Source organism: Bacillus multifaciens, from assembly GCF_030756675.1.
GTDB classification, from domain to species: domain Bacteria; phylum Bacillota; class Bacilli; order Bacillales; family Bacillaceae_G; genus Bacillus_A; species Bacillus_A multifaciens.
On record NZ_JAVBXD010000005.1, the window covers coordinates 57,672 to 115,342 of the forward strand.

General features: G+C 37.8%; 51 protein-coding genes and 2 pseudogenes (2 of these 53 cut by a window edge). 1 reads left to right on the top strand and 52 read right to left on the bottom strand.

What is annotated here, in order from left to right; all coding sequences use genetic code 11:
• The 43 genes and pseudogenes from rimP to Q9306_RS05505 all read right to left on the bottom strand — a co-directional run.
• Positions 1–426, bottom strand: partial view of a ribosome maturation factor RimP gene (gene rimP / locus Q9306_RS05295; RefSeq protein WP_306196045.1) — the 5' portion only. The gene continues 45 nt to the left of window position 1, outside the view; 426 of the gene's 471 nt are visible here — the first part of the coding sequence; it begins with the start codon at positions 424–426; its stop codon lies beyond the left edge, outside the window.
• Positions 427–766: 340 nt separating this feature from the next.
• Positions 767–2,182: pseudogene (locus Q9306_RS05300) on the bottom strand (PolC-type DNA polymerase III); the annotation flags it as partial.
• A gap of 97 nt (positions 2,183–2,279) precedes the next feature.
• Positions 2,280–4,106 (bottom strand): group II intron reverse transcriptase/maturase, encoded by a 1,827-nt coding sequence (gene ltrA / locus Q9306_RS05305; RefSeq protein WP_306196047.1) that lies wholly within the window; start codon positions 4,104–4,106, stop codon positions 2,280–2,282.
• A 729-nt stretch (positions 4,107–4,835) separates the two neighbouring features.
• A pseudogene (locus tag Q9306_RS05310) lies at positions 4,836–7,733 on the bottom strand (PolC-type DNA polymerase III); the annotation flags it as partial.
• An 82-nt stretch (positions 7,734–7,815) separates the two neighbouring features.
• Positions 7,816–9,513, bottom strand: coding sequence for a proline--tRNA ligase (locus Q9306_RS05315; RefSeq protein ID WP_306196049.1), 1,698 nt, complete (start codon positions 9,511–9,513; stop codon positions 7,816–7,818).
• 15 nt (positions 9,514–9,528) lie between these two features.
• Complete coding sequence (gene rseP / locus Q9306_RS05320; protein WP_306196051.1) at positions 9,529–10,785, bottom strand: RIP metalloprotease RseP; 1,257 nt, start codon at positions 10,783–10,785, stop codon at positions 9,529–9,531.
• An 18-nt stretch (positions 10,786–10,803) separates the two neighbouring features.
• Positions 10,804–11,946, bottom strand: a complete 1,143-nt coding sequence (dxr, locus tag Q9306_RS05325; protein ID WP_306196053.1) for a 1-deoxy-D-xylulose-5-phosphate reductoisomerase — start codon at positions 11,944–11,946, stop codon at positions 10,804–10,806.
• A gap of 23 nt (positions 11,947–11,969) precedes the next feature.
• Positions 11,970–12,758: a phosphatidate cytidylyltransferase gene (locus Q9306_RS05330; protein ID WP_306196055.1), complete on the bottom strand. Its 789-nt coding sequence runs from the start codon at positions 12,756–12,758 to the stop codon at positions 11,970–11,972.
• A gap of 17 nt (positions 12,759–12,775) precedes the next feature.
• Positions 12,776–13,552 carry an undecaprenyl pyrophosphate synthase gene (gene uppS / locus Q9306_RS05335; RefSeq protein ID WP_306196057.1) on the bottom strand — a complete coding sequence of 259 codons (777 nt, stop codon included), beginning with the start codon at positions 13,550–13,552 and terminating at the stop codon, positions 12,776–12,778.
• A gap of 85 nt (positions 13,553–13,637) precedes the next feature.
• The gene (frr, locus tag Q9306_RS05340; protein WP_306196059.1) at positions 13,638–14,195 is read right to left on the bottom strand and encodes a ribosome recycling factor; all 558 of its coding nucleotides are present in this window, start codon (positions 14,193–14,195) and stop codon (positions 13,638–13,640) included.
• Position 14,196: 1 nt separating this feature from the next.
• Complete coding sequence (pyrH, locus tag Q9306_RS05345) at positions 14,197–14,919, bottom strand: UMP kinase (RefSeq protein WP_098916212.1); 723 nt, start codon at positions 14,917–14,919, stop codon at positions 14,197–14,199.
• A 64-nt stretch (positions 14,920–14,983) separates the two neighbouring features.
• Positions 14,984–15,871, bottom strand: a complete 888-nt coding sequence (gene tsf / locus Q9306_RS05350; RefSeq protein WP_306196061.1) for a translation elongation factor Ts — start codon at positions 15,869–15,871, stop codon at positions 14,984–14,986.
• Between the two features lie 80 nt (positions 15,872–15,951).
• The gene (gene rpsB, locus Q9306_RS05355) at positions 15,952–16,653 is read right to left on the bottom strand and encodes a 30S ribosomal protein S2 (protein ID WP_090912758.1); all 702 of its coding nucleotides are present in this window, start codon (positions 16,651–16,653) and stop codon (positions 15,952–15,954) included.
• Positions 16,654–17,219: 566 nt separating this feature from the next.
• Positions 17,220–17,999 (bottom strand): GTP-sensing pleiotropic transcriptional regulator CodY, encoded by a 780-nt coding sequence (codY, locus tag Q9306_RS05360; RefSeq protein ID WP_020059163.1) that lies wholly within the window; start codon positions 17,997–17,999, stop codon positions 17,220–17,222.
• A 76-nt stretch (positions 18,000–18,075) separates the two neighbouring features.
• Positions 18,076–19,473 carry an ATP-dependent protease ATPase subunit HslU gene (gene hslU, locus Q9306_RS05365; protein ID WP_306196065.1) on the bottom strand — a complete coding sequence of 466 codons (1,398 nt, stop codon included), beginning with the start codon at positions 19,471–19,473 and terminating at the stop codon, positions 18,076–18,078.
• Positions 19,474–19,495: 22 nt separating this feature from the next.
• On the bottom strand, positions 19,496–20,038 hold the full coding sequence (hslV, locus tag Q9306_RS05370; protein ID WP_306196067.1) for an ATP-dependent protease subunit HslV: 543 nt from the start codon (positions 20,036–20,038) through the stop codon (positions 19,496–19,498).
• Positions 20,039–20,236: 198 nt separating this feature from the next.
• A complete protein-coding gene (gene xerC / locus Q9306_RS05375; RefSeq protein ID WP_306196069.1) occupies positions 20,237–21,142 on the bottom strand; it encodes a tyrosine recombinase XerC in 906 nt (301 codons plus the stop codon).
• A 65-nt stretch (positions 21,143–21,207) separates the two neighbouring features.
• The gene (gene trmFO / locus Q9306_RS05380) at positions 21,208–22,512 is read right to left on the bottom strand and encodes an FADH(2)-oxidizing methylenetetrahydrofolate--tRNA-(uracil(54)-C(5))-methyltransferase TrmFO (RefSeq protein ID WP_306196071.1); all 1,305 of its coding nucleotides are present in this window, start codon (positions 22,510–22,512) and stop codon (positions 21,208–21,210) included.
• A 51-nt stretch (positions 22,513–22,563) separates the two neighbouring features.
• Entirely contained in the window at positions 22,564–24,642 is a 2,079-nt protein-coding gene (gene topA, locus Q9306_RS05385; protein ID WP_306196073.1) for a type I DNA topoisomerase, read from the bottom strand.
• A gap of 522 nt (positions 24,643–25,164) precedes the next feature.
• Positions 25,165–26,049, bottom strand: a complete 885-nt coding sequence (gene dprA, locus Q9306_RS05390) for a DNA-processing protein DprA (RefSeq protein WP_306196075.1) — start codon at positions 26,047–26,049, stop codon at positions 25,165–25,167.
• Positions 26,050–26,138: 89 nt separating this feature from the next.
• On the bottom strand, positions 26,139–27,041 hold the full coding sequence (gene sucD / locus Q9306_RS05395) for a succinate--CoA ligase subunit alpha (RefSeq protein ID WP_306196077.1): 903 nt from the start codon (positions 27,039–27,041) through the stop codon (positions 26,139–26,141).
• Positions 27,042–27,061: 20 nt separating this feature from the next.
• Positions 27,062–28,222, bottom strand: coding sequence for an ADP-forming succinate--CoA ligase subunit beta (gene sucC / locus Q9306_RS05400; protein WP_306196079.1), 1,161 nt, complete (start codon positions 28,220–28,222; stop codon positions 27,062–27,064).
• A 194-nt stretch (positions 28,223–28,416) separates the two neighbouring features.
• Complete coding sequence (rnhB, locus tag Q9306_RS05405; protein WP_306196081.1) at positions 28,417–29,193, bottom strand: ribonuclease HII; 777 nt, start codon at positions 29,191–29,193, stop codon at positions 28,417–28,419.
• Between the two features lie 166 nt (positions 29,194–29,359).
• Complete coding sequence (gene ylqF / locus Q9306_RS05410; protein WP_098916223.1) at positions 29,360–30,223, bottom strand: ribosome biogenesis GTPase YlqF; 864 nt, start codon at positions 30,221–30,223, stop codon at positions 29,360–29,362.
• A gap of 22 nt (positions 30,224–30,245) precedes the next feature.
• Positions 30,246–30,797, bottom strand: a complete 552-nt coding sequence (lepB, locus tag Q9306_RS05415) for a signal peptidase I (protein WP_306196087.1) — start codon at positions 30,795–30,797, stop codon at positions 30,246–30,248.
• 99 nt (positions 30,798–30,896) lie between these two features.
• On the bottom strand, positions 30,897–31,241 hold the full coding sequence (gene rplS, locus Q9306_RS05420) for a 50S ribosomal protein L19 (protein WP_098309676.1): 345 nt from the start codon (positions 31,239–31,241) through the stop codon (positions 30,897–30,899).
• 141 nt (positions 31,242–31,382) lie between these two features.
• On the bottom strand, positions 31,383–32,117 hold the full coding sequence (gene trmD, locus Q9306_RS05425; protein WP_306196090.1) for a tRNA (guanosine(37)-N1)-methyltransferase TrmD: 735 nt from the start codon (positions 32,115–32,117) through the stop codon (positions 31,383–31,385).
• Positions 32,117–32,632: a ribosome maturation factor RimM gene (rimM, locus tag Q9306_RS05430; protein WP_306196093.1), complete on the bottom strand. Its 516-nt coding sequence runs from the start codon at positions 32,630–32,632 to the stop codon at positions 32,117–32,119. The genes trmD and rimM overlap by 1 nt, the downstream gene beginning before the upstream one ends.
• Before the next feature lie 120 nt (positions 32,633–32,752).
• On the bottom strand, positions 32,753–32,980 hold the full coding sequence (locus tag Q9306_RS05435; RefSeq protein WP_306196096.1) for a KH domain-containing protein: 228 nt from the start codon (positions 32,978–32,980) through the stop codon (positions 32,753–32,755).
• A 14-nt stretch (positions 32,981–32,994) separates the two neighbouring features.
• A complete protein-coding gene (rpsP, locus tag Q9306_RS05440) occupies positions 32,995–33,267 on the bottom strand; it encodes a 30S ribosomal protein S16 (RefSeq protein WP_306196098.1) in 273 nt (90 codons plus the stop codon).
• Positions 33,268–33,368: 101 nt separating this feature from the next.
• Positions 33,369–34,718, bottom strand: coding sequence for a signal recognition particle protein (gene ffh / locus Q9306_RS05445; RefSeq protein WP_306196100.1), 1,350 nt, complete (start codon positions 34,716–34,718; stop codon positions 33,369–33,371).
• Between the two features lie 12 nt (positions 34,719–34,730).
• Positions 34,731–35,063 carry a putative DNA-binding protein gene (locus Q9306_RS05450; RefSeq protein WP_098916231.1) on the bottom strand — a complete coding sequence of 111 codons (333 nt, stop codon included), beginning with the start codon at positions 35,061–35,063 and terminating at the stop codon, positions 34,731–34,733.
• Positions 35,064–35,400: 337 nt separating this feature from the next.
• Positions 35,401–36,390: a signal recognition particle-docking protein FtsY gene (ftsY, locus tag Q9306_RS05455; RefSeq protein ID WP_306196103.1), complete on the bottom strand. Its 990-nt coding sequence runs from the start codon at positions 36,388–36,390 to the stop codon at positions 35,401–35,403.
• 15 nt (positions 36,391–36,405) lie between these two features.
• Complete coding sequence (smc, locus tag Q9306_RS05460) at positions 36,406–39,975, bottom strand: chromosome segregation protein SMC (protein WP_306196105.1); 3,570 nt, start codon at positions 39,973–39,975, stop codon at positions 36,406–36,408.
• A 55-nt stretch (positions 39,976–40,030) separates the two neighbouring features.
• A complete protein-coding gene (gene rnc / locus Q9306_RS05465; protein ID WP_306196107.1) occupies positions 40,031–40,768 on the bottom strand; it encodes a ribonuclease III in 738 nt (245 codons plus the stop codon).
• 60 nt (positions 40,769–40,828) lie between these two features.
• The gene (gene acpP / locus Q9306_RS05470) at positions 40,829–41,062 is read right to left on the bottom strand and encodes an acyl carrier protein (RefSeq protein ID WP_020059185.1); all 234 of its coding nucleotides are present in this window, start codon (positions 41,060–41,062) and stop codon (positions 40,829–40,831) included.
• 132 nt (positions 41,063–41,194) lie between these two features.
• Positions 41,195–41,938: a 3-oxoacyl-[acyl-carrier-protein] reductase gene (gene fabG, locus Q9306_RS05475; protein ID WP_306196110.1), complete on the bottom strand. Its 744-nt coding sequence runs from the start codon at positions 41,936–41,938 to the stop codon at positions 41,195–41,197.
• Positions 41,938–42,882 carry an ACP S-malonyltransferase gene (gene fabD / locus Q9306_RS05480; RefSeq protein WP_306196112.1) on the bottom strand — a complete coding sequence of 315 codons (945 nt, stop codon included), beginning with the start codon at positions 42,880–42,882 and terminating at the stop codon, positions 41,938–41,940. Before fabD ends, fabG begins: the two co-directional genes overlap by 1 nt.
• A 15-nt stretch (positions 42,883–42,897) precedes the next feature.
• Positions 42,898–43,890, bottom strand: a complete 993-nt coding sequence (gene plsX, locus Q9306_RS05485) for a phosphate acyltransferase PlsX (RefSeq protein ID WP_306196114.1) — start codon at positions 43,888–43,890, stop codon at positions 42,898–42,900.
• Positions 43,887–44,477 (bottom strand): transcription factor FapR, encoded by a 591-nt coding sequence (gene fapR / locus Q9306_RS05490; RefSeq protein WP_272188169.1) that lies wholly within the window; start codon positions 44,475–44,477, stop codon positions 43,887–43,889. The genes plsX and fapR overlap by 4 nt, the downstream gene beginning before the upstream one ends.
• 87 nt (positions 44,478–44,564) lie before the next feature.
• Positions 44,565–46,613, bottom strand: a complete 2,049-nt coding sequence (gene recG / locus Q9306_RS05495; protein ID WP_306196117.1) for an ATP-dependent DNA helicase RecG — start codon at positions 46,611–46,613, stop codon at positions 44,565–44,567.
• Positions 46,614–47,130: 517 nt separating this feature from the next.
• Complete coding sequence (locus Q9306_RS05500) at positions 47,131–48,807, bottom strand: DAK2 domain-containing protein (protein ID WP_306196119.1); 1,677 nt, start codon at positions 48,805–48,807, stop codon at positions 47,131–47,133.
• A 22-nt stretch (positions 48,808–48,829) separates the two neighbouring features.
• A complete protein-coding gene (locus Q9306_RS05505) occupies positions 48,830–49,192 on the bottom strand; it encodes an Asp23/Gls24 family envelope stress response protein (RefSeq protein ID WP_000021111.1) in 363 nt (120 codons plus the stop codon).
• A gap of 383 nt (positions 49,193–49,575) precedes the next feature.
• Here Q9306_RS05505 and rpmB point away from each other — a divergent pair, with 383 nt between their 5' ends.
• Positions 49,576–49,764 carry a 50S ribosomal protein L28 gene (rpmB, locus tag Q9306_RS05510; protein WP_000124776.1) on the top strand — a complete coding sequence of 63 codons (189 nt, stop codon included), beginning with the start codon at positions 49,576–49,578 and terminating at the stop codon, positions 49,762–49,764.
• Between the two features lie 71 nt (positions 49,765–49,835).
• Here the strand turns inward: rpmB and spoVM are convergent, their stop codons facing one another.
• The 9 genes from spoVM to fmt form a co-directional block, all read right to left on the bottom strand.
• Complete coding sequence (gene spoVM, locus Q9306_RS05515; protein WP_020059192.1) at positions 49,836–49,916, bottom strand: stage V sporulation protein SpoVM; 81 nt, start codon at positions 49,914–49,916, stop codon at positions 49,836–49,838.
• 66 nt (positions 49,917–49,982) lie between these two features.
• Positions 49,983–50,624: a thiamine diphosphokinase gene (locus Q9306_RS05520; RefSeq protein WP_306196121.1), complete on the bottom strand. Its 642-nt coding sequence runs from the start codon at positions 50,622–50,624 to the stop codon at positions 49,983–49,985.
• A gap of 89 nt (positions 50,625–50,713) precedes the next feature.
• Positions 50,714–51,358: a ribulose-phosphate 3-epimerase gene (gene rpe / locus Q9306_RS05525; protein ID WP_306196123.1), complete on the bottom strand. Its 645-nt coding sequence runs from the start codon at positions 51,356–51,358 to the stop codon at positions 50,714–50,716.
• 2 nt (positions 51,359–51,360) lie between these two features.
• Positions 51,361–52,242 carry a ribosome small subunit-dependent GTPase A gene (rsgA, locus tag Q9306_RS05530; RefSeq protein WP_306196125.1) on the bottom strand — a complete coding sequence of 294 codons (882 nt, stop codon included), beginning with the start codon at positions 52,240–52,242 and terminating at the stop codon, positions 51,361–51,363.
• Between the two features lie 118 nt (positions 52,243–52,360).
• Positions 52,361–54,322 (bottom strand): Stk1 family PASTA domain-containing Ser/Thr kinase, encoded by a 1,962-nt coding sequence (gene pknB / locus Q9306_RS05535; RefSeq protein ID WP_306196127.1) that lies wholly within the window; start codon positions 54,320–54,322, stop codon positions 52,361–52,363.
• An 8-nt stretch (positions 54,323–54,330) separates the two neighbouring features.
• The gene (locus tag Q9306_RS05540) at positions 54,331–55,083 is read right to left on the bottom strand and encodes a Stp1/IreP family PP2C-type Ser/Thr phosphatase (RefSeq protein WP_306196129.1); all 753 of its coding nucleotides are present in this window, start codon (positions 55,081–55,083) and stop codon (positions 54,331–54,333) included.
• A 4-nt stretch (positions 55,084–55,087) separates the two neighbouring features.
• Positions 55,088–56,176 carry a dual-specificity RNA methyltransferase RlmN gene (gene rlmN, locus Q9306_RS05545; protein WP_306196131.1) on the bottom strand — a complete coding sequence of 363 codons (1,089 nt, stop codon included), beginning with the start codon at positions 56,174–56,176 and terminating at the stop codon, positions 55,088–55,090.
• 4 nt (positions 56,177–56,180) lie between these two features.
• Positions 56,181–57,515 (bottom strand): 16S rRNA (cytosine(967)-C(5))-methyltransferase RsmB, encoded by a 1,335-nt coding sequence (gene rsmB / locus Q9306_RS05550; protein WP_306196133.1) that lies wholly within the window; start codon positions 57,513–57,515, stop codon positions 56,181–56,183.
• Positions 57,512–57,671: the 3' portion of a methionyl-tRNA formyltransferase gene (gene fmt / locus Q9306_RS05555; protein ID WP_306196135.1), read on the bottom strand. The gene runs 785 nt beyond the window's last position; 160 of the gene's 945 nt are visible here — the last part of the coding sequence; the start codon falls outside the window, past its right edge; the stop codon is at positions 57,512–57,514. The genes rsmB and fmt overlap by 4 nt, the downstream gene beginning before the upstream one ends.

Genomic DNA, 57,671 nt, shown 5'->3' on the forward strand with positions numbered 1-57,671 from the left:
AATTTGGATTTCTTTTTTACGTGTTTTAATTGTTAATAGTAATGTAATTGTTGTTCCATCATATGCAAGTAGCTTTCCTTCAAACATTTTCTCGCCATCGATTGGCTCGTATGTTTTAATTGCAACTTGTTTGTCTACTGCTTGCTGAAAATCTTTTTCTTTCTTTAATGGACGCTCCGCTCCTGGGGAGGATACATCTAAAAAGTAAAGATGAGGAATTGGATCCTCTTTATCTAAAGCTTCACTTAATCGCTCACTTACCGCACCGCATTCCTCAATATCTACTCCTGTATCAGAGTCAATGGATACGCGTAAAAACCAATCTTTTCCTTCTTTCACATACTCTACATCTACAAGCTCAAGGCCAAGCTCTTCGACAATTGGCTGCGCAAGTGCTTCAACAACTTCTGTGACTTTCTTATCCATAAACAGCCTCCTTTCTGCCGCCATGTAACAGTTGAAAGACTTCATCCTGCGTACTTTTAACCAATGCAGTTTGTATATTCTTTCTCGTTAGCTAACAAAAGCCCCTGCTAATAAGCAGGGAATATCTGTCTTAGTATTACCAAATTTAAGAAGTAAAACTTGTAACAAAATATGTATATACGACAGAAGCGTCTACATAAATTTTAGACGCAGAAGCGTAGATAGTAAAACGAAAGAGTGGGTTTCCCCACTCTTTTTTTCACAAAATATACATGACATGGTTATCTCGCTACCTAGTATAGCATAGCAACCATGGTTTTGCAAAGACTTTTCCTTCCTATCAGAACAGGGATAACTGGTTTTGATCTGGTAGTTCTCCTAAACAACCTTGACTATCTAAATACTCAATAATTGTTTTGGAAATCTTACTGCGCTGTTGTAAATCCTCTTTCGATAAAAACTCGCCATTTTCACGTGCTGCTACAATACTTAATGCCGCATTTGTACCAAGACCAGGTATTGCATTAAATGGTGGAATCAATGTATTTCCATCAATAATAAAGTCAGTTGCACTAGAGCGATATAAATCAACCTTTTGGAATGAGTAACCACGTTCGCACATTTCAAGTGTCATTTCTAATACTGTTAATAAGCTTTTCTCTTTCGGCGATGCATCTAATCCTTTTTGCGCAATTTCATCAATTTTAACGCGGATAGATGCTGAACCTTTAGCCATCGCCTCTAAATCAAAATCATCGGCACGAACTGTGAAATATGCCGCGTAGAATAAAAGCGCAAAATGCACTTTGAAATACGCAATGCGCACAGCCATGAGTACATATGCTGCCGCATGGGCCTTTGGGAACATATACTTAATCTTTTTACATGATTCAATATACCATCCCGGCACATTATTATTGCGCATTTCCTCTTCCCACTCTGGAGGTACACCTTTCCCTTTACGTACAGATTCCATAATTTTAAACGCTAAAGATGGTTCTAAACCTTGGTATATTAAATACACCATAATGTCATCACGACAACCGATTACTTCACTCAGTGTACATGTGCCATCATAAATGAGTTCATTTGCATTTCCAAGCCATACATCTGTACCGTGAGATAGTCCAGAAATTTGGACAAGCTCTGAAAATGTCGTCGGCTTCGTTTCCTCTAACATTTGGCGAACGAATTTTGTACCAAATTCCGGGATACCAAGTGTACCTGTTTTACAGTTAATTTGTTCTTCTGTTACGCCAAGTGATTCTGTACCTGAGAAAATTTTCATTACTTCTGGATCATCAGTTGGAATCGTCTTCGGATCCACTCCACTTAAATCTTGAAGCATACGAATCACTGTCGGATCATCGTGTCCAAGTATATCAAGTTTTAATAAGTTATCATGAATAGAATGGAAATCAAAATGTGTAGTTCTCCATTCTGCCTCTAAAGAATCTGCTGGATATTGGATCGGTGTAAAATCAAAGACATCCATGTAATCCGGCACTACGATAATACCACCTGGATGTTGCCCTGTCGTTCTCTTAACACCAGTACACCCTGATACAAGACGATCTACCTCTGCTCCTCGTATCGTTAAATTATGGTCTGAAGCATAGCCTTTCACATAACCATACGCGGTCTTTTCGGCAACGGTGCCTATTGTTCCAGCACGATATACATTATCTTCACCGAACAGTACTTTCGTATAGTTATGGGCACGAGGTTGGTATTCTCCTGAGAAGTATAGTGATAGGTAAGCATTTGATATTATCTCCAGCTTTTCCCCCACTCCACACCGTGCGTGAGGCTTTCACACTCACACGGCGTTCCATCGTTAACTCTGTCGAAGTTTATAAGCTAAGTTTTGGATTTCCTACTTCCGTTCTCAGCTTATTTAATTTGTTTAAAGCTTTCTTTTCAAACTTGGCTAACATTTTTTTGTAATCTTTATTTGCAAGAGGGTCTTTATTATGAATTAACATATGATATTTCTTATTGATAATAATTAAGTTATCATATTCATCACTACCGCCTTGAGCTGTTGAATTGATGTGGTGACATATAGCATTATGAGGAGTCAATCGTTCCCCTGTTATTCCACAACATCCTTTTTGCACAACATATTTACTTAAGCGGTTGTTTTCATACAGAACACTTTTTGCTTTATATATTCCTTTACGAAACATTTCAATTTCCCGCACAGACACACGCTTTATCTCTTTATGAATTGATGCCCTATCCTTTTCATTATAAACGGAGAAGTTAGGATCTCTTTGACCTCGTATATCATGTCGAATTGCTTCAATAGGATAGACCAGTAATCCATTACTTTTAAACCTTGGACAATTATAATCTCCATAGAATTTATCAATGATATTATTCGTTTCCTTTGTATAAACAAAGATGTTTCTGAACATCAATGATTTTATATTCGGATGAATTTTATGTCTTATCTCATTAAAATCTTGAGAAATTCTGGTCGCAATTTTGTAGTAGTTATGCAATCCAAGAATGTTCGAATTAAAATTCATCACTTTTTCTGGAGTGGGACTTTTCCTCATCTTAACGAGTTGATGGCGGATAACGCCTAATACCTTCTCTTTTGCTTTCGGGTCCATCTTTGAGTTTACGATATAGCCTGTTTTGGCATTTCCTTTTTGAACGGCTCTAAAACGAATCCCTAAAAAGTCTGTACCGTTTTTCCGTAAGTTTGTGATTTTACTTTTTTCTTCACTTATCTCAAGACCTAATCTTTCCTTAAGCCATGTTTCAACCGCTATTTTAATCTTTCTAGCGTTTTCGTAGGAATTTGTGAAGATTTTAAAGTCATCCGCATATCTTACTAAATACATTGGTTTTAACCTTGTCTTTTTAAGTGCATCCGTTTTATTACGTTTCAATTTGTAAGGCACTCTCGTCGGTTTTGTTTCCCATTGGTTTGACACCCACCAATCAAGTTCATTTAATACAACATTGGCTAGCAATGGAGATAAAATACCACCTTGAGGAGTCCCTTTAACAGGAATACCTTCACCTGTAATTTCCGCCTTCAGCATTTTTTTGATGATGGATAAAACACTTTTGTCCCGTATTCCAATTGTCCATAGCTGCCTCATTAACTTTTTATGATTAACGTTATCAAAGAAACCTTTAATATCTATGTCCACTACAAAATGTTGGTGACTGTGATTGACCATATGATAACACCTAGCTAAAGCGTCATGAGTGCTTCGTTTTGGTCGAAAACCATAGCTTTGTGGATGAAACTTCCCTTCAACAATCGGTTCCAAAACTTGCAGGAACATTTGCTGAATTAATCGGTCTTCAATCGTTGGAATCCCTAAAGGTCGCATTTTCCCGTTTGGCTTTGGTATAAACACACGTCTTACTGTGTGTGGCATGTAGTTTTCCAATCTCTTCTTCGTTAATCTGATTAGCTTGTCAGCATCTATTTTATTAAGATGTTTCATTGTGTGTCCATTTGTACCTTTCGTTTTACTCCCCGTGTTGCTTTTTAAATTACGAAAGGCTAATCGAATGTTTTCTTCAGAAACAATCAGCTCATAAATGTTTTTGAAATATCGACCCTTTTTGCTCTCTTCATAAAGATTATCAAAAGTTGATTGTAAGCCAAAATATTCATTGTTTCTTAATTTTTGAATCATTAAGTCAGCCAACTAATCACTTCCTTATGAAGTTTTCGTTTCTCTTTTGTCATACACGAATCTGACTTTTGTAGGTTTTGTTTCGACGTTAACGACTTGTGCCCTTCCCTCTGAAATGTTTTTATCCTCCGACTTATTGGTTATTCAGTCATCTTCAGCATTTCATTAAGCGGTACTACGGCACTACTGCCACTTTCGTAAAATGTGTTATAGCATTTGCCTTTCCACATACCATCGTCATCGAAGTGCAACCTTCTCTTATGTCGAAAGCTTCACACGTTCCACTATTCCTATCTGTACATAATTCCCTTAGGTTCCCCCTAAATTCCGCCAAGCTTGACTGTGCCTGTAACACAGTATGGATTTTCATAACCAAACGTTTACTCATCCACACTTGGAAGTCCTCTTTGGACCCCGTTACATTTCTGTAACGTGATATTCTCGAAAAGTCAGTCGAGGGTTCGTCCCAGTGATTCTACTGATTCTAACCATAGGAATTTTATAGACACCAGACCTATCATTCACAGAAGGTTTCTACCTCCCTTTCCTCGTCTTTACGTTAGGGTTAACTTCAGCCTACTTTAACGGGCTTCAAACGATGTTGATGTTTGCAATATCGCTATCGCTTGCCGTAGCTTCAGTGAGTGTGTTTCAGGACGTTACCCCATCATTCCACACTTTGGAATAGCAGTTCTACTAGCAGATGCTAGTGCTTAACCTTTTCAGTTAAGAACGTGTCGCACTCAAATCAATATCAGGAACCTTATCTCCTTTAAAACCAAGGAACGTTTCGAACGGAATATCATGACCGTCTTTTTTATATGCAGTTCCACAATTGGGACAATCTTTATCAGGTAAATCAAATCCCGAACCGACCGAACCATCATTAAAGAACTGAGATTGCTTACAATTTGGACAAACGTAATGCGGCGGCAAAGGATTTACCTCTGTAATTTCCATCATTGTCGCAACAAACGATGATCCAACTGAACCACGTGAACCAACAAGATAGCCATCAATAAGTGATTTCTTTACAAGCTTATGCGAAATCAAATAAATAACAGCAAATCCATGTCCAATAATACTTTTCAATTCTTTTTCCAGGCGTGCTTCTACAATTTCTGGAAGTTCATCTCCGTAAATACTTCGCGCCATTTCGTAACTCATATCACGCGTTTCATCATCTGCACCTTCAATTTTTGGAGTATAAAGGTCATCTTTTACAGGCTTTACTTCACCGATCATCGATGCGACTTTTTGCGTATTTGTTACAACAATTTCTTTTGCTTTTTCTTCGCCTAAGAAAGAGAAGCATTCTAACATTTCATCTGTTGTTCGGAAATACACAGGTGGCAATGAATGACGATTTAATGGATTCGCTCCGCCTTGCGAACTCACTAAAATTTTCCGATACATTGCATCTTCTGGATTTAAATAATGAACATTTCCTGTTCCAACAACAGGCTTATCTAACGTTTCACCTAACTTTACTAAGTTAGAAATAATTGTTTTTAATTGACCCTCATCACGAACGAGTTCAAGCTCTACCAAATGTCGCAACACTTCTGGCGGCATGACCTCAATGTAATCATAAAACTGAGCAATTTCCTCTACTTCTTCTGGTGCCTTTTGCATCATCGCTTCAAATACTTCACCTTTATCGCAAGCTGTACCGACCAAAATACCTTCGCGATACTTCTTTAATAAAGAACGCGGAATACGAGGTACACGGTAGAAATATTGAAGATGCGCGTAAGAAACAAGTTTATATAAATTTTTCAATCCTTCATCCGACGTTGCAAGAAGGGTCACATGACTTGGACGTCCACGTTTATACGCATCTCCTTGTCCCATACTGTCATTTAACTGATCGTGATATTCAAAGCCTTTTTCAATTACATTTTTCAGCATCTTCACAAGCAAATATCCAGTTGCTTCTGTATCATAAATCGCACGGTGATGTTGTGTTAATTCGATGTCAAGCTTTTTACATAACGTATTTAAACGATGGTTTTTCATCTCTGGAAATAAGAAACGAGCCAATTCTAACGTATCGATAACTGGGTTTTTCGTTTTTTCTAATCCACTTTTCTTAAATCCAACGTTTAAAAATCCCATATCAAAGCTTGCATTATGAGCAACAAGTGTATGATTCCCAATCCACTGTTCAAACTTTTTAAAGACTTCTTCTACTTCCGGTGCATCCGTAAGCATATCATCTGTAATACCCGTTAATTCAATGATTGTTGCTGATAACGGTTGATGTGGATTTGCAAAGGATTCAAAACGATCAATAATCTCTCCGCCCTTTATTTTCACAGCAGCAAGCTCAATAACGGTATCATATACAGCTGATAATCCTGTTGTTTCAACGTCAAATACAACATATGTTTCGTCTGCAAGTAATCGATGTTCCTCATTATAAGCAATTGGCACACCGTCATTCACAAGATTCGCTTCTACACCAAAAATCACTTTAATTCCTGCTTTTTTTCCAGCAGAATACGCTTCAGGAAAAGATTGCGCAACAGCATGATCTGTTACAGCTACCGCTTCATGTCCCCATTTTGCTGCTTGACTCACAAGTGCAGATGCAGATGTTACAGCATCCATTTGACTCATCGGCGTATGCATATGAAGCTCTACCCTTTTTTCACCTTCAGGCGCTTTATCTTTACGAGATGGTCCTGTTATTTCATTAATATCGTTTGCTATCATGACTAAATCCCGAACAAAAGTATCATTTTGAACGGATCCGCGTGCTTTCACCCACATTCCTTTTTTCAATGATTGTAAGAGTGGAATATCTTCTTTATCGCGTGAAAACATTTTAATCATAATGGAATCGGTGTAATCAGTTATCTTTAATGTCAATAACGTACGTCCGCTTCGCAGTTCTTTCGTTTCAACATGAAATACATAACCTTGTACTGTTTTTCTTCGTTCCTCGTCTTGAATTTCACGAAGTGCTGTAATTTCTTCATCAGGCTTAATGAGATAACCGAGGACAATCGGCCCTTCGTGTACAACATCACTTTCTTCCGCTTGTTTCTTGGCCATTTCTTCCATAGCTTGTATAACACGCTGACGATCCTCTTGCTGTGTTTGTTCACGAAACCTTTGAACTTCTTCTTCGTTTTGTTTTATATTTGTTTCTAGCTGAAAACGAGGAAATCCAAAAACTTCATATTGGTCTCCGACTGGCTTCGCAAGATTTTTCTTTAGCGTAGTAGATTCTAAATCATTATTCACATCAAGTAACAACTTCACTCCATTTACATGCGGAAGTTGCTTTTTTAAATACGCAAACATAGGCGAGAAAGTAATTCGCTCTGTACAGAGCGGCCAATACGCCTTGACCTCTTCTTCCGTAAATTGCTTATTCTCTGTTTCTAGTGAAAATGATGTTTTTGCAATATGAGAAAATGACTGCTTAAGCTGTGTTTCAAGCAATTCATATAATTCTGTTGGTAAAATACGTGGTACTTGTAAATCAAAATGCCAACTCTTATTTGCTTTATCAACAACTAACCTTTGAATGCCACCACCTTGTAAATATTGATTGATAAGGTCTTCAGGCATTTGTAACTGCTCAAGCAAAATCTGAAATCGCTCTTGTTGTTCGTTTGTTAATGACATAAGCAACCTCCTTCCATCTGCTATTATAAATTGAAACGCTCCACAAAGAAAGAGAAGGTACCTCACCTGGAGGTACCTCTTCTTATTTTAAAATATTTGCAATGTATGTGTGAAGTTCTTCGACTTTCACTTCTGCAGATTCATTTGTTGCACGTACTTTTACTTCAACAATGCCTTCATCAGCTTTTTTACCAACTGTTACTCGAACTGGAAGACCGAATAAATCTGCATCAGCAAATTTTACACCGGCACGCTCTGCACGGTCATCTAATAATACTTCATACCCTTGCTCTTTTAATGAACTGTATATATTTTCGCCCACTTCACGCTGTACATCAGATTTCATATTTACTGGAATCACGTGTACATGGAATGGTGCAACTGCTTTTGGCCATACTAAACCATTTTCATCATTAAATTGCTCAGCAATTGCCGCAACTGTACGAGATACACCTATTCCGTAGCAGCCCATGATGATCGGCTGTGTTTTACCGTTTTCATCTAAGAACGTTGCATTCATTGATTCACTATAACGAGTACCAAGCTTAAATACATGTCCCACTTCAATACCACGAGCAAAACGAATTGTTCCCTCGCCGTCTGGAGAAATGTCTCCTTCTTGAATAAAACGTAAATCTATATATTGACTTACTTTAAAGTCACGTTCTGGATTAACATTCACATAATGGAAACCTTCTTCATTTGCTCCGCAGCATCCATTTACGATTGCCTGCACTGCATGATCAGCAATGATTTCTACTTCCGCTGTGCCAATTGGACCTAATGAACCAACTTCACAGTTTAACAACTCTTTCACTTCTCCATGTGTTGCAAGTTCAACAACAGCAGCACCGTATAAGTTTTTCAACTTCACATCGTTTACTTCATGATCTCCGCGAACAAGTGCAACGATAAGCTTCTCGTCTACTTTAAAGACCATGGACTTAATACAATTTGTTGCTTCAATATTTAAGAACTCACATATTTCTTCAATTGCTTTTTGATCTGGCGTTGCTACTTTTTCAAGCGCTTTTTCTACTTCATCACTCTTTTCATAAGAAGCAATAACAGGTGCCATCTCAATATTTGCAGCATAGTCAGATGTATCAGAATATGCAATTGTATCTTCTCCTACATCTGATAATACCATAAATTCATGTGTATCTTTTCCGCCCATCGCTCCAGAATCAGCGATAACAGCTCGGAAATTTAAACCGCAACGTGTGAAAATATTAGAGTACGCTTGGAACAGACGGTTATATACTTCGTCTAAACTCTCTTGCGTTGCATGGAAAGAATATGCATCCTTCATTAAAAATTCTCTTCCGCGCAACAAACCAAAACGAGGTCTTTGCTCATCACGGAATTTTGTTTGAATTTGATAAAGTGTCAAAGGTAATTTCTTATATGACTTAATTTCGTCGCGTACAAGATCTGTAATCACCTCTTCATGCGTTGCCCCTAAAGCAAACTCACGATTATTACGATCATTCATACGCATTAATTCTGAACCATATGAATACCAGCGTCCAGATTCTTGCCATAATTCAGCTGCTTGAAGAGCTGGCATTAACAATTCTACAGCACCAGCTTTCTCCATTTCTTCACGAACAATATGTTCCACTTTATGCAGCACTTTCAGACCAAGCGGTAAAAAACTATATATGCCTGAAGCATTTTGACGCATAAATCCTGCGCGCAATAGAAGCTGATGACTTTTAATTTCCGCATCAGCCGGCACTTCACGCAGTGTAGGACTAAATATCATACTTTGTTTCATTCTATAGCACCTCTTTTATAAGAAAAACTTCCGTATATCATTCCATGTTACCACTAACATCAGTAACATTAATAAAGCAAAACCAATAAAGTGAACCATTCCTTCTTTTTGACGGTCAATCGGCTTCCCACGAAGCGCTTCAATTAAGAAGAAGAACAGGCGTCCTCCATCAAGTGCAGGAACCGGTAATAAGTTAAATAAACCAAGATTTATACTTAAAACAGCTGCTAAGTTCATAACACGAATCGTGCCATACTCTACAACTTGATCTGTTAAATTATAAATTCCTACTGGACCAGATAAATCGTTAATAGAAAAATGTCCTGTAACGAGCTGAATAAGTGAGACAAATATGAGTTTTGTCCATCTGTATGTTTCTTCAAACCCCGATTTGATTGAACCTAAAACTGATTTCTCAACAGGCGATTGTACACCGAGTCTACCAACTGTAACGTCGCCCTCTTTTTCAGCGGCTGGAGTTACTTGAATTGCTACTTTTTTACTATCACGTGTTATATCCATTGTAATTTCTTTTCCTGGATTTTCACGGACAATACTCGTAACATCTTTCCAACTATTTGTCGGCTTCTTATTAATCGACGTAATGATATCATCTTCGTGTAAGCCTGCTTTCTCTGCCACACTGCCAGATACAACTTTTCCAATCATCGGTTTATCAACTGGAATGCCCTGTACAAAACCTATAATTACAAAGATAACAAAGGCAAGCACGAAGTTCATAGCAGGACCAGCAACAATGGCAAGCGCTCGCTGTCCTAGTGTTTTTGAACCAAATTGCCGGTTAAACGGCGCAATTTGTGTCTCTTCCCCTGCGGAAACACAGCGAGCTTTCTCATGTACTCGAAATGTTTGTAACTCTTCTTCGTACTCTTCATATCCAGATATGGTCAACTTATGTTCCAAGTCAGCCTGTTCTACTTCAACGACACGAACATTTGGATATTTTTCACGATTATCTAAAACAATTTTCGTAACCTCTTCTTTTTCATTTAGAACAAGACCCACTTTTGTCCCAGGTTTTAGTTCAACTGTTTCTGGATCCTCTCCAGCCATTCGTACATAGCCGCCAAGCGGAAGTAAACGAATTGTATAAACTGTTTCATTTTTTTCAAACGAGTACAATTTTGGACCAAAACCGATGGCAAATTCACGACACAAAATGCCAGCACGTTTGGCAAAGTACAAATGTCCAAGTTCATGGAAAAATACAAGTGCACCGAAAATTAAAATAAAGGCAATCGCTGTATTCAATTCTCATAACCACCTTTGCTAAATTTGTTCCATCACAAACCGTCTTGTGGCAGCATCAATTTCCTGAATTTCTTCTAAGCTTGGACGCGCAATGACATTGTGATGGTGCATTGCTTTTTCAATGAGTTCTTCCACTGTTAAGAAACTGATTTTCTTTTGCAGAAAAGCTTCTACAGCAGCCTCATTAGCTGCATTCATCACAGTTGGCATACTTCCTCCCATTTTTCCAGCTTCATATGCAAATTGAAGACAGCGGAAACGCTCCATATCCATTGTTTGAAAATGTAACGTCCCAATTTCCCATAAATTCAGCTGTTTAGCGTTTGGAAGTGAAAAACGATCAGGGTAAGTAAGTGCATATTGAATTGGAACACGCATATCAGGTGTACCAAGCTGCGCCATTACACTGCGATCTTCAAACTCAACCATAGAGTGAATGATACTTTCTTTATGTAATACAACATCGATTTGCTCATAAGGAATATTAAAAAGCCAATGTGCTTCAATAACCTCTAATCCCTTATTCATCATTGTAGCAGAATCAATAGTAATTTTCGAACCCATAGACCAGTTTGGATGACGAAGTGCATCTTCTACTGTTACATGTTTAAGCTCATCCCTCGTTTTATCTCGGAAACTTCCACCTGATGCCGTTAAAATCAATCTAGAAATGCGCTTCTCATTTTCCCCATTCAAACATTGAAAAATAGCAGAATGTTCACTATCTACTGGAAGCAAAGGTACGTTATGTTTCTTGACAGCTTCCATAACTAAATGTCCTGCTGTTACTAATGTTTCTTTGTTTGCAATTGCTATCGCTTTTTTCGCTTCAATTGCACGTAATGTCGGTAATAATCCAACACTTCCAACAACGGCGTTTACAACTATTTCTGCATCTGGATGAAGCGCAACTGCAAGCAGCCCTTCATCTCCATATACGACTTTCGTATTTCCACAAACCGTCTGTAATTTCAAAGCATCTTCTTTCTGCTGTACAGAAACAATCTCAGGAGAAAATTCTTGAATCATCTGCTGAGCAAACTCAATATTTCTTCCAACAGAAAAAGCAACGAGACGGAATTTGTCCTGGTGCGTGCGCAATACATCTAATGTTTGCGTTCCAATTGATCCGCTTGCACCTAATAAACTAATGGTTTTCATTGCTTCTACTCCTCGTTCATTCATTAAATGAAATGTAAGAAATGTAATAGCGGTAATACAAATAGCCAACTATCCGTGCGATCGAGAATACCGCCATGTCCTGGCAAAATCGTACCCGAATCTTTCACACCGTAATGACGTTTAAATGCTGACTCTACTAAGTCTCCAATTTGGCCAAATACCGATATTGCAATTGTAACTGCAATAAGGACACCGATATTGGAATGGACTGGTAAAAATACATTATACACAAGCGCAACAACAATTCCACATAAAATGCCGCCGATAGAACCTTCTATCGTTTTATTTGGACTAATTTCCGGCCAAAGCTTTCGTTTTCCGATAGCTTTTCCGATAAAATAAGCGCCAGAATCCGTTGCCCAAATTACAAACAGCGCATAAAATACGTACTGAATTCCTGCAATACGCGTTTCATTTAAATAAAAGAAACCCATTGCGACATACGTTGTTGCCATTAATAAAAATGCAGCATTGTCAAAAGTAAATGTATTCTTAGAAAGGACCGTATATGATAAAAGTAATAAGACAATTACAAATGTAATTTCTCCTTTTGATAAACCTATTGTCTCAAATACGTCCGTTACATTACTTGGAACTAAACTAACCCATAACAATAATGCTGCTAAAATTGTTGGTACAGAAATAATTGTTAGTTTATTCATTCGAATTAATTCATATAATCCAACAGAAGCTAATGCATACACTAAAATTGTAAAAGGCACGCCACCGTAAAATACGATGGGGATGAATAGCGCGGCAGCAATCACTCCAGTAATTATTCTCTGTTTCACTACCAAACCCTCTCTTTCTACACGCCTCCAAATCTGCGACCTCTATTTTGGAAGTCAGTAATTGACTGTAATAAATGTTCCTCTGTAAAATCTGGCCAAAATACATCGGTAAAACAAAACTCTGTATAAGCAATTTGCCATAACATGAAATTACTTATACGAAGCTCACCGCTTGTCCGAATTAGCAAATCAGGATCAGGCAATGTTCTTGTCATTAAATACGAAGAAATCGTTTCTTCTGTTATGTCTTCAGAACGAAGTTTTCCTTCCTCACTATCCTTCACCATATTTTGTACAGCAGACACAATTTCATCACGACTTCCATAATTTAACGCAAAATTTAAAATTAACCCCGTGTTATCTTTTGTATCTTCAACTGCTTTTTCCATCGCTCTTCGCGTATGAGTTGGAAGGCGATCCTTTTGTCCAATCACACGTACTTGTACATTTTCTTCAACAAGTTCTGGTAAAAATGTACCTAGAAACTCTTCAGGAAGTTTCATTAAATAATCCACTTCTAATTTTGGTCTTTTCCAGTTCTCTGTAGAGAAGGCATAAAGAGTTAACACTTTGACACCGAGCTTACTGGCAAACTTCGTAATTTTCTTTACGACTTGCATCCCTTCATGATGACCTGCAATACGAGGCATCGCTCTTCTTTTCGCCCATCTTCCATTGCCGTCCATAATGATTGCAATATGTGCTGGAATTTCTCCTTTTTTTGCTTCTTCTACGAGATGATCAAACGACGCAATCTTATTGCCTTTTAAAAAAGGAAGTTTTCTAAACATCATTCAAACCCTCCAACGAGCAGGCATATGCCTAAAAGTGTAAAAAGACCCCCTTAAGAAGAGGGTCATATTTGCGAAAGTTTCGCGATTACACTTCCATAATTTCTTTTTCTTTGTTTTTTGTAACTTCGTCAACTTTTACGATATACTTATCTGTTTCTTTTTGGATATCTTCTGTATATCCTCTTAAGTCATCTTCTGTAATGTCGCCGTTCTTCTCAAGTTTTTTTAAATCATCATTTGCATCGCGGCGTACGTTACGAACAGCTACTTTTGCATCTTCAGAATATTTCTTCACAACTTTCACAAGTTCACGACGACGTTCTTCTGTTAACGCAGGGAATGCGATACGAATAACAGTACCATCATTAGAAGGATTTAACCCTAAATCAGCTTTTAAAATCGCCTTCTCAATATCACCGATAGATGTCTTATCATACGGTTGAATAACTAGTAAACGCGCTTCTGGAACTGTGATATTTGCTAATTGTACAACTGGCGTTGGTGCACCGTAGTAATCTACTTGTACTTTATCTAATACAGAAGCACTCGCACGACCTGCACGAACTGTTGAAAGTTCACGAGAATATGCTGCAACTGCTTTTTCCATTTTTTCTTTTGCATTTTTCATTACTTGTTGTGCCATTTTATTTCCCCCTTACAATTGTTCCGATATTTTCGCCGAGAACGGCACGCTTAATATTTCCTTCTTCCATAATTGAGAATACAATTAGTGGAATGTCATTGTCCATACATAAAGAAGAAGCTGTAGAATCCATTACACCTAAACCTTCTTTTAAGACATCTAAATATGTAAGTGACTCATATTTTGTTGCTGTTTCATCAACAGTTGGATCTGCACTATATACGCCATCTACATTATTTTTTGCCATTAAAATAACATCTGCCTCAATCTCAGCTGCACGTAATGCCGCTGTTGTATCAGTAGAGAAGTAAGGGTTACCTGTACCTGCTGCAAAAATTACAACACGTTTTTTCTCTAAGTGACGATTTGCTTTACGACGAATGTAAGGTTCTGCTACTTGGCGCATTTCAATTGAAGTTTGCACACGTGTTTGAACTCCTAAATTTTCTAAGCTATCTTGAAGAGCTAAGGAATTCATTACTGTTGCTAACATGCCCATGTAGTCTGCTGTTGCACGATCCATTCCCATCTCGCTTCCGATTTTCCCACGCCAAATGTTACCGCCACCAACAACGACTGCAACTTCTACATCAAGCTCAGCAATTTCTTTTACTTGCTGTGCAACAGATTTAATAACAGATGGGTTAATTCCAAACCCTTTATCTCCAGCTAAAGCTTCACCGCTTAGCTTTAATACAACACGATCATATTTTGGCTTACTCATAATGAACCTCCAGTACTGCATCTTTATTTTAAAAAAGGGAACACAATGTGTCCCCCAATCTTTATTAGTTGTTACCTTTTACTTGGTTCATTACTTCTTCAGCGAAGTTGTCTTCGCGTTTTTCGATACCTTCACCAACAGCGTAGCGAACGAATCCTTTTAATGTTCCGCCTTTAGACTCAACGAACTGACGAACTTTCATATCAGGGTTTTTAACGAATGCTTGGTCAAGTAAGCAAATCTCTTCGAAGAATTTGCCAAGACGACCTTCAACCATTTTCGCAACGATTTTTTCTGGCTTTCCTTCGTTTAAAGCTTGTTGTGTTAATACTTGACGCTCATGCTCAACTTCTTCAGCTGTTACAGCATCGCGGTCGATGTATTTAGGATTAACTGCTGCAATGTGCATTGCTACATCTTTAGCAGCTGCTTCATCTGTAGAACCTTCAAGAACTGTTAATACACCAATGCGTCCACCCATGTGTAGGTAAGCACCGAATGCATCTGCATCAGTTTTTGATACGATTTCGAAACGACGAAGTGTAAGTTTTTCACCAATTTTAGCGATTGCTTCGTTGATGTGCTCTTCTACTGTTTTGCCGCTTGAAATTGTTTGAGCCATAGCTTCTTCAATGTTAGCAGGTTTATTAGCTAATAAGTGAGCAGCTAATTCTTTAATTAATGCTTGGAAACCTTCGTTTTTCGCAACGAAATCAGTTTCAGAGTTTAATTCTAAGATTAAAGCGTCGTTACCGTTTGCTTCAATGTAAGTTAAACCTTCAGCAGCAATGCGATCTGCTTTTTTCGCAGCTTTCGCAATACCTTTCTCACGTAGGAAGTCAATTGCTTTCTCCATGTCACCGTTAGTTTCTGTTAGCGCTTTTTTGCAATCCATCATACCTGCGCCAGTTTTTTCGCGAAGTTCTTTTACCATTTGTGCAGTAATTGCCATGCTTTTCATCCTCCTAAAATATGTATATACCTTAAAAAAGGTGATAAAAGGCCTACCCCCTTATCACCTTTCTAAATTTGTTACGCAGTAACAGTTTCTTCACCTTGTTTTGCTTCAAGGATCGCGTCTGCCATTTTAGATGTAAGAAGTTTTACAGCACGAATTGCATCATCGTTTGCTGGGATTACATGATCGATTTCATCTGGATCACAGTTTGTATCAACGATACCGATGATTGGAATGTTTAATTTGCGTGCTTCAGCAACAGCGATACGCTCTTTACGAGGGTCTACTACGAATAATGCATCCGGAAGACCTTTCATATCTTTAATGCCGCCTAAGAATTTTTCAAGACGCTCTAATTCTTTCTTAAGTTGTACAACTTCTTTCTTAGGAAGTACTTCGAAAGTGCCATCTTCTTGCATTCTTTCGATGTCTTTAAGGCGTTTAATACGTTTTTGAATTGTTTGGAAGTTTGTTAACGTACCACCTAACCAACGTTGGTTAACGAAGTACATACCAGCGCGAGTTGCTTCTTCTTTAATAGCATCTTGTGCTTGTTTTTTTGTACCTACGAATAATACGTTACCGCCGTTAGCAGCGATGTCTCTCATTACGTTGAATGCTTCTTCAACTTTTTTCACAGTTTTTTGTAAGTCGATGATATAGATACCGTTACGCTCTGTGAAAATGTAACGTTTCATTTTTGGGTTCCAACGACGAGTTTGATGTCCGAAGTGAACACCAGCTTCAAGCAATTGCTTCATAGAAATTACTGACATAATTTAGTTCCTCCTAAATGGTTTTTGATATCCTCCGTTCACTTCATCTTTAAGCGAAACTACAAGCGTAGCACCAACACTTAAATCAATGAACGTGTGTACTTTGTACTGACACCACTGACAACTATATCACAACAAAATATCACAATCAAGTCGAAAATACATACATTATCAAACTTTCTTTTCCATTGCTCTTTTTTGCTATGAAATCATTACTCGCTCTTTATAACATTCCCATTTTTCATTCTTTTTACGCTAGTATTCCACTGAAAAAGAATAGTTTTATGTCGATTTTTAAATTGGGATTTATGTATGAATCCCTTTTGATTTTTCAACATAGAGATTACTGCTATGAAAAAAAGAACCTGCACTCACTTACTCTCTCTGGTTTTCACTGCGCACGTGGCAGAAAAAAAGCCCTGACCACTTCTATGCACGGCCAGTTCCTCTCTCCCACCCCTAAAAAAGGGTTTTATATCCGTTTTTCAACTTGTATTTATATATGCTACTCCTACTAATAAAAAAGCTCTTCTGCACTACACAGAAGAGCTCTTAGTCTATTGAAATTAGTTTGTTTTTAGTTTCGCAAGCTCATGTAAAAACTTGTCATTTAATACTTTAATGTATGTTCCTTTCATACCTAAAGAACGAGATTCAATTACACCAGCACTTTCTAACTTACGAAGTGCGTTTACAATTACAGAACGTGTAATACCTACACGATCAGCAATTTTACTTGCAACAAGTAAACCTTCTGTTCCATTTAACTCTTCGAAAATATGTTCAATCGCTTCTAGTTCACTGTATGATAATGAGCTAATTGCCATTTGTACAACCGCTTTACTACGAGCTTCTTCTTCAATTTCTTCCGCTTTTTCACGTAGAATTTCCATACCTACTACAGTAGAACTATATTCAGCAAGAATTAAATCATCATCTAAAAACTCTTGACCAAGACGCGCTAATACTAATGTACCTAGACGCTCACCACCACCAACGATTGGTACGATAGTTGTTAAACCTTGACCAAATAATTCTCTGTTTTCTACAGGGAACGCTGTATACTCACTGTTTACTTCTAAGTTTGGAGATGTTTCAGTTACATTGAATAAGTTCTTTGTATATTCTTCTGGGAACTGACGCTCAGCAAGCATTTGTTTCATGCGCTCGTTTTCGATTTGTTGGTGAATTGCATATCCTAATAATTTTCCGCGACGACTTACAATAAACACGTTCGCTTCAATTACTTCACACATCGTGTCAGCCATTTCTCTAAAGTTTACTGGTTTTCCTGCTGCGCTCTGTAATAACGCATTTAATTTTCTTGTTTTTGCTAATAATTCCATTTCTAAATTTCCTCCTACACATTATTCACATAGTTTTAATCACTTGGAAACTAGGGCGAGTCACCTGATGATACTATTACAAAATAAACTGGCTCACATCTTTATTTTTAGCAATCGTCGCTAATTTTTCCTCTACATACTGAGGTGTTATCGTTACCTTTTCTAACGTAATTTCAGATGCTTCAAACGATAAATCTTCAAGAAGTTTTTCCATAATGGTATGGAGCCTTCTTGCTCCAATATTATCTGTGTCTTGATTGACTTGATAGGCAATCTCGGCAATCTTACGAATAGCTTCGTCAGAAAATTCAATTTCTATACCTTCAGTTTCCAATAATGCTATATATTGTTTTACTAAAGCATTATCTGGTTCTACAAGAATTTTCACAAAATCGTCAGCTGACAATTTTGTCAACTCTACGCGAATCGGGAATCTTCCTTGCAGTTCCGGAATTAAATCTGACGGCTTTGACATATGAAAAGCGCCCGCTGCAATGAATAAAACATAATCCGTTCTTATCGGTCCATATTTTGTCACAACAGTCGATCCTTCCACAATTGGTAAGATGTCTCGCTGCACGCCTTCACGTGATACATCAACACTATTCGATTGCTTACCAGCAATTTTGTCAATCTCATCAATAAAAATAATCCCAAGCTGTTCAGCACGATAAACGGCTTCTTGTGTAACTTCATCCATATCAATTAAGCGCTGTGCCTCTTCATTTGTCAAGACTTTTCTTGCTTCTTTTACAGAAAGTTTACGTTTTTTCGTTTTTTTCGGCATAAAACTTCCAAGTGCATCTTGAAAATTCATGCCCATCTGTTCCATTCCTGTACCTTGGAGCATATCGAACATAGATGATTGCTGCTCTGTCACTTCAATTGTAATCAATTCATCTTCGAGTAAACCAGCAGCAAGCTGTTTTTCTACTTCTTTTCGTTTTTGCTCCACTTCTCCCTCATCCTGCTTTTCCGATGTTGGAGCGGTGTTTTGATTTTGATATCCGCCAAACAACATTTCTAACGGATTTTTAAATCCTGATTCTTTTTGTTTATGCGGTACTAAAATTTCAACAATTCGTTGATTAGCTTGCTCTTCCGCTTTGTCTTTAACATGAATCATTTTTTCTTCTTTTACAATTCGAACGGAAGTCTCTACAAGATCACGAACCATAGATTCAACATCACGACCAACATAGCCTACTTCTGTGAATTTTGTTGCCTCTACTTTAATAAAAGGAGCACCAACAAGCTTTGCAATACGACGAGCCACTTCTGTTTTTCCGACCCCTGTCGGTCCAATCATTAAAATGTTTTTTGGTGCAATTTCATCGCGAAGTCCTTCCGCCAATTTACTGCGGCGATAACGATTTCTAAGTGCCACTGCAACTGCTTTTTTCGCATCTTTTTGACCAATAATATATTGATCTAATTTTTCTACAATTTGTCGCGGAGTAAAATGTAAATGCATTTAAAATGCCTCCCTTACAGTTCTACAGTTCTTCCACAATAATATTTTCATTTGTATATACACAAATATTACTAGCGATTTCTAAACTTGCCTTCGCAATTTCTTTTGCCGTGAAATGGGAACCTGCATGTAATTTTAAAGCGCGTCCTGCTGCAAGTGCATAATGCCCGCCAGAACCAATCGCTAAAATGCCATCATCAGGTTCAATCACTTCACCCGTTCCTGAAACAAGCAAAAGCGTATTTTTATCCATAACAATTAACATTGCCTCTAGTTGGCGAAGCATCTTATCTCCCCGCCACTGCTTTGCCATTTCTACCGCAGCTCGCTGTAAATTACCATTGTATTCCTCAAGCTTTCCTTCAAACATCTCAAATAGTGTAAAAGCATCAGCCACAGAACCTGCAAAACCAGCTAATACTTTGCCATGAAATAATTTTCGAACTTTACGAGCTGTATGCTTCATAACAACAGCATTCCCAAGCGTAACTTGCCCGTCACCAGCCATTGCACATTCTCCATTATGGTGAATCGCAAATATCGTTGTAGCATGGAAGTTTCCCATAGAAAAAAACTCCTTTATTTGTATTTATCCTGCTGCTAACAGGCACTTAGACTCCAACCTCAAAATTCTGACAAATCAAAAAGGTACTTTGGAGTTAACTACCCGCAAGAGCTCGATCGGTACAACTAACTATTATTGAGAAAGAAAAAGAATCTCCTCCACTAATAGTAGTTTCACTTTATAACTTTTAAAAGCAATTTATGCGCGAGGATGGTGCATCATGTAAACCGAGCGTAATCTTTCTTTTGAGACGTGCGTATAAATTTGTGTCGCCGATAAATTTTCATGTCCTAATAATTCTTGTATAGCCCTTAAATCCGCCCCTTCATTTAACATATGGGTTGCAAATGTATGTCTTAACATATGCGGACTTATACGCATTGTAAGGGATGTTTTTTTTATTAGTTCATTTAAAATATATCGAACCCCTCGATCAGTTAGCGGTGTGCCTTTCGCATTTAAAAACACCATTTGAGAGTGTTCTTGCGATTTTTTCTCCAGTTGTTTTCTCCCATTTTCTATGTAGGTTAGTAAAGCATCTTGTGCATAACTACCAAAGGGAACATAGCGTTGTTTCTTTCCTTTTCCCATCACCAAAATCGTACCTGTTGAAAAGTCAATATCCGTAAGCTGAAGCTTCACGAATTCACTTACACGAATACCCGTCGCATACATAAGTTCCAATAAAGCTTGATCTCGTTGCCCTAGTGGTTTAGAAGTATCCGAAACTTCAAACAACTTTTCTAACTCTTCATTGTACAAAAATTTTGGAATTGACCCTTCTTTTTTTGGGAGCGCGGCAAGTGCAAATGGATTATCTTCCCGATATCCTTCACGCATCAAGAAGCGATACAGACTTCGCAAACTCGAGATTTTTCGCGCTACAGACTTCCTTGCTAACTTTTCATTATGCAAAGTCGTTAAATATAAACGAACATCAGTATACGTAACATCCTCAAAAGTCAAAATACCTTCTCGCTTCATAAATTGTATAAAATGTTCTATATCGTTTTGATAACTTGCAATTGTATATTTTGAATAATTTCTTTCAATTTGTAAATATCCGACGAATAATTGTAACATTTTATTCACATCTTCATTCATAATCTTCACCTCAATAAAGGCTACTAAATCGTATCACAATTTAGTAGCCTTTGCAAGAAATTTGACTAAATATTTACAAAATTTTGAATTGTTTCTAAAGCGCGATTTGCATATGCTTCATTACGTTCTTGCTTCTTTTTAATTTTCTTTTCTAACGGTGCAAATAGCCCGAAATTCGCGTTCATCGGCTGGAAGTTCTTCGCATTCGTCGTTGTAATGTAATTCGCCATACTCCCCATTGCTGTTACTGCTGGTAAAACAACTAGTTCTTCACCTTTCGCAAGCCGCGCTGCATTTACACCTGCTAATAAGCCCGAAGCAGCTGATTCTACATATCCCTCTACCCCAGTCATTTGTCCTGCAAAGAATAAATCGTCGCGATTTTTATATTGGTACGTTGGACGAAGTAATTTCGGTGAATTAATAAACGTATTACGATGCATCACACCGTAACGTACGATTTCTGCATTTTCTAATCCTGGAATCAATTGTAACACTTCTTTTTGCGGCCCCCACTTTAAGTGTGTTTGGAATCCAACAATATTGTACAACGTTCCTGCTGCATCATCTTGACGTAATTGCACAACGGCATACGGTGTTTTCCCTGTTTTCGGATCTTCTAATCCGACTGGCTTCATCGGTCCAAACACTAACGTTTGTCGACCACGACTTGCCATGACTTCTACCGGCATACACCCTTCAAAGAAAACTTCCTTCTCAAACTCTTTTAATGGCACTGTTTCTGCAGCAATTAACGCATCATAAAAGCGGTTGAATTCTTCCTCTGTCATCGGACAGTTTAAATATGCTGCCTCCCCTTTATCATAACGGGATTTTAAATACACCTTCTCCATATCAATGCTATCTTTTTCTACAATTGGCGCTGCTGCATCATAGAAGTAAAAATAATCCTCACCTGTTAGCTCTTTTAGTTGCGCCGCTAGATTTGATGAAGTTAAAGGACCTGTTGCAATTACAGTAGGCCCTTCTGGGATTTCTGTAATTTCTTCATTGATTACCGTTACGTTCGGGTGATTTTTCACATATTCCGTTACTTTAGCCGCAAATTCATGGCGATCTACAGCAAGCGCACCGCCTGCTGGTACTGAACATTCGTCTGCTGCGCGAATAATAACAGAATCCATACGACGCATTTCTTCTTTAATTACACCAACCGCATTTGTTAATGTATTTGCACGAAGCGAGTTACTGCATACAAGCTCAGCAAATTTATCTGTATGATGAGCTGGTGTTTGTTTTACTGGACGCATTTCATATAACCTTACTTGAACACCGCGTTTTGCGATTTGATAAGCTGCTTCACTTCCTGCGAGTCCTGCACCAATTACGTTTACTACTTGTGTTGTCATGTATATCACCTTTCTTTTTGCATTTCCCGAAAAAAATGTGAGCTGTTAGGCTCACATTTGTTGTTCTTCTTCATAATCACAAGAAATACACTGTACTTGAACACCTTTTTTCAACTTCTTCTCAACGAGCATCCCTTCACACTTTGGACATTTTCGACCAATTGGTTTATCCCAAGAAACAAAGTCACACTCTGGATATGTCCCACAGCCGTAAAAAAGACGTTTCTTTTTGTTGCTTCGTCGTTCAATAATTTGACCTTCATCACATTTCGGACATGTAACACCAATTTCTTTTACAATCGGTTTTGTATTTCGGCAATCTGGGAAATTAGAACATGCCATGAACTTTCCGAATTTCCCCATTTTGAAGACCATTGGATTACCGCACAGTTCACAGTCTTCTCCAGCCGGTTCATCTTTAATTTCTACTTCGCGCATTTCTTTCTCCGCTTTTTCTAAACGCGGTTCAAACTCTTTGTAGAAATCATCAATAATTTGCACCCAATTTGCTTTCCCTTCTTCCACTTCATCAAGATTTCGCTCCATATTAGCTGTAAACTCGATATTAATAATTTCAGGGAAAAACTCTAAAATAAGTTCGGTTACAATTTCACCAAGTTCAGTCGGAACAAATCGCTTATTGTCTAACCCTACATACCCACGTTTTTGAATTGTTTCTAGCGTCGGTACATATGTAGATGGTCTACCAATTCCGAGTTCTTCTAACGTTTTTACTAAACGTGCCTCTGTATAACGTGGTGGCGGCTGCGTAAAGTGTTGTTTCGGTTCGACATCCTTAGAGAAGACCGTCTCTCCTATTTCTAAGGCCGGTAACATTTTATCCTTCTCTTCTGTACCGTCATCTTTTGATTCTACATACACCTTCATAAAGCCCGGAAATTTGACAACAGATCCATGCGCACGAAATTGAACAGAATTATTTACAAGTGTTGCTGTAACGGTATCCATTATAGCTGCTGCCATTTGACTTGCAACAAATCGCTCCCAAATCAGTTTATATAAACGATATTGGTCACGACTCAAGTAACTTTTTAGTTCGTCTGGCTTACGCAAAATAGATGATGGACGAATCGCTTCATGTGCATCTTGTGCGTTTGCTTTTTTCGTTTCTTTCTTTTTTTGTGCTCCGATGTAGTCTGCACCGAATGCTTCTTCAATATAAGAACGCGCTTCTTGTTGTGCTGTTTCTGAAATTCTCGTTGAATCCGTTCTCATATATGTAATTAAACCAACTGTTCCTTGCTTTCCGATATCAATACCCTCATAAAGCTGCTGCGCAAGCATCATTGTTTTCTTTGCTCGCATATTTAATTTTCTCGCAGCTTCTTGTTGCAGAGAAGATGTCGTAAATGGTAATGCTGAATTACGTCTCCGTTCTTTTTTCGTTACATTTTCAACTGAAAAAGCATTTTCCTGCATTTTTTCAATGATTTCATTTACTTCTTGTTCATTTGTTAATTCTACTTTTCCCCCGTTTATCCCATAAAAGGATGCTTCAAACATCTCTTTCCCTTTTACAAATTCAGTTTTAATTGTCCAGAATTCTTCTGGTATGAACGCTTGAATTTCTTTTTCGCGTTCTAAAATTAACCGAACTGCAACAGACTGCACACGACCTGCACTTAACCCTTTTTTTACTTTCTTCCATAATAAAGGACTAATATTATAACCAACAAGTCTATCAAGCACACGTCTTGCTTGCTGTGCATCCACTAAATCCATATTAATCGCACGAGGATATTTAAAAGATTCTTTAATAGCATCTTTTGTAATTTCATTGAACACAACACGGCAATCTGATTCTATATCTACGTTCAACGTATTAGCTAAGTGCCAAGCAATCGCTTCTCCTTCGCGATCCGGATCGGCTGCGAGATAAACTTTTTTCGCTTTTTTCGCCGCTGTCTTCAACTCTTTTAAAACAGGCCCTTTACCACGAATGGTAATGTATTTCGGGGTGAAGTTATTCTTCACATCTATCCCCGTTTGGCTTTTAGGTAAATCGCGAACATGGCCCATAGACGCGACTACTTTGTATTTTTTCCCTAAATATTTTTCAATAGTTTTCGCCTTAGAAGGCGACTCCACGATTACAAGGTAATCTGACATGCTAGTGCCTCCTTAAGAGGTGGATTCAAGTCTTCATCTTTATTCATCTTCCGAAAGTTTCTAAAACCTTTTTGGAAGGATTACTGACTAATATTATTGATTTCCCTCATTTTTGTCAATCAACAATGAATATAACATACAGTGACTATCTACTATTTGTCAATAATTGTTTAATAAAAAACATGAAATATACTGTATAAATCTAAATTTAAAAGCAATTTAAGACCAATTTAAAACCCACTCTTTTTAGGTGGGCGAGAGCGGCTGGCCGCGCATAGTAGCGGTCAGGGCCCTTTTCTGCCACGGGCGCGGTTTAAATCACAAGGTAGTAAGCGGGTGCGCGTTTTGTTTTATTTTACATGGCAAGGATATTTAGATTACTTTAGAAATTTTAATTGAGATAACGAATGAAAATCCTCTTTCTTTTTAAGCTGGTACAAGAGCGTCTGGCCGTGCATAGTAGCGGCTAGGCTTTTATGCCACATGCGCAGTTTATAACACAAGGTAGAAGGCAGGAGCGCTTTATGGATTCATTTTATAATTTGAAAGTTCTTCTATCACATCTTCGGCACATTGAACTAATTTTGCTCCTTGTTGGATGAGCTGATTCGTTCCAAACGCACTCTCAATATAATTAGGTCCCGGCATCGCAAATACTTCTCTATTTTGTTCTAAGGCGCAATCTGCTGTTATAAGAGAACCACTCCGCGCTTTCGCTTCTACTACGAGAACCCCTTGACAAAGTCCACTTATAATACGGTTTCGCCTCGGAAAGTACCATTTTTGCGGCGCGTAATGCGGGGGATACTCTGTTACGAGCAATATTTGGTCTTTCCATTTTTCATAAAAACTTTGATTCTTTTTTGGATACATATATTTTAGGCCATGCCCTAACACTGCAATCGTCATAAAAGGGTGTTCTACTGCAATTTCATGAGCGATTGTATCAATACCATTTGCAAAACCACTCACAATGAGCCAATCATCGTTTATAAGCGGTTGTAAAATAGATTGTATGCTTCCTTTACCGTATAAAGAAGGATTTCTCGTTCCAACAACTGCTATTTTTTTTGACCATTGTAATAATTCTTTCTTCCCCTTTCCATATAAAACATATGGTGGATCAGGGATTTCTCGTAATAAACTTGGATAGTCATCATCCCATATTGTCATGTAGAAAACGTGTTCTTCTTGTAATTGTTGGATGTAAATAGAAGGCGATGTTTTTTGAAGATAAGAAACAAGTGCAGAGGCTTTTTGTATAGATAACCCAAGGTATTTTTCAATTTGAGGAGCTTGAAAAGAATAAATATTCGATAACTGAGGATCAATAACTAATAAACGCTTCAGTACTTTCCACTGATCTGCCAAGAAGTAGTGCAGATGTAACAATCTTTCACGTTTCATTCTCATTCTCCTTACCCATAATTTTAATTATGTTAACTACAAAAGGGATAAAAGACACCCTCTTTTACAGAAGGTGTCTTTTAAAATAATTAATAATTTTTACAAGTTTCAAATAAGCCTTTTTCTTTTAAAACAGAAATTAAAGTTTCACCCATAACAGCTGGTGTTTCAGCAACTTTAATACCGCATGCTTCCATTGTTTTAATCTTTTCAGCAGCTGTACCTTTGCCACCAGAAATAATCGCACCAGCATGGCCCATACGCTTCCCTGGAGGTGCTGTTTGACCACCAATAAAGCCGACAACAGGTTTTGTCATATTCGCTTTTACCCATTCAGCAGCTTCTTCTTCTGCCGTTCCACCGATTTCACCAATCATAATAACAGCATGTGTCTCGTCATCTTCATTGAATGCTTTCAAAGCATCGATGAAGTTTGTACCATTAACAGGGTCACCGCCGATACCAACTGCAGTTGATTGACCGATTCCTTCTTGTGTTAATTGATGTACAGCTTCATAAGTTAACGTACCTGAACGAGATACGATACCTACATGACCTTTTTTATGAATGTATCCTGGCATAATACCAATCTTACACTCATCTGGCGTAATAACACCTGGACAGTTTGGTCCAAGAAGACGTGTCTTTTTGCCATCCATATATTTTTTAACATTTACCATATCTAATACAGGAATACCTTCTGTAATACATACTACTAAATCAAGTTCTGCATCAACAGCTTCCATAATTGCATCTGCAGCAAAAGCAGGTGGAACGTATACAACAGAAGCGTTTGCACCTGTCGCTTTTACAGCGTCTTCTACTGTATTAAATACTGGTACACCTTCGATTTCAGTGCCACCTTTACCAGGCGTTACACCACCGACAATTTTCGTACCGTATTCAATCATTTGTTTTGTATGGAATAAACCTTGAGAACCTGTAATACCTTGTACAATAACTTTTGTATCTTTATTAACTAATACGCTCATTTCTTCTCCCCCGCTTTCTATTAGCCTACTAGTGAAACAATTTTTTGTGCACCGTCTGCCATAGATTCTGCTGCAACAATATTTAAACCAGATTCATTTAAAATTTTCTTTCCTAGTTCTACATTTGTACCTTCTAATCGAACAACTAGCGGTAATTCAAGACCTACTTGTTTTGTCGCTTCGATAACACCCTCTGCAATTACATCACATTTCATAATACCGCCAAAAATGTTAACGAAAATACCTTTTACATTTTTATCAGAAAGAATAATTTTGAAAGCTTCTGTAACTTTTTCTGCTGTCGCACCGCCACCAACATCTAAGAAGTTAGCTGGGTCACCGCTATAATGTTTAATAATATCCATCGTTGCCATTGCAAGTCCTGCACCATTTACCATACAACCAATGTTTCCATCTAATGAAATATAGTTCAGGTCATATTTAGAAGCTTCAACTTCTTTCGGATCTTCTTCATCAAGATCACGAAGCTCTAAAATGTCTTTATGACGATATAAAGCGTTAGAATCGAAGTTTAATTTTGCATCTAACGCCATAACTTTTCCGTCACCTGTTGTAACAAGCGGGTTAATTTCTGCGATAGAACAATCTTTTTCAACAAACGCACGGTATAAGCCCATCATAAACTTTACAGCTTGGCCAACAAGTTTGCTTGGAATATTGATATTAAACGCAATACGACGCGCCTGGAAGCCTTGTAGACCTACTGCAGGATCAATATATTCTTTAAAGATCTTTTCTGGTGTTCTCTCTGCTACTTCCTCAATTTCTGTGCCGCCTTCTTCAGACGCCATTAACACAACTTGAGAAGTCGCGCGATCTAACACAAGACCAATATAATATTCTTTTTTGATGTCGCATCCTTCTTCGATAAGTAAGCGCTTTACTTCTTTACCTTCAGGACCTGTTTGATGAGTTACAAGTGTTTTCCCTAGAATTTCTTCTGCATATGTACGAACTTCTTCTAAATTTTTCGCTACTTTTACACCGCCGGCTTTGCCGCGTCCGCCAGCATGAATTTGCGCTTTTACTACACATACACTTGTTCCTAATTCTTTCGCTGCTTCTACAGCTTCTTCTACTGTAAAGGCAACCTTCCCGTTCGGAACGTTTACCCCATAGTTTCTAAGGACTTCTTTACCCTGATACTCGTGGATATTCATGGTCCCATCCTCCCCTATTTTCCTGTTTTACTCGAAAAGTTTTTTTAATGTTTTTAAAATACTACATTGTCATTGTATAAAATGATTGGCACGCTGTCTACAATAAAGTGTCAGAAAACTGAAATCGCTTTATTCTTTTTGGAAAATAATAATGTTAATATACGAAAATAAAAAATAAGCTGTGAATTCACAACTTATTTTTCAATCATATCTTTAATGGGGGCAAACGTTTTTCGGTGTTCCTCTAACACGCCATACGTTTCAATCGCTTGTAAATGTTGTTTCGTTCCATACCCCATATGTTGATCAAATCCATACTGCGGATATCGTTTTCCAAGTTCCTTCATCATGCGATCTCTCGTAACTTTCGCAATAATAGACGCAGCTGAAATCGAAATACTTTTCGCATCCCCCTTAATTATAGACGTCTGCGGGATAGAAACATTAAGTTCCATTGCATCAATTAGCAAATGCTCTGGTTCGCATGATAAATTACTTACAGCCTCTAACATCGCTTGTTTCGTTGCTTGATAAATATTTATTTGATCAATAACGTGAGATGGAATAATTCCAACCCCAATTGCTAACGCCTGTTCTTTAATTCCATCATAAAACAGCTCACGCTTTGCCTCACTTAGTTTTTTCGAGTCATTCAAACCAGGCATATAGAAATCTTCCGGAAGCACAACAGCCGCCGCAACAACAGGTCCTGCTAATGGTCCTCTTCCGACTTCATCAATGCCAGCAATGGATACAGTCCCCTTTTGACGAAGTACATTCTCATACTTGGACATCTCAGTGAATTTTTGTCTTTCTTTTTCTTTATCATCTTTCTGTTTTTTCCATTTTGAAATCAGTCTTTGTACACCTTTTCGCTCGTCTGCTAATAATATCCGAAAACGCTCATCGTCTTCTCGTTCAATTCCTTGCAATAAAACGTCAATTGCTTGAATTGTTTGTTTTTTAGACATACGTAGTTCCTCCTACAAGTAAGAAAAGGCGCGCAATAGCGTGCCTTTTCTCTCCCATTTTACAATAGCAAGCCTTTTCTTTTCATCCGAAAAAATGTAAGACGCTAGGCTAAAATAACTACCAGTAAAATTCATCGAATGCAATGAACGAAATAGAAGTATCACTCTATGCTTCTTCTACGATTTCTTCTGGCGTTTCAAATGTCATTTTCCCAAGTTTACCACCGCGAAGCTCACGAAGAACAAGTTCTGATGTTTTATCATAATCAACAAGTCCTCCACCCATTAAACAGCCTCTGTTTTTTCCAATCGCATCAAATAGTTCTACAATATCTTCTGGAATTTCATTTAATTTATAACGATCTTTCAAACGTTCTGGATACTGTTTCTCCATAAAGCGAAGGGCATACACAGCCACATCTTGCAAATTTAAAATAGAATCTTTAATTGCTCCAGTCGTCGCAAGACGAAGTCCAACCATTTCATCCTCAAATTTTGGCCATAAAATACCAGGAGTATCAAGTAGTTCCATTTCTTTCCCTACTTTAATCCATTGCTGCGCCGTTGTTACACCTGGACGATCGCCCGTTTTTGCAATATTTTTCTTCGCTAATTTATTAATTAATGTCGATTTTCCAACGTTCGGAATCCCAACAATTAAAGCACGAATTGCTCTTGGTTTAATACCTTTTGCAATCATTTTATCAAATTTTTCTTTAACAAGTTCTTTACAAGCTGCTGTAATTTCTTTCATACCTTGTCCAGCTTGCGCGTTGATAGAGATTGCTTTATGACCTTGTTCTCCAAAATAAGCAATCCATTCTTTTGTTACACGATCATCTGCCATATCAGCTTTATTTAAAACAACAAGTCTTGGCTTGTGTGTAATAATTTCATCAATCATTGGATTTCGTGATGATAATGGCAACCTTGCATCAACAAGTTCAATTACCACATCGATTAATTTTAATTTCTCTGTTACTTGGCGCCTTGCTTTAGCCATATGACCAGGAAACCATTGAATTACCATACTTCCACCTTCTTTTCTACATTCATTTTACAATACGTGCATCTTCGAATGGCCAATACAATATATTAGCTTTTCCAATTACTTGGTCTATTGAAATTGTTCCAATTGTACGACTATCCTTACTAAAACGGCGATTATCTCCTAATACAAATAATTCTCCCTTTGGAACTGTTGTCTTCCCTGTAATTTCTTCAAGCTTAAAATCATACGTTAATGGACCATCAGCAAGCTGCTTTTTCTGCTTATCTAAATACGGCTCCTCATACGGCTTTCCGTTAATATAGAGTGTGTCGTTTCGATATTCTATCTGATCACCAGGCAAACCAATGATACGTTTAATGTAATCTTTATCTTCTGTCGCTTGAAACACTATGATATCAAAGCGTTTTGGTTCTCCAATGTGATAACCTATTTTATTAACAATCATACGATCACGATCATGAAGAGTCGGTGACATAGATACACCATCTACAAGAATCGGCGCAAAGAAAAACTGTCTAATAATCCAAGCTAAGACAACAGCAATCAGAATAGCTTTTGTCCATTCCCAAAGCGTACTTTTTTGTTTCGTCATGCAATTCCCCTCCACGGTTATGTAAGCTGTTTGAATGTAAGTAAAAACACAGCTAGATTGGAAAAAGGGAGCTTGCAAATACAAGCTCCCATACATGTCTTATCGAATTTCTTTAATACGTGCTTTTTTACCGCGAAGGTTGCGTAAGTAGTATAACTTAGCACGACGTACTTTACCACGGCGAAGTACTTCAATTTTCGCGATTCTTGGCGTGTGAACTGGGAATGTACGTTCAACACCTACACCGTAAGAAATCTTACGAACTGTGAATGTTTCGCTAATTCCGCCACCACGACGTTTAATTACAACACCTTCAAAAATCTGAATTCTCTCACGAGTACCCTCTACTACTTTTACGTGTACACGTAAAGTGTCACCAGGACGGAATGAAGGTAAATCAGTTTTTAATTGATTTTTTGTAATGTCTGCGATTAATTGTTGCATATTCAATTCTCTCCTTCCAAACAGATGCTCATACAAAGTCATTTCATAAATTGCAGCGGAACACCGTTGTTAACGGCTACTCTCTATAAGTAGCACAAGTGTTATAATAGCATATTGCTCAGTTTGTTGCAATAGCATTTTTTACTTCTCTTCTTTAAATTCTGCTAACCATTTTTCCTCTTCTTTAGATAAACTACGGTCCTCTAATAAATCAGGGCGACGCATTAAGGTACGGCGCAGTGATTCTTTACGACGCCATTCTTCAATATATTTATGATTTCCAGACAGAAGTACATCCGGTACTTTCATTCCACGAAAATCCGCCGGTCTTGTATAATGCGGATGTTCTAGTAAGCCTGTACTAAATGAATCTTCTATTTGTGATTGTTGATTTCCTAAAACGTCAGGTAATAAGCGGACAACACTATCTGTAATAACCATAGATGCCAATTCTCCGCCTGTTAATACATAATCACCAATTGAAATTTCATCGGTTACAAGGTGCTCACGAACACGCTCATCATACCCTTCATAATGACCACAAATGAAAATTAGATGTTCTTCTTCAGCTAATTCTTCAGCTTTCTTTTGTGTAAAACGCTCCCCTTGCGGACACATTAGTACAACGCGTGGTTTACGCTCCGTTTCCTTCGTTAACTCTTCTACAGCATCAAAAATAGGCTGTGGTGTTAATACCATTCCAGCTCCCCCGCCGTATGGGTAATCATCCACACTATTATGTTTATTCGTTGAATATTCACGGAAATTAACAACACTTAGCTGCACCGCTTCTTTTTCTTGTGCTTTTTTTAATATAGAAGAACCAAAGACACCTGTAAACATTTCTGGAAACAGTGTTAAAATATCAATTTTCATTACAGTAATCCTTCCATTACATGAATGGTCACAAGCTGTTCATTGATATTTACTTGTAAGACAACTTCTTCAATATACGGAATTAAAATATCCTGGCCTTTTGGCTGTTTAATGACCCAAACGTCGTTTGCACCCGGAGAAAGAATTTCCTTAATTGTACCAATCGTCTCTCCGTCTTCTGTAACAACTGTACAGCCGATAATTTCGTGATAATAATACTCTCCTTCAGCCAATTCTCCACGCTGATCTTCTGGCACTTTTAATAAAGAACCTTTCAACCCTTCTACTTCATTGACATTGTTATACCCTTCGAAAGTCAATAAGTCAAAAGACTTATGTCTACGATGAGAAGTAATCTTTACAGCTAATGGCTCAGCATCTTTCTCTTGCCATATGTATAATGTGTTTCCTACTTTATAACGCTCTTCTGGAAAATCTGTACGTGAAACAACACGAACCTCACCTCTAACACCGTGAGTATTTACAATTTTCCCTACATTAAACCATTTCGTCATAAACAGCACGTCACCCCTGTTCGCTATATGTCGTTAGCATCTCCATTCTTTTTGCTGAAGATGCGATTTATCTCAAAATGTTAAAAAAGGGTGAGGAACAGATCCTCGCCCTTTTTGTACTTATTGAATTTCCAGCGTAACCTTTTCATTTTCATGATGTCCCGCTGCATATAAGATCGTTCGAATTGCCTTTGCAACTCGCCCTTGTTTCCCAATGACTTTACCCACATCCTCAGGATGTACGGTTAATCGATACTTCATCTCTCCGTTGTACAGTTCGTGTGTAACCTTTACATCTTCAGGATGATCCACAAGGGGTTTAACAATTGTTTCGATTAACCCTGACATAGCCATTGCCTTGATTACTTACCTTGTTTAGCTAAATGGAATTTCTCCATGATGCCTTGCTTAGAGAAAAGATTGCGAACTGTATCAGATGGTTTCGCACCATTTCCTAACCATTTTAATGCTGATTCTTCGTTGATTTTAACTTCAGCTGGAACAGCAACTGGGTTGTAAGTTCCGATTTCCTCGATGAAACGTCCGTCACGAGGAGAACGAGAATCTGCAACAACTACACGATAGAAAGGAGATTTTTTAGATCCCATACGTTTTAAACGAATTTTAACTGCCATTTATAAAGCACCTCCGAATATATTTCACACAGATAATAATATTAGCAAAAAGAGTGTCCCTTTGTAAAGTATTTTTTCTTAACAGAGCCATCTTTTTTTCCTTACATAAATGGAAACTTCAAACCACCTAGTCCTTTTTTCTTACCTTTTTGCATACCAGACATCGTTTTCATCATCTTTTTCATATCTTCAAATTGCTTCAAAAGACGATTGATCTCTTGTACAGTTGTACCACTACCTTTAGCAATACGTTTCTTACGACTAGCGTTAATCATTTCCGGTTGTTCACGCTCTAATTTCGTCATTGAGCGAATAATCGCTTCAATGTGTCCAATTTGCTTTTCATCAACTTGGACATTTTTTAATCCTTTAATTTTCCCAGCACCAGGAAGCATGTTTAATAGCTCATCAAGTGGTCCTAATTGACGCACTTGTCCTAGTTGCTCTAGAAAATCATCCAACGTAAAGGAAAGTGTGCGCATTTTCTGTTCAAGTTCTCTTGCTTTTTCTTCATCAACAGTCGCTTGCGCTTTTTCAATTAACGTCAGAACATCACCCATACCTAAAATACGCGATGCCATACGTTCTGGATGGAACGCCTCTATCGCATCTAATTTCTCACCCATACCGGCAAACTTAATCGGTGTATTCGTAACTGCTTTAATAGATAGTGCCGCACCTCCGCGCGTATCACCATCTAACTTCGTTAATACCACACCTGTTAAACCTAGCTGCTCATGAAAACTTTGTGCAACGTTAACCGCATCTTGTCCTGTCATTGCATCAACAACAAGGAAAATCTCGTCCGGCTTTGCTACTTCTTTCACTTGCGCTAGTTCATCCATAAGCTCTTCATCGATATGTAGACGACCTGCTGTATCAATAAGAACGTAATCATGGTGATCTTCTTTTGCTTTTGCAATTGCTTGTTTTGCAATCTCAACAGGACTTACTTTGTCTCCTAAAGAGAACACTGGCATATCCAACTGTTTACCGAGTGTTTCAAGCTGCTTAATTGCCGCTGGACGATAAATATCAGCTGCAACAAGCATCGGTTTCCGATTATGCTTTTTACGAAGTAAATTTGCAAGCTTACCTGTCGTCGTCGTTTTACCTGCCCCTTGCAAGCCTACCATCATAATAACAGTCGGCGGTCGGTTAGAGACAGCGATTTTGCTCTGTTCTCCGCCCATTAGCTCAGTAAGTTCTTCCTGTACTACTTTGATGACTTGTTGTCCAGGCGTTAAACTTCTCATTACATCCTGGCCGACAGCACGTTCAGACACACGCTTTACAAAATCTTTTACTACTTTAAAGTTAACGTCTGCTTCTAAAAGCGCAAGACGAACTTCTCTCATCATTTCTTTTACGTCGGCTTCGGATACTTTCCCTTTGCCGCGAATTTTTTGCATTGTCTGTTGAAGTCGGTCGGCTAATCCTTCAAATGCCATATTGCCGCCCTCCTAATCTAAATTTTCGATAGCTTCAACAACTTGTTTTACTTGTTCATCTACATGCTCTTCTTCGCTGATTAGCTGCTTTAACTTTGCAACAAGTTGCTGCCGTTCTTGAAACTTTTGAAGTAATAATAACTTTTCTTCATATTCTTCAAGCATCGCTTCTGTCCGTTTAATATTATCATACACTGCTTGGCGACTTACTTCAAATTCTTCTGCAATTTCCCCAAGCGATAGATCATCAAGATAGTAAAGTGACATATAACTTCTTTGTTTTGGCGTTAACAACGATTGATAAAAATCATACAAATAATTCATTCTCGTCGTTTTTTCGAGCATGTTGAATCACCCTTTGTTAAGTAAATTACCTTTACATGAATTAGTTTACATGGAGAGCAAAGGTGTGTCAAGTTTTTTTCTTAACATCTTAATTTATCCTACTATTCGTGGGCAGTAATACCCCCACTGTTTAAAGTTTCACTTTATATTCAAAAAGAAGAAGCGGTAAACACCGCTCCTTCTTTTTCTACATATATTTTAAGCTCTTGCACGCGGTAAGAAAGAACCCTGATCGCTTGAGTGAATACTCTCGCTCACTTAAAACGAAAAGGATTTTTGTGTTAGTTTTGAATTTGTATTTCTACAGATAAAAACTAACACGAATCAAACCTTCACTTTATTCTACTTCTGTTTCTACAAAGTCGCCAAATAATCCATATACATATTGTTCTGGGTCAAATGCTTGCAAGTCATCCATTTGTTCTCCCAGACCAACAAATTTCACCGGTACATCCATCTCATTACGAATCGCTAATACAATTCCACCTTTAGCAGTTCCGTCCAATTTCGTTAAGACAATTCCCGTTACATTTGTCGCCTCGCGGAATGTCTTCGCTTGGCTTAAACCATTTTGCCCTGTTGTTGCATCAATAACAAGCAATACTTCATGAGGAGCTCCAGGAACTTCACGTTCGATTACACGTTTTACTTTCTCTAACTCTTTCATTAAGTTGACTTTATTTTGCAAACGACCTGCCGTATCACATAACAAAACATCAACTTTTCGCGATTTTGCAGCTTGAATTGCATCATACATAACTGCTGCTGGATCAGAACCAGATCCTTGTTTAATTACATCTACACCAACACGTTCTCCCCATACTTCTAGCTGCTCAATTGCACCAGCACGGAATGTATCGCCAGCTGCTAATAATACAGATTTGCCGTCCGTTTTAAATTTATGGGCCATTTTTCCAATCGTTGTTGTTTTTCCAACACCGTTTACTCCAACAAATAAAATAACTGTCAATGCGTTTTCTTGTACATTTAATTCATTATTAAAATTTCCGTTACCTTTATAAATCTCAACTAATTTTTCAGAGATAACAGCTTGCACTTCTTTTGGGTCTTGAATATTACGACGCTTCACTTCATCTCTTAATTGGTCAATTAACTCCATTACTACGGACACACCCACATCCGCACCAATTAAAATTTCCTCTAACTCTTCGAAGAACTCTTCGTCAACTTTACGATAACGATATACTAAATCATTTACTTTTTCTGCAAAAGAGTTTCTCGTTTTCTCTAAACCTTGTTTAAACTTTTCTGTTACCGTATCTGTTTGCTTCGAAATCTTTTCTTTTAATTTTTTAAAAAAACTCATTCTTTCCCATCCTTCCTATTTGCTCGTAACAAGCTCTTCGCCATCATCTAAACGAACGGAAACTAGCTTGGACACACCGGACTCTTGCATCGTCACACCATACAATACATCAGATTCTTCCATCGTGCCCTTTCGATGCGTAATAACGATAAATTGCGTTTCATTACTAAATCTTTTCAAATACTGCGCAAAACGAGCAACGTTTGCCTCATCTAACGCTGCTTCAACTTCATCCAGCACACAAAACGGTACAGGACGAACTTTTAAAATACCAAATAGCAACGCAATAGCCGTCAATGCTCGTTCGCCTCCAGAAAGAAGACCTAAATTTTGCAACTTTTTCCCTGGTGGTTGTGCAACAATATCAATTCCTGTATTTAATAAATCTTTCGGGTTTGTCATAACCAAGTCTGCACGCCCACCGCCAAATAATTCACTAAATACTTGCTGGAATTCTGTACGAATTGCTTGGAACGTATATGAAAAACGCTTTTTCATTTCTTCATCCATCTCGTCAATTACTTGATGCAGCGTTGTTTTTGCCTCTTGCAAATCATCCCGTTGCTCTAATAAGAACGTATGACGCTCAGATACGCGCTCAAATTCATCAATAGCACCTATATTTACTGTACCGAGTTCTTCAATGGATAGTTTAATTAATTTTACTTTTTTACGAGCTTCCTCGCTAGATATCGTCAACGTATACTTTTGTTTCGCAGCTTCAAAAGAAATCGTATACGTTTCCCGTAAGTGTTGCAAGCGATTTTCTAACTCCACGTCTAAACGATTAATTTTCACTTCTTGATCTTTTAATACATCTAGTAAGTATTTATATCTGCGTTTCGCTTCTTTTACCTCTAACTCTAGATGTTCTAACTGCCCTTGTAAATCAAGACGTTGTTCACGGCGTGAGCTAATTAATTCCACAGTTTGATTTCTATCGTGTGTTTTCTTTTCAATCATACTTGTAATTTGCTCTTCACCGCTAGAATTCGATGTCATTTCTTGTTTTAAGAATGCTAAATCTTCTTTTGTCTTTATAAGATTCTTTTTCGTTTCATCTCGTTCTTTCGTAAGGCGTTCCACTGTTTCTTTTTGGTTTGATAATCGTTGATGCTTTTCAGCCGCCTGTACTTTTAACTCCGTAATCTCTTTCTGAACTTTTTCCTTCGAAGAATGCTGCTCGTTCTTTTGTTTTGTTAACTCTGTAATCGTCACGTCCAGTTCCGTAATTTCCCCTTGCAGCTCAGTAAGCGTTTCTTCTAACTCAGTTTTTCGCCCTTGTATCTTTGCTTGATCTTGCAAAAATCCTTCTAGCTCTAAATCATAAATCGATAAACGCTCATTAATGCGATGTTCTTCTAGCTCTAACTGATTCATTTCTTCTTTGTACTTTTGTTCATCTACACGCTTTTCATCGATATTTAGTCGCAGTTCCTTCAACTTCACTTCTTTTTCTTGTATTTCTTGTTTTAACGCTTTAACAAAGTTCTCAAGCTTCTTAGTCTTTTCTTCCATATCTGTCAACTTTTCATTCCACTCTTCCAATTCTCGTTGACGTCCTAATAAAGAAGAATTTGTTTGCTTCACAGCACCGCCTGTCATCGAACCACCAGGATTCACAAGATCCCCTTCTAATGTAACAATACGATAACGATACTGCAGCTGTTTCGCTAATTCATTTGCACCTTTTAAATCATGGGCAACTATTACTGTACCTAATAAATTTGTAATTACATTTTCATATTTATTATCGTATTGTACAAGCTCCGAAGCTATCCCTATAAATGACGAATGCTGACTTATCATGCGAAGTTGCTCTATATTAAGCGCTCGGCCCTTAATAACACTTTGCGGTAAAAAGGTCGCACGACCATGACGGTTTTGCTTTAAAAATGTAATAGCTCGGCGTGCGTGTTCTTCTGTTTGTACAACCACATGTTGCATTGCTGCCCCAAGTGCGATTTCCATCGCTACCTCATATTTTTTCGGTACAGTAAGAAGCTCTGCAACCGCCCCTTCAATACCATGCAACTGGCTATCACGCGCTTTTAACACTTCACGGACACCTTGGTAAAATCCAGAATAATCTTCTTGCATTTCTTCAAGCATTTCTTTTCGAGAACGAGCTTGCTGAACATATTGATATGCTTGATACAATTTTGTCTCATTTTCACTATATTGATCTTTACATTTTCCAAGCGCAGTTTCTGTTTGCTGCATGCTTGACAACAAATTTGTAATTTGTTCTTTTATATGTTCATATTTTTCAACGAAAGTTGATTTTTTCTGTGCAATGCCAATTCGCATCTGCACATATTTTTCATTTTCTTCGTCAAGACGCTGATTTTTAAAATCTCGCTGTTTAAATTGTTCCTCTAACATAGAAAGTTCATTTCGATAGCTTGCCTGTTGATTTAAAAGTTCAATATAATCCCCTTTTAAATTCTCAATTTTCTCATCTAAATTTTGTTCATATGTAGACAACAATCGTTCGCTATCATGCAATTTCTGCTCTAGCTCTTTCACATGACTTGCTAATTCCATCAATTCTTCTGTTCCTTGCAGGGCACTTCCTTCATATACAGAAACCTTTTCTGTTAATTCATGAATAGTTGCTTCTAACTGCGCGCAATGCGCGGTTGCATTGTTCTTTCTTTCTTTCAACAGTTCACGTTGCCCTTCTAACTTTTCAAGTTCTTTACTAGAAAGAAGAAGAACTTCTTGTAAAGATTGAATAGACTCATCAATAGCTTGTACATTCCCACGTATTTCTTCTAAATCTGCTTCATCTTTTTGAAGATGTGTCGATACCTTCACTTCTTCATCTTTATTATGTTTAAATTGCTCACGAAGCGCTTCCCATTTTTCATGTAATTCTTCAATTTCATACACAATTAATGCCGCTTCAACTTTTTCCAGTTCATCTTTTTTCTCAAGATAATCTTTTGCAATAGAAGCTTGTCTTTCAAGAGGTTCAATTTGTGTACTTAATTCATGAATAATATCTTCTACACGATTTAAATTATCCTGCGTCTCCGCTAATTTCCCTTCCGCTTTCTTCTTGCGAATTTTATATTTCAATACACCGGCCGCTTCTTCAAAAACACTACGGCGATCCTCTGCTTTGCTGCTTAAAATTTCTTCCACTTTCCCCTGACTGATAATAGAAAACGCTTCACGTCCCATACCTGAGTCCATGAATAAATCAACGATATCTTTTAAACGACAAGATTGTTTATTAATAAGAAAATCACTGTCTCCAGAACGATATACTCGCCTCGTTACACTTACTTCGTTATATTCAATTGGTAGGCGCTGATCTTCATTATTTAATGTTAATGTGACTTCTGCAATATTTAATGCTTTACGTGTATCACTGCCCGAAAAAATAATGTCTTCCATTTTCGCACCGCGAAGCGATTTCACAGATTGTTCACCAAGCACCCAACGAATTGCATCTGTAATATTACTCTTCCCACTTCCGTTTGGCCCTACCACAGACGTTACACCTGGTACAAAGTCAATCGACACACGTTCTGCAAAAGATTTAAATCCTACTATTTCTAACCGTTTTAAAAACACGAAAGGCCTTCCCCCTTTATGCACAAGGAATCCCCCTAGGTATAAGGGGGATTCGCTATAAGTGCTCTTTTAATTTTTCTAACGCTTCTTGGGCAGCATGCTGTTCTGCCTCTTTCTTAGACTTCCCACTTCCAAGACCTAATGATTCGCCATTTAATGTAACGCGCGATACAAATTCTCGATTATGAGCCGGTCCTTTTTCTTGCAGAATTTGATATTCTATATTCCCGCTACCATCACGCTGAATTAACTCTTGTAGTTGACTTTTAAAATCCATCACATGAGAAAAAGCACCTTCATTAATTTTCGGATAAACAACTGTTTTTAGAAATCCCCATACCTTTTCCAAACCTTGGTCGAGGTAAAGCGCGCCAACAAATGCTTCAAAGACATCCGCTAATAATGCTGGACGTTCACGCCCCCCTGTCATTTCCTCTCCCTTTCCTAAAAGGACAAGATTTCCAAATAATAGTTCATTTGCAAAGCGAACGAGAGAAGGTTCACATACAATAGCAGCGCGAAGTTTTGTTAATTCGCCCTCACTCATTGTCGGATATTTTTGAAACAAGTATTGCGAAACTGTCAATTCTAATACCGCATCTCCAAGAAATTCAAGACGCTCGTTATCTTCATGTGGCTTTTTTCGATGCTCATTCACATACGATGAATGCGTAAATGCTTGGATCAACAACTTTTCATTTGTAAATGTAATACCTATTTTCTCTTGAAACTTTTTAAAAGCCTCTCGATATTTAGTTTCATGCTTCTTATCTCTATACTTTCTGTACGGCATAGGTCCCTCCAGGTATATATGCTGAGAAAGCCCCGTATATAAACGGGACTTTATCAAGCATTATAGATGACTCTCTATGTAAGTCACAGCATCGCCAACAGTAGCAATCTTTTCTGCTTCCTCATCAGAAATTTCCATTTCAAACTCATCTTCTAATTGCATTACAAGTTCTACTACATCTAGGGAATCAGCACCTAAATCTTCTTTAAAGTTCGCAGCTGGTGTTACCTCTGTTTCGTCTACTCCTAGACGATCTACGATGATTTTCGTTACACGCTCTAAAACGTCTGCCATATTCATTCACCTCCTTTAAAAAGTATAGACAAACAATTACTGTTTTTAATTCATCCGCTCTCCTCAAGACATCATATTTAATATTGTACAGAAAAACGAGATGAAATCAACCTATTTCTATAGTTTCTTCCCTTACATCACCATGCCGCCGTCAACATGAAGTGTTTGTCCAGTAATATAACGACTCGCATCAGATGCTAAAAAGGCAACTGCATTTGAAATATCTTCAGCTTCTCCAAATTTTGCAATTGGAATTAATTTTAGCATTTCGTTCTTTACATCTTCTGTCAATACATCTGTCATATCTGTTACGATAAATCCAGGAGCAATTGCATTTACTGTAATATTACGACTTGCCAGCTCTTTTGCCGAAGTTTTAGTTAGCCCAATCACGCCAGCTTTTGCTGCAACGTAGTTTGCTTGCCCTGGATTTCCAGTAACACCGACAACAGAAGCGATATTAATAATGCGTCCATGACGTTGACGCATCATGTAACGAGATACAGCCTTTGTGCATAAAAAGACACCTTTTAAGTTTGTATTAATAACCGCATCCCATTCTTCTTCTTTCATACGCATTAACAAATTATCTTTCGTAATGCCAGCGTTATTTACAAGAATGTCAATTTGACCAAATGTATCAACAGTTTGTTTTACCATGTCAGCTACTTCTTCGCTACTTGCAACATTTGCTTTTACTGCAATTGCTTCTGAACCTAAATTTTTAATCTCATCAACAACTTCATTTGCTTTTAATTCGTTTCCTGCGTAGTTTACAACTACTTTTGCACCTTGTTTTGCCAAATCTAATGCAATTGCACGGCCAATTCCGCGAGATGCTCCCGTTACTAACGCAACTTTGTCTTTTAATAACATTAGCCTTCTCCTCTCAGTTTCGAAATGGTATCTTTCATTGTCTCCTCATCGTATATCGCATATACTTTCGCAGACGGAGCGATTGATTTCATAAGACCAGCTAAAACTTTTCCAGGCCCAACTTCAATAAAGGTATCTACACCAAGTTCCACCATACGTTCAATGGATGGGTACCATAATACAGGGGAATAGAGTTGCTCAATTAATTTTTCTTGAATGTCTTCTTTACGCGTAATACAATCTGCTGTTACATTTGCAACTACCGGAATTTTTGCATCTTCAATCTTAATTTCATTTAGCACGTCTCGAAACCTCTCAGCCGCTGGTTTCATAAGAGATGAATGAAACGGACCGCTTACTCGCAGTGGTACTGCACGCTTTGCACCGTTTTCTTTCGCTCTTTCTGAAGCCAATTCTACACCTTGTTTTGTACCAGAAATTACGATTTGCTTTGTGCTATTCATATTCGCAACTTGAACAGGATAACCTTCACTTGTCACTTCCTCAGTTACCCGCTTTAACATATCAGGATCTGCTCCCAAAATAGCTGCCATGGCACCTTCGCCATTTGGCACAGCCTCTTCCATGTATTCGCCACGTTTTCTAACAGCATATACACCATCTTCAAATGACATAGCACCTGCTGCTACCAGTGCACTATACTCACCTAAACTATGTCCTGCAACATAATCTGGTGTAATATCGTACTGCTCCAATGCCTTTAAAATTGCAATACTTGTCGTTAACAATGCCGGTTGCGTATTTGTTGTTAATGTCAACGCTTCTTGAGGTCCCTCAAAAATAAGTGTTGAAAGAGAGTCTTTTAAAATTTCATCAGCTTGATGAAAAACTTTCGCAACCTCTTCATGATTTTCTGCTAATTGTCTTCCCATTCCAACTGCCTGTGAACCTTGTCCTGGAAAAAGAAATGCCAATTTTCCCATTTCAAACCCTCCTCATTATTGAAGCAGTTCTTCCTCCATTACACTCTGAATAGTAGGAATAACTTCCTTTGCTACCATTTCCCGAGTTTGACGAATCGCACTAAAAATTGATTGATCATTTGAAGAACCATGTGCTTTGATGACAGGAGCTTTCAATCCAAATAAAGCTGCTCCTCCATACTCTGAATAATCCATTTTATCTTTTAATACCATTAATTTTGGTTTTAATACCGCTGCCGCTAGTTTGCTTGTAAATGAACTCATTAATTGCTCTTTCAGCATTGAGAATAAAGCTATTGCAGTCCCCTCTAACGTTTTAAGAGCAACATTTCCAGTAAATCCGTCACAAACAACCACATCAGCTACACCTTGCAATAAGTCTCGTGATTCTACATTCCCAACAAAGTTAAGTGGTGCATCTTTTAGCATCTCAAAGACTTGTTTAGAAAGTTCGTTTCCTTTTCCGTCCTCAGTTCCAACATTCAAAAGACCTACGCGAGGATTAGAAATTCCTCTTACTTTCTCTGCATATACAGATCCCATTACAGCGTATTGGTACAAATGAATTGCTTTCGCATCGACATTTGCGCCAACATCTAGCATAACAAAGCCTTTTCCATCCACTGTTGGCATCGTCGGAGAAAGAGCAGGGCGCTCTACTCCTTCTATACGTCCTACTACAAACAATCCAGCTGCCATAAGAGCCCCTGTATTCCCGGCTGAAATACAAGCATCAGCTGCACCTTCTTTTACTTGCTGCGCAGCGAGTACCATGGAAGCTTGTTTTTTCCGGCGCACTGCTCGTACCGGCTCATCCGTCCCTTCAATTACTTCATCTGTATGCAGCACTGTAATACGCTCTTCGCTTGTTACATATTTGCGAATTTCATCTTCTTTTCCAACTAAAGTAATATGTAAATCTGAATATTGCTTAATTGCTTTCATTGCTCCAAATACGACAGATTTCGGCGCATGATCGCCGCCCATTGCATCTATTGCGATTCTCATAAGTTGTTACCTTCCTCACTATAATTACTAGATCGATACATTTCAAAAGTGCCAGCAAAAACAAGTTCATCTCCAACAAAACTTTGCACTTTGACAACCGTCCGTCCTTTATCATTCTCTACATCTTCAACACGCGCTTTTGCAACAACACGCTCTCCTAATTTTACAGGACGAATATATCGAATGGTAGACTTCGCAGTTAAAGCTAATTCTTCATCAATAACCGCAACAGCTAATGAGTTTGCTTGCGCAAATAAATGATGCCCACGAGCAATTTGATTACGTTTAAAGACATGTTCTACTTTCACTTCAAAAATAGAAATCGCATGTCTATCTAATTCTATATCAATAATTTCTCCTACCACTTCATCAAGCGGTAAAGATTTTACGTCTTCTTCATGTTGTTTCGTTGCCACATGTTTTATTCGTTCTCGTAATTCTGGAATCGAAAGTTCCATTCGATCGAGACGAATTGTTTGAATACTCACTTGAAATTGTTCAGCTAATTCTTCATCCGTAATAAACGGATTTGCTTCTATTGTTTGTTGTAACAACTCTTGTCTTTCTTTTTTCCTTCTCTTTTTCATTCCGCACCATCCATTTTTATGACTAGGTACTAACAGTAGTATATAAGCATTGAATACAGAATGCAACATTTTTTTGCGTATTGCGCCTTAATCCAGCTTTTCTCCTTGAAAAACACCTGATTTTTCTAAATATCTTCGCAGCATTTCATACTGTTCGCTTTGCCAAAAAGCAGTCGAATCAACAAGCAGCGCAGCATCTTGCCTTGCTGTTTCTAACGCTCGATAATCATGTACCATATCAGCTAATTTAAATTCTGGTAAACCACTTTGCTTACTCCCAAAGAAATCCCCAGGACCACGCAATTCTAAATCTTTTTCCGAGAGGACAAATCCATCATTTGTCTCTGTCATAATACGCATGCGTTCTTTCCCTGTTTCCGATTTCGGATCAGCAATTAAAATACAATAAGATTGTTCACTTCCACGTCCTACACGACCCCGAAGTTGGTGAAGTTGTGATAACCCAAAACGTTCTGCATCATAAATAACCATCGTAGTTGCATTCGGTACGTTCACACCAACCTCTACAACCGTTGTCGAAATAAGAATTTGTACTTTATTTTCACTAAACTGATGCATTACTTCATCTTTCTCCTGAGAAGAAAGGCGGCCATGCATCAGACCAACTTGAAATTTCCCTTGATAATGATGTGTCAACATACTATGCAAATCAATCGCATTTTGCACATCCAGTTTCTCTGATTCTTCAATTAATGGACAAATGACATACGCTTGTCGTCCTTTTTTTACTTCTTTCTCTACAAATCCAAGAACACGTTCAAACATATCGTGTTTCGCCCAGTATGTTTCAATGACTTTACGACCTGCCGGCATCTCATCAATAATGGAGACATCCATTTCACCAAACGCAGTAATCGCTAATGTACGAGGAATTGGTGTTGCTGTCATAAATAAAACATCTGGATTTTCACCTTTTTCCCTTAACACACGACGCTGTGCTACACCGAAGCGATGTTGTTCATCCGTAATTACAAGCCCAAGCCTATGAAATATAACTTCATTTTGAATTAAAGCATGCGTTCCAACGAGAATATCAATTTCTCCTTGTTCTAGTCTAGCTAGTATCTCGCGGCGACGCGCTCCCTTTACAGAGCTTGTTAATAATTCAATGTTCATATTAAAATGAGAAAATATAGATACTAAAGATTGATAGTGCTGTTCTGCTAAAATTTCCGTCGGTACCATTAATGCCCCTTGATATCCAGCTAATTTGGCAGCATACAAAGCAATTGCAGCCACCACCGTTTTTCCAGAACCTACATCACCTTGCAGTAAACGATTCATTCGATATAGGGACTGCAAATCTTTCATAATTTCTGTAACAACACGCTGCTGTGCATTCGTTAATGGAAAAGGAAGAGCTCCAATAAATTCTTCTAATTGTTTAAGAGATATATCTTTTTTTGTTCCCTTCGAACTTTCTCGCTCCATTTTGCGAAGTGCTTGCATCTTCAATTGGAACAAGAAAAACTCTTCATATACGAAACGGCGACGCGCCTGTTTCATATCTTCTTGTCCACTAGGAAAATGCAAGGCATATAGTGCTTCATAACGAGATAATAACTTATAACGCGATAACAACCCTTCTGGCAACACTTCTTTCACTAAAGAACCATACTCTTTAAACGCCCCACCAATAAAACGACGCATTTGTTTTACCGTCAATTTTCCTTTAACTGAATATACTGGTTCTACTTCTTGTTGACGAACAACCGGCCCAAAGTGAAGTTCAGATACCGAAATCGTTTGACGATGTTGATCCCATTTCCCAGATATTGTTACCGTTTCATCAATATTTAATTTTTGCTTATAGTAGGGTCTATTGAAGCAAACAGCTGTAATTAAATAACGCCCAACGAGAACACGTACAGTAAGACGAGATTTCTTTTTCCCATAATATTGAAGTAGAGGTTCACTATGTACTTTCCCCTCCACAGTTACTCGTTCTTCATGTTTAACTTCAGCCAAATCTTTCATCGCATAATCTTCATAACGATATGGCAAATGCTCTAGTAAATCAGAAACCGTAAAAATCCCCATCTCATTTAGTAATACAGCTGTTTCTTCTCCAATCCCTTTCACATCCGTAATCGGAATTTGCACCACTTCATTCAAGATCTTCACGCCCCGTCAAATCTTATTCCTAATCTTTCATATATAACAAACATCTTCTGTACTTGTAGGTTATATTCCAACAATGGATTACATATTTTCATTTTCACGTTGAATACGCAATCACACTCTCTCCTATTCTACCATAGCATCAAGAAAGCAGAGTAGTCATTTCACCTTTCCAAAATCTTATATATATTCATTTTAATTTTTCGACATATAAGCCTATTATGCGAAATACAAAATGATCTGTCCCCGCTTTCTCTTTTGGCTTTAAACATTTCATACGGTCAAAATATTCTAATTGTTTCTATGCATGGGTAGCTCCCCCAATTGCTTCCACGAACCATAAGCCAGGGATAAAGAAAACTATACCGACGAAAGTTTTACTTTATCCCCAAAAGAAAGAGAGCCTCACTATATCTGCTAGCAAGGCCCTCTCATCATTTATATTTGTTCATCCCATAATAGAGTAATCACATTTTAAACAGAAATAAAACTTCATAATAAAGCTTTCAGTTTATTCTACAGAAAAAATGAAAGAATATAAAGGTTGATTTCCGTTATGAACTTCCACTTCTACATCTTCAAATTTTTCTTCTACAAATGTTACTAATGCATCTACTTCTTCTTCCGATGCATCTTCACCCTGTAAAATTGTTAAAATTTCTGCATCTTCATCAAGCATATTTTCTAACAGTTTTTTCGCAGCTGTAATTTTCTCTACATCTGTAGATACAATCTTCCCATCTGCAATGCACATGAAGTCATCTTTATTAATAGTGACACCATCAATTTCTGTATCACGAACCGCATACGTGATTTGGCCTGTTTTCACATGAGCAAGCGCTTCGTTCATTTGCGCTTCGTTTTCTTCAAGAGTTCCTGCAGGATTGAATGCAAGCATTGCTGCCATACCTTGTGGAACTGTTTTTGAACGAACAACAATTACTTCTTGGTCCACTACAGAAGCTGCTTGCTCTGCAGCCATTACAATATTCCCATTGTTCGGTAATATAATAACTTTTTCTGCATTCGCCTCTTCAATTGCTTTTACAATATCTTCTGTACTTGGATTCATCGTTTGACCGCCTTCAATGACTTCCGTTGCACCGATGCTTTCAAACAATTCTTTAATACCAGAACCCATTGCCACTGTTACAATTCCATAAGGCTGTTTTTCTGCAGGGTGTTGTACTTCTACATGCATCGCCGCAGGCTCATCTAATAAAGCAGTATGTTGTTCACGCATATTCTCTACTTTAATTTTGATTAAACTTCCATAACGTTGTCCGTAGTTCATCGCATCTCCAGGATGCTCTGCATGAATATGAACTTTTACGATTTCATCGTCAGATACAACAAGCAACGAATCGCCATACACACTAATCTCTTCACGGAATTTTTGCTCAGAGAAATTATGTTCTTTCATTTTCTCTTCGTCTAACTTAACCATAAACTCTGTGCAGTAGCCGTATTTAATATCCTCTGTACTCAATTGGCTTTGTACACTGCGGTGATGTTCTGCACGTACCATTTCGTTCATAGATGGTTGTGTTGGTTCATTCGAGGCGATTGTTTCACCTTTTAAGTCTGCTAGAAATCCTTCATAAACGACAACAAGACCTTTCCCACCGCTATCTACAACACCAACTTGCTTTAATACAGGTAATAAATCAGGTGTACGATTTAATGATGCATTCGCTTCTTTCACAACTTCTTCCATAAATGAAACAAAGTCGCGCTGTTTTTTCGCAACTGTGACTGCATGTTTACTCGTTTCCCTTGCAACAGTTAAAATTGTTCCTTCAATCGGCTTCATAACTGCTTTATATGCGGTTTCTACGCCCGCTTCTAACGCATCAGCAAAATCAATTGTTGTTAATTCTTCTTTTTGTTCAATAGATTTTGAAAAACCACGGAACAACTGAGATAAAATAACACCTGAGTTACCACGCGCTCCCATTAATAATCCTTTGGCTAAACTTGCTCCGACTTTACCAGCATGTTGTGAAGGTTTTCCTTTCACCTCACGCGCACCTGAAGTCATCGATAAGTTCATATTTGTACCCGTATCGCCATCTGGAACTGGAAAAACGTTTAAAGCATCAACAAGTTGAACGTTGTTTGTTAAATTGTTTGCTCCTTGTATAATCATTTGTGACAAACGTTTTCCATCAATTTTTTGAATTGACACAGTTCTTCCTCCTTAATGCACATTACAAGTTTATTACTTTAACTCCTTGTACGTAGATGTTTACAGAATCTACTGCTAGTCCTACCGTTTGATCAAGTGTATATTTCACTTTCGTTTGGACGTTATGTGCTACCTCTGAAATTTTTGTACCATAGCTCACGATAATATACATATCAATATGTACTTCATCTTCGTCTTTACGAACAATAACGCCTCTAGTGAAGTTTTCTTTTCGTAAAATTTCTGTCAAGCCATCTTTTAATTGATTTTTAGAAGCCATACCGACGATGCCGTAACAGTCTACTGCAGCGCCTCCAGCAATTGTTGCAATTACATCTGTACTAATATCAATTTGACCGTACTTTGTCTTAATTTCAATTGACATCTCGTTTCCCCCTTCTGAAATGGTGAAAGTGAGCTAGACTACTTTATTTACTATCATATAATCTTTTTAAAGAAAATTCCATCGTTCTTTCTTTTCGCTCTCACATTTATAATAAATTAGCACTTTTTTATGGTGAGCAAAATAGTCCATTGTTATTATACAACATATATCACTACAATATGTCAAGGGATTTTTCTTGATTTCATCTTTTGATTTCTTACATATAGTGTCAAGTAATTTTTCTTGATTTCTTTTTTATACACTGTTGCATTCTCTTTTTAGTTGTGTTAAATTATAGTAGTGTTTTTAGCATCGCATAAAAGACTAACATTGAAAATTACGTAAATTACGTAAGTTACGGTAGTTAAGGGAGGGAAATATAGATGGCTCGTGTTTGTGCTATTACTGGAAGAAAAGCTCGTTCTGGTAACTCTCGTTCTCACGCAATGAACGCTACAAAACGTAAATGGGGCGCTAACCTTCAAAAAGTTCGCGTACGCATTGACGGTAAAGTTCAACGTGTTTACGTTTCTGCTAGAGCATTAAAATCTGGCAAAATCGAACGTGTTTAATAATAAAAAAGAGAGCCTGTTGGCTCTTTTTTTATTATGCTCATGAAAAAAGCACCGGTAATAGGTGCTTTTTATCCTTTTTTAAAGGTATTCAATACCGCGCGAACAATTCCACCAAGAAATTTCGGTAACTTAATTGTATAAAATCTCATGGTTTCCCTCCTACCCCCCATTACTCCACTTGTTTACTATATGACGCAAAGAGCAAAAGTATTTCTTCAATCAGTGCTTCTTATCACCATTAATATGCCAGAAGTAAATGAAAAAGTACCTTTTTCCGCAACGAGTTCATTACTAATACAAAGTGTCGATCCCCATTTTATCGTTTTATCAGTAAGAGGATATTTAAAGCCACGAAGTGTAATTCCCGTTACTATTTCTGTTACTGGAACAAAAGATATGTAAGGAAATGCTGAATTTTCTTCAATTGTATATGTACCGGATTCCTTAACTGAAATTTCATTTTTATAATCTACAATGCTTATACTGGTATTAGATTGCAAACCTTTTATTAACATTTGAATGTTTGCTAAACTATGATCCAATCTTCCACCCGTTGCACCAAAAATACGAATTTGTTCTGGTCGTTGCTTTAAAGCCCAGTTAATCGCAATCTCTAAATCAGTTTGATCCTTTTCTTTTGGAACAATATGCAAATCATGTTTTTGCTTTTGCATCCATACTAGTTCCTCTTTTGTAACAGAATCATAATCACCAAACGTTACTTCTGGCATGATTCCATACTGTAACAAATGGTATACTCCGCGATCAACAGCTGCCCATATAACCTTTTCACTCTCATATTTAGAAAAATCTGCCCAGCACTCTACTGGACCCCCAGCTAAAATATGAATAATCACGTTCTCTCTCCTCCTATAGAAAAAAGGCAATCTGCTAATAGCTAGATTACCTTTTCTTTTAAATAAATTTCCTATCCACCGCTTTATTCTTATCCACGAATCGCAGCAATTGCTGCTCCGCGATCTTTTTCATTATATACAGCAGATCCAGCAACAAGAACATTTGCTCCTGCTTCTACACATAGTTTTGCTGTTTCTGTATTCACGCCGCCATCAATTTCAATCTCTACTTGTAAATTACGTTCACGAATCATATCGGCAACTTGTTTAACTTTCGGCAATACAGAATGAATGAATTTTTGTCCGCCAAACCCCGGATTTACAGTCATAAGTAGCACCATGTCGATATCTTCTAATACGTGTTCAATCATGGAAGCTGGTGTATGTGGATTTAAAACTACACCTGCTTTAATGCCTTGTGATTTAATTAATTGAATCGTACGATGTAAGTGTGGGCAAGCTTCTACATGTACCGTAATAATGTCCGCTCCTGCTTTCGCAAAAGCCTCAATATACTGATCCGGATTTTCAATCATAAGATGAACATCTAATGGTAAAGAAGTAATTGGGCGAATAGCTTCCACAATTAACGGTCCAATTGTAATGTTTGGAACAAAATGGCCGTCCATTACATCGACATGTATGTAATCTGCTCCGCCTTTTTCTACATCTTTAATTTCTTCTCCCAATCTTGAAAAATCTGCTGATAAAATCGATGGTGCAATTTTAATCATAATTAATACCTCGGCTTTCTCTCTCTAATTTCTTCAATAAATTGCACATAGTGCTCATAACGATAGCTTGTAATATTCCCTTCTTCTACCGCTTCTTTCACCGCACACTTCGGTTCAGAAAGATGTGTACAACCTCTAAATTTACAGTATTGACTCTTTTCTTTCAACTCTGGAAAACAATATGTGAGATCTTCTACTTCTATATCGATGAAATCGAGTGAACTAAATCCAGGTGTATCCGCCACAAGCCCACTCCCTACTTCAATTAATTCCACATGCCTTGTCGTATGCTTACCTCGTCCTAAATGAGCTGAAATCCCACTCGTTTTTAGCGCTAAATCTGGACGTAATACATTTAAAAGCGAAGATTTCCCTACACCAGATTGACCTGCTACAACAGAAACACATCCTTCTAAAAACGGCTTTAACACTTCTATACTTTCTGATGTTGTCGTTGAAGTGAATACAACATCATAACCAATTGCCATGTAATCCTTTGCATATGCCTCAATCATTTCACGTGTTTTCACATCTATTAAATCCATCTTACTAATACAAATAATCGGCTTAATATTATGAAACTCAATTAAAACTAAAAACCGATCCAATAATAATGGATTAAATTCTGGCTCTACAGCTGAAAACACAAGAAGTGCTTGATCAATATTCGCAATCGGCGGACGCACAAGCTCATTTTTTCGTTCTAATATTTCTAGAACATACCCTTCACTCGGATTATCAGCTTGAAATACAACTTGATCACCAACAAGCGGTGTAATTTTATGCTTACGAAATACGCCACGTCCTCGGCACTGTGTGATCTCTTCTTCATGCTGCACATAGTAGAACCCACTTAAAGCTTTTATAATTTTCCCTTCTGGCATACATTCTCTCCTTTATTTATCTTGTTCTAAAAGACATAAAAATAGCTATTCATAATTGAATTTTGAACGAGATTCGCTCAACTCACCATTTATAAGTATTTCTAATAGGAGTTTCACTTTATTGCGTTGGATACAAAACCTCTTTTTCAATTAAGGTCGTTCCGTCACGAACAATTTTGTAACGACCCTTTTTTCCCTCTTGAATAATAAACTCAAGAGAGACTATCGTTGACTCTGTTATCGTTCTCGTTTCAAACGGTTTATCCATAGTATTTTGCATATCTTCTTTATATATTTCAATTTTTTGTGGCGTTTTCTCTCCAGTTGCTGGTCCTTGATATTGAATTGGAATATTATCAATTTTTACAATTTTTGTTGGTTTTTCTTTTTGTCCTTCAGAGACAGTAATTGTTACTTTTGCCCCCTCTTTTAAGTTCGTATCTGACTTTGGTGATTGTGAAATAACAAGTCCCTTTTCCACTGTATCAGAATACTCTCTCTTTATTTCTGGCACAAGCTTTTTCTCGTTTAAATAGCTATTTACACTACTTTCTGTCCAACCAGAAAAATCAACGAGTGGAATTTGTTTTGGCCCTTTACTAATCCATACCTTTACCTCTTGCTCTTTTTCAACAATAAGTTGTCCTGCTTCTGGACTTTGTAACACAATTTCATTTTGCGGCTTTTCACTTTCAATATAATAAGGAACAACCCCTTTATATGGAGTCAATTCATCTTTAATCTTCTCGTAATCTTGCCCTACCAAATTAGGCATTTTTTTCTTTTGCTTTCCACCAGATTGAAAAATTGTAATTTTTGTATTTTCTCGTACAACTCGTCCTGCCGCCGGACTTGTTTTAATAACCTTACCTTCTTCCACTTCATCTGTATATATAACTTGAGGTGACGTCAATTCGAATCCTTTAAGTGTATTCACTGCTTTTTCATATGTCATTCCAGACACATCTGGCACTTTGACTTCCTTTGGAATAAAGAAGCCCGGAATCACCGTTACTGCCAGTATTCCACAAACAACTAAAAAAAGGAACGTTGTCAACAAAATTTTAAGCCAACGATTACTTTTTTTCTTTTTTTGTTCTTTTTCTAGTTCATCCAGCTGCTTTTCTTCTTTTGACTTTCCAGATAAAACAATTGTTTCTTCAGTATTTGTATTTAATAACTGTTCCTGCTGAATGATAGGAATCGCTTTTGTCGCTTCCATGTCTTCTGGTATATAAAAAGGTTGTTCATTTATTCGCTCTGGATATAAAGCAGTTTCAATATCACGTTTCATTGCATTTACAGACTGATAACGATGAAACGGATCTTTCGCTGTTGCTTTTAAAATAATATTTTCTACACTTTGCGGAATATCAGGATTCCACCTTTTTGGAGATGGTGTTTCATTTTGTAAATGTTTCAGTGCAATAGAAACAGCAGATTCTCCGGAAAATGGCGGTCTTCCAGTTAATAGTTCAAACATTACAATCCCAAGAGAGTAAATGTCTGATTGCTTATTCGCAACACCACCTCTTGCCTGTTCAGGAGATAAATAATGAACAGAACCAAGAACAGAATTTGTGTGTGTTATAGTGGTTGCACTTGTCGCAGTTGCAATTCCAAAATCTGTAACCTTCACAACACCATCATTTCGAACTAAAATATTGTGTGGCTTAATATCACGGTGGACAATTTCAAAATGATGCGCATGAGCCATCGCAGCAGTTAATTGTTCCATAATAGCAATCGCTTCTTCTACTGGAAGAAGACCTCGCTGTTGTATGTATTGCTTTAACGTTTGACCTGGTACATATTCCATAACAAGATAATAGATTCCATCTTCTTCTCCAACATCATACATATTCACAATATTTGGATGCGATAACGTTGTAACCGACTGTGCTTCTCGATGGAAACGCTTAATAAATTCCTCATTATTTGAATAGTCAAGCCGTAACATTTTTACAGCTACATCACGATCGAGTATATCATCATGCGCCAAATATACATTGGCCATTCCTCCGCCGCCAATCATTTTAAGTAGCTTGTAACGGTCATTTAGGCGTCTTCCAATCATCACGTTGTCATTCACCTACTTTCGTTCGCCGAGTCCGCATAATCAATAATGATAAGAGTAATATTGTCTTCTCCTCCAAAATCATTTGCAAGCTGCACAAGTTGTTGACTTTTCGTTTGCAAAGACTCATCAGCTTGTAAAATTTCTTGCATATTACTCATTGCAACTTTATTAGATAACCCATCCGAGCAGAGCAACAACTGATCTCCTTCTTCTAACACTAAGGTTTTTACGTCTAATATAACGGTTTCTTCCGTTCCAAGCGCTCTAAGTAAAACATTTTTTCTCGGATGATATTCAGCGTCTTCTTTGGAAATTTCCCCATGCCGAACGAGTTCATTTACAAGGGAATGATCTTCTGTAACAAGTGACATATAATCATCTGATAGCATATAACAGCGACTGTCTCCAATATGACCAATCGTCACAAAAGTATCCGTACATATAGCAGCAACGATTGTTGTTCCCATCCCACTACATTCTGGATGTTCTCCAGAATATTTGTATACTCGTTCATTAATAATTTGTGCATGATTATGTAACCATTGTTCTGCTTTTTTAGGCGTATTCATATTATACGTTTGTTTCCAGTAGTCATGGAACAATTGGATTGCCATCGAGCTAGCAACATCGCCTGCTCGATGACCTCCCATTCCATCTGCTACAACCGCTAAAATATCTCCATCTAAATTATGAAATACTCCTGCACTATCTTCATTATGTTGACGAACTTTTCCTTTATCTGATAGAAACACGGTTTTCATCATCTCACCTCGTCTCTTCTTTGCGCTCCTTTGCACGCAATTGACCGCAGGCTGCATCAATATCATGACCTTGTTCGCGACGAATTGTTACGTTAACACCACGATCTTTTAATGTTTTTTCAAACAAGAAAATTTGTTCACGCGGCGTTCTCACATAGTCACGTTCTGGTACATAGTTAACTGGAATTAAGTTAACATGACATTTCACACCTTTTAACAGCTGAGCTAACTCTTCAGCATGTTCGACTTGGTCGTTTTCTCCTCCAAATAAGCCATACTCAAATGTAACGCGGCGTCCTGTTTTTTCAGTGTAGTATTTAATAGCTTCCATTAAATCTGGCAGCTTGTACGCTCGGTTAATTGGCATTAATTTTGAGCGCAGCTCTGTATTTGGAGCATGTAAAGAAACCGCAAAGTTAATTTGTATATTTTCTTCAGCAAACTTATAAATTTTCGGGATAATTCCACTCGTTGATACGGTCATATGACGCGCTCCAATGTGAAGTCCTTTTTCATGATTCACGATGCGTAAAAACGCCATTAAACTGTCATAATTATCAAATGGTTCTCCGATTCCCATCACAACTAGAGAGCTAACACGCTCATCTGTAGCGTCTAACTCACGTTGCACTTCGACAACTTGCGCAACAATCTCACCTGCTTCTAAATTACGTTTTAAGCCGCCAAGTGTTGATGCGCAAAACGTACAGCCAATTCGGCACCCAACTTGTGTTGTCACACAAATTGAATTTCCGTACTCATGGCGCATTAATACTGTTTCAATAGAATAACCATCATGCAGTTGAAATAAAAATTTAATCGTTCCATCTGAAGATGTTTGTTTTACTAATGTTTTTAAAGTTGTAATATCAAAGGAATTCGACAATTTTTCACGCAATCCTTTAGAAAGGTTGGACATATCCTCAAAAGTTGTTACTCTTTTTTTGTATAGCCAATCAAAAATTTGACCAGCACGGAATTTCGGTTCCCCTTGTTCTTTTAACCATTGTTCCATATCATGAAGCTGCAAGGAATAAATGGATGGCTTTTTTTCTTCCAATTCTTTTTTTTGTTTTTTTACAGTAGTTTCCATGATGCTACACCTTCTTTCTTAAACAAGCAATATAAAATCCATCCGTTGCAAAGTAATGCGGCAAAATTTGCACTCCACCTTTTCCTACATATGGATGCATAGCTTTTGGCAATCGATCTTTCATTGTTGTATCCCATTCAAATTCAGAATGTGATTGTAAAAACTGCTCGATTACTTGTTCATTTTCTACTTTCTCAATTGTACACGTACTATAAATAAGGCGTCCTCCCTTTTTCAACAAAGGAGCTACCTTTTCTAAAATAGATAGTTGAATATTGGCAAGTCTTTCACTATCTTCTTTTTGTTTTCCTATTTTAATATCCGGCTTACGGCGAATTACCCCAAATCCAGAACACGGCGCATCTACTAATACTTTATCAAAGCTCTCTTGTTCAAAATGCTCTTGCACTTTCCGTGCATCAAGTGCTTTTGCTTCGACATTTTCTAGTTGAAGGCGCTTTGCTTGCTGCTGAATTAAACGCACTTTATGTGGGTGTAAATCAAGAGAAATAACTTTCCCCGTTCCTCCCAAACGTTCTGCAATATGCGTTGTCTTCCCGCCAGGAGCAGCGCAGCTATCTAGAATAATATCTCCTGCTTCCGGATCAAGCGCGCGAGCCACAAGCATAGAACTTTCATCTTGAATAGATAGCAATCCTTCTTGAAATGCTTCTGTATGAGCTAGATTCCCTTTTTCAATTTGAATCGCATCTTCCGACAAATCGCCATGCTTTGCTTGAAGTCCTTCTGTTTCTAACATTTTGAGCGCATCTTCTACAGACGTTTTCGCTACATTAACCCTGGCGGTTGGAACTGGCGGGAGTAAGTTTACTTCACACATTTGTCTTGCTGTTTCAATTCCGTATGCTTCTATCCACTCTTTTACAAGCCATTCTGGATGACTTGTTGCAATAGCAAGGCGCTTTTCCGGACTTTTAATCTCATCTAGCGATGGAACTCCTTCACGCTGAATCGAACGAAGTACCCCATTCACAAGTCCAGCGATTCCTTTATGACCACGACGCTTCGCAATTTCAACTGCTTCATGAATGGCAGCACGCTCTGGAACACGATCTAAATATAGCATTTGATATAAAGAGAGACGAAGGAGTACTTTCACCCACAGTTCAATCTTTTTTCGTAAAAACGGCTGTAAATAATAATCAAGTGTATCACGTCGCTGGATTGTTCCGTATACAATTTCAGTTAACAAGCCAACATCTTTTTTATCAATGCTACTCTTTTCAATCAGGTTGTTTAAAAGCAAGTTGCTATATGCGCCGCTTTTTTCAACTTGTACTAAACCGTCAAGAGCTAATTCACGAACATTTTGTTTCATGCGTCTTCTCCTAACTTCGTACCTATTTCAGGTTTTGTTCCACGTAAAAATTGTGAACAGTCCATGCGTTTTTTACCAGATGGCTGCAACTTAGTAATTTTAATTGCTGTTTCATTTCCTGTTGCGACAACGAACCCATCTTCTTCAATTGCAACT

Excerpts from the sequence above, each read along its gene's own strand:
- Q9306_RS05315 (WP_306196049.1), bottom strand. The coding sequence starts at position 9,513 with ATGAAACAAAGTATGATATTTAGTCCTACACTGCGTGAAGTGCCGGCT.
- dxr (WP_306196053.1), bottom strand. The coding sequence starts at position 11,946 with ATGAAAACCATTAGTTTATTAGGTGCAAGCGGATCAATTGGAACGCAA.
- uppS (WP_306196057.1), bottom strand. The coding sequence starts at position 13,552 with ATGATGTTTAGAAAACTTCCTTTTTTAAAAGGCAATAAGATTGCGTCG.
- frr (WP_306196059.1), bottom strand. The coding sequence starts at position 14,195 with ATGGCACAACAAGTAATGAAAAATGCAAAAGAAAAAATGGAAAAAGCA.
- pyrH (WP_098916212.1), bottom strand. The coding sequence starts at position 14,919 with ATGAGTAAGCCAAAATATGATCGTGTTGTATTAAAGCTAAGCGGTGAA.
- tsf (WP_306196061.1), bottom strand. The coding sequence starts at position 15,871 with ATGGCAATTACTGCACAAATGGTAAAAGAACTTCGCGAAAAAACTGGC.
- rpsB (WP_090912758.1), bottom strand. The coding sequence starts at position 16,653 with ATGTCAGTAATTTCTATGAAGCAATTGCTTGAAGCTGGTGTTCACTTC.
- codY (WP_020059163.1), bottom strand. The coding sequence starts at position 17,999 with ATGGAATTATTAGCAAAAACAAGAAAATTAAATGCGTTATTACAGAGC.
- hslU (WP_306196065.1), bottom strand. The coding sequence starts at position 19,473 with ATGCATTTACATTTTACTCCGCGACAAATTGTAGAAAAATTAGATCAA.
- hslV (WP_306196067.1), bottom strand. The coding sequence starts at position 20,038 with ATGGGAAACTTCCATGCTACAACGATATTTGCGATTCACCATAATGGA.
- xerC (WP_306196069.1), bottom strand. The coding sequence starts at position 21,142 with ATGAATGAAGATGTGAATAAAATGTTACAATTATTCGTCGGATATTTA.
- trmFO (WP_306196071.1), bottom strand. The coding sequence starts at position 22,512 with ATGACAACACAAGTAGTAAACGTAATTGGTGCAGGACTCGCAGGAAGT.
- topA (WP_306196073.1), bottom strand. The coding sequence starts at position 24,642 with ATGTCAGATTACCTTGTAATCGTGGAGTCGCCTTCTAAGGCGAAAACT.
- dprA (WP_306196075.1), bottom strand. The coding sequence starts at position 26,049 with ATGAAACGTGAAAGATTGTTACATCTGCACTACTTCTTGGCAGATCAG.
- sucD (WP_306196077.1), bottom strand. The coding sequence starts at position 27,041 with ATGAGCGTATTAGTTAATAAAGATACAAAAGTTATTGTACAAGGTATT.
- sucC (WP_306196079.1), bottom strand. The coding sequence starts at position 28,222 with ATGAATATCCACGAGTATCAGGGTAAAGAAGTCCTTAGAAACTATGGG.
- rnhB (WP_306196081.1), bottom strand. The coding sequence starts at position 29,193 with ATGTCTAAAAAACAAACAATTCAAGCAATTGACGTTTTATTGCAAGGA.
- ylqF (WP_098916223.1), bottom strand. The coding sequence starts at position 30,223 with ATGGTAATTCAATGGTTTCCTGGTCATATGGCTAAAGCAAGGCGCCAA.
- lepB (WP_306196087.1), bottom strand. The coding sequence starts at position 30,797 with ATGACGAAACAAAAAAGTACGCTTTGGGAATGGACAAAAGCTATTCTG.
- rplS (WP_098309676.1), bottom strand. The coding sequence starts at position 31,241 with ATGCAACAATTAATCGCAGACATTACAAAAAATCAATTAAAAACTGAT.
- trmD (WP_306196090.1), bottom strand. The coding sequence starts at position 32,117 with ATGAAAATTGATATTTTAACACTGTTTCCAGAAATGTTTACAGGTGTC.
- rimM (WP_306196093.1), bottom strand. The coding sequence starts at position 32,632 with ATGACGAAATGGTTTAATGTAGGGAAAATTGTAAATACTCACGGTGTT.
- Q9306_RS05435 (WP_306196096.1), bottom strand. The coding sequence starts at position 32,980 with ATGTCAGGGTTAATCGAAACAATTGTTAAACCCCTTGTGGATCATCCT.
- rpsP (WP_306196098.1), bottom strand. The coding sequence starts at position 33,267 with ATGGCAGTTAAAATTCGTTTAAAACGTATGGGATCTAAAAAATCTCCT.
- ffh (WP_306196100.1), bottom strand. The coding sequence starts at position 34,718 with ATGGCATTTGAAGGATTAGCCGACCGACTTCAACAGACAATGCAAAAA.
- Q9306_RS05450 (WP_098916231.1), bottom strand. The coding sequence starts at position 35,063 with ATGCTCGAAAAAACGACGAGAATGAATTATTTGTATGATTTTTATCAA.
- ftsY (WP_306196103.1), bottom strand. The coding sequence starts at position 36,390 with ATGAGTTTTTTTAAAAAATTAAAAGAAAAGATTTCGAAGCAAACAGAT.
- rnc (WP_306196107.1), bottom strand. The coding sequence starts at position 40,768 with ATGCCGTACAGAAAGTATAGAGATAAGAAGCATGAAACTAAATATCGA.
- acpP (WP_020059185.1), bottom strand. The coding sequence starts at position 41,062 with ATGGCAGACGTTTTAGAGCGTGTAACGAAAATCATCGTAGATCGTCTA.
- fabG (WP_306196110.1), bottom strand. The coding sequence starts at position 41,938 with ATGTTATTAAAAGACAAAGTTGCGTTAGTAACGGGAGCATCTCGCGGA.
- fabD (WP_306196112.1), bottom strand. The coding sequence starts at position 42,882 with ATGGGAAAATTGGCATTTCTTTTTCCAGGACAAGGTTCACAGGCAGTT.
- plsX (WP_306196114.1), bottom strand. The coding sequence starts at position 43,890 with ATGAGAATCGCAATAGATGCAATGGGCGGCGATCATGCGCCGAAATCT.
- fapR (WP_272188169.1), bottom strand. The coding sequence starts at position 44,477 with ATGAAAAAGAGAAGGAAAAAAGAAAGACAAGAGTTGTTACAACAAACA.
- Q9306_RS05505 (WP_000021111.1), bottom strand. The coding sequence starts at position 49,192 with ATGTCAATTGAAATTAAGACAAAGTACGGTCAAATTGATATTAGTACA.
- rpmB (WP_000124776.1), top strand. The coding sequence starts at position 49,576 with ATGGCTCGTGTTTGTGCTATTACTGGAAGAAAAGCTCGTTCTGGTAAC.
- spoVM (WP_020059192.1), bottom strand. The coding sequence starts at position 49,916 with ATGAGATTTTATACAATTAAGTTACCGAAATTTCTTGGTGGAATTGTT.
- rpe (WP_306196123.1), bottom strand. The coding sequence starts at position 51,358 with ATGATTAAAATTGCACCATCGATTTTATCAGCAGATTTTTCAAGATTG.
- rsgA (WP_306196125.1), bottom strand. The coding sequence starts at position 52,242 with ATGCCAGAAGGGAAAATTATAAAAGCTTTAAGTGGGTTCTACTATGTG.
- Q9306_RS05540 (WP_306196129.1), bottom strand. The coding sequence starts at position 55,083 with ATGAAAACCGTGTTTCTATCAGATAAAGGAAAAGTTCGTCAACATAAT.
- rlmN (WP_306196131.1), bottom strand. The coding sequence starts at position 56,176 with ATGGAAACTACTGTAAAAAAACAAAAAAAAGAATTGGAAGAAAAAAAG.
- rsmB (WP_306196133.1), bottom strand. The coding sequence starts at position 57,515 with ATGAAACAAAATGTTCGTGAATTAGCTCTTGACGGTTTAGTACAAGTT.